Origin of the sequence: Arcicella rosea (assembly GCF_014204325.1) — a bacterium.
Lineage (GTDB): Bacteria > Bacteroidota > Bacteroidia > Cytophagales > Spirosomataceae > Arcicella > Arcicella rosea_A.
This window is the reverse complement of sequence record NZ_JACHKT010000021.1, coordinates 57,672-103,456: the sequence shown is the minus strand read 5'-3', so window position 1 is coordinate 103,456 and position 45,785 is coordinate 57,672. Positions and strand designations below refer to the sequence as shown.

30 protein-coding genes (1 of these 30 only partly in view) are annotated in these 45,785 nt (G+C 36.3%); 13 read left to right on the top strand and 17 right to left on the bottom strand.

What is annotated here, in order from left to right:
• Window positions 1-238 precede the first annotated feature (238 nt).
• Both rpoC and rpoB read right to left on the bottom strand, forming a co-directional pair.
• Window positions 239-4,573 carry a DNA-directed RNA polymerase subunit beta' gene (gene rpoC, locus HNP25_RS14415; protein ID WP_184135194.1) on the bottom strand — a complete coding sequence of 1,445 codons (4,335 nt, stop codon included), beginning with the start codon at window positions 4,571-4,573 and terminating at the stop codon, window positions 239-241.
• A gap of 97 nt (window positions 4,574-4,670) precedes the next feature.
• Entirely contained in the window at window positions 4,671-8,531 is a 3,861-nt protein-coding gene (gene rpoB, locus HNP25_RS14410) for a DNA-directed RNA polymerase subunit beta (protein ID WP_184135204.1), read from the bottom strand.
• Window positions 8,532-9,114: 583 nt separating this feature from the next.
• On the opposite strand from rpoB, the gene HNP25_RS14405 reads away from it, so the two are divergent.
• A complete protein-coding gene (locus HNP25_RS14405) occupies window positions 9,115-10,755 on the top strand; it encodes a M28 family metallopeptidase (protein ID WP_184135192.1) in 1,641 nt (546 codons plus the stop codon).
• Between the two features lie 277 nt (window positions 10,756-11,032).
• Window positions 11,033-12,361 carry a hypothetical protein gene (locus tag HNP25_RS14400; RefSeq protein ID WP_184135191.1) on the top strand — a complete coding sequence of 443 codons (1,329 nt, stop codon included), beginning with the start codon at window positions 11,033-11,035 and terminating at the stop codon, window positions 12,359-12,361.
• A 471-nt stretch (window positions 12,362-12,832) separates the two neighbouring features.
• Here the strand turns inward: HNP25_RS14400 and HNP25_RS14395 are convergent, their stop codons facing one another.
• On the bottom strand, window positions 12,833-13,822 hold the full coding sequence (locus tag HNP25_RS14395) for a sterol desaturase family protein (RefSeq protein ID WP_184135190.1): 990 nt from the start codon (window positions 13,820-13,822) through the stop codon (window positions 12,833-12,835).
• 398 nt (window positions 13,823-14,220) lie between these two features.
• On the opposite strand from HNP25_RS14395, the gene HNP25_RS14390 reads away from it, so the two are divergent.
• Together HNP25_RS14390 and HNP25_RS14385 are read left to right on the top strand one after the other, a co-directional pair.
• Window positions 14,221-15,309: a Fic family protein gene (locus HNP25_RS14390; protein WP_184135188.1), complete on the top strand. Its 1,089-nt coding sequence runs from the start codon at window positions 14,221-14,223 to the stop codon at window positions 15,307-15,309.
• 266 nt (window positions 15,310-15,575) lie between these two features.
• Window positions 15,576-16,808 carry an alkaline phosphatase family protein gene (locus tag HNP25_RS14385; protein WP_184135187.1) on the top strand — a complete coding sequence of 411 codons (1,233 nt, stop codon included), beginning with the start codon at window positions 15,576-15,578 and terminating at the stop codon, window positions 16,806-16,808.
• Window positions 16,809-16,815: 7 nt separating this feature from the next.
• On the opposite strand, the gene HNP25_RS14380 is transcribed toward HNP25_RS14385, so the two are convergent.
• The 8 genes from HNP25_RS14380 to HNP25_RS14345 form a co-directional block, all read right to left on the bottom strand.
• Window positions 16,816-17,223 (bottom strand): putative toxin-antitoxin system toxin component, PIN family, encoded by a 408-nt coding sequence (locus HNP25_RS14380; protein WP_184135185.1) that lies wholly within the window; start codon window positions 17,221-17,223, stop codon window positions 16,816-16,818.
• Window positions 17,223-17,441 (bottom strand): hypothetical protein, encoded by a 219-nt coding sequence (locus HNP25_RS14375; protein WP_184135183.1) that lies wholly within the window; start codon window positions 17,439-17,441, stop codon window positions 17,223-17,225. The genes HNP25_RS14380 and HNP25_RS14375 overlap by 1 nt, the downstream gene beginning before the upstream one ends.
• 110 nt (window positions 17,442-17,551) lie before the next feature.
• Window positions 17,552-20,929 (bottom strand): VCBS repeat-containing protein, encoded by a 3,378-nt coding sequence (locus tag HNP25_RS14370; RefSeq protein ID WP_184135181.1) that lies wholly within the window; start codon window positions 20,927-20,929, stop codon window positions 17,552-17,554.
• Between the two features lie 237 nt (window positions 20,930-21,166).
• Window positions 21,167-22,804 carry a RagB/SusD family nutrient uptake outer membrane protein gene (locus HNP25_RS14365; RefSeq protein WP_184135180.1) on the bottom strand — a complete coding sequence of 546 codons (1,638 nt, stop codon included), beginning with the start codon at window positions 22,802-22,804 and terminating at the stop codon, window positions 21,167-21,169.
• 11 nt (window positions 22,805-22,815) lie between these two features.
• Complete coding sequence (locus HNP25_RS14360; protein ID WP_184135178.1) at window positions 22,816-26,169, bottom strand: TonB-dependent receptor; 3,354 nt, start codon at window positions 26,167-26,169, stop codon at window positions 22,816-22,818.
• A gap of 158 nt (window positions 26,170-26,327) precedes the next feature.
• Complete coding sequence (locus HNP25_RS14355) at window positions 26,328-27,449, bottom strand: FecR family protein (protein WP_184135176.1); 1,122 nt, start codon at window positions 27,447-27,449, stop codon at window positions 26,328-26,330.
• A gap of 164 nt (window positions 27,450-27,613) precedes the next feature.
• Window positions 27,614-28,207 carry an RNA polymerase sigma factor gene (locus tag HNP25_RS14350; protein ID WP_184135175.1) on the bottom strand — a complete coding sequence of 198 codons (594 nt, stop codon included), beginning with the start codon at window positions 28,205-28,207 and terminating at the stop codon, window positions 27,614-27,616.
• 150 nt (window positions 28,208-28,357) lie between these two features.
• Entirely contained in the window at window positions 28,358-28,798 is a 441-nt protein-coding gene (locus HNP25_RS14345) for a DUF3299 domain-containing protein (protein WP_184135173.1), read from the bottom strand.
• Window positions 28,799-28,900: 102 nt separating this feature from the next.
• Between HNP25_RS14345 and HNP25_RS14340 the strand changes: the two genes are divergently transcribed.
• The 4 genes from HNP25_RS14340 to HNP25_RS14325 are packed head-to-tail and all read left to right on the top strand — an operon-like array spanning window position 28,901 to window position 34,874.
• Window positions 28,901-29,596 (top strand): ABC transporter ATP-binding protein, encoded by a 696-nt coding sequence (locus HNP25_RS14340; protein ID WP_184135171.1) that lies wholly within the window; start codon window positions 28,901-28,903, stop codon window positions 29,594-29,596.
• Between the two features lie 20 nt (window positions 29,597-29,616).
• Window positions 29,617-32,067 (top strand): TonB-dependent receptor, encoded by a 2,451-nt coding sequence (locus HNP25_RS14335; protein ID WP_184135170.1) that lies wholly within the window; start codon window positions 29,617-29,619, stop codon window positions 32,065-32,067.
• A gap of 4 nt (window positions 32,068-32,071) precedes the next feature.
• Window positions 32,072-33,520, top strand: a complete 1,449-nt coding sequence (locus tag HNP25_RS14330) for an ABC transporter permease (protein ID WP_184135168.1) — start codon at window positions 32,072-32,074, stop codon at window positions 33,518-33,520.
• A gap of 1 nt (window position 33,521) precedes the next feature.
• Window positions 33,522-34,874: a DUF3526 domain-containing protein gene (locus tag HNP25_RS14325; protein WP_184135167.1), complete on the top strand. Its 1,353-nt coding sequence runs from the start codon at window positions 33,522-33,524 to the stop codon at window positions 34,872-34,874.
• 93 nt (window positions 34,875-34,967) lie between these two features.
• On the opposite strand, the gene HNP25_RS14320 is transcribed toward HNP25_RS14325, so the two are convergent.
• Together HNP25_RS14320 and HNP25_RS14315 are read right to left on the bottom strand one after the other, a co-directional pair.
• Window positions 34,968-35,489, bottom strand: a complete 522-nt coding sequence (locus HNP25_RS14320; protein WP_184135166.1) for a DinB family protein — start codon at window positions 35,487-35,489, stop codon at window positions 34,968-34,970.
• 121 nt (window positions 35,490-35,610) lie between these two features.
• Entirely contained in the window at window positions 35,611-36,270 is a 660-nt protein-coding gene (locus HNP25_RS14315) for a pyridoxamine 5'-phosphate oxidase family protein (protein ID WP_184135165.1), read from the bottom strand.
• A gap of 93 nt (window positions 36,271-36,363) precedes the next feature.
• Here HNP25_RS14315 and HNP25_RS14310 point away from each other — a divergent pair, with 93 nt between their 5' ends.
• Both HNP25_RS14310 and HNP25_RS14305 read left to right on the top strand, forming a co-directional pair.
• Window positions 36,364-37,818 (top strand): aminotransferase-like domain-containing protein, encoded by a 1,455-nt coding sequence (locus tag HNP25_RS14310; protein ID WP_184135164.1) that lies wholly within the window; start codon window positions 36,364-36,366, stop codon window positions 37,816-37,818.
• 99 nt (window positions 37,819-37,917) lie between these two features.
• The gene (locus HNP25_RS14305; RefSeq protein ID WP_184135163.1) at window positions 37,918-39,432 is read left to right on the top strand and encodes a serine hydrolase domain-containing protein; all 1,515 of its coding nucleotides are present in this window, start codon (window positions 37,918-37,920) and stop codon (window positions 39,430-39,432) included.
• Window positions 39,433-39,493: 61 nt separating this feature from the next.
• Here HNP25_RS14305 and HNP25_RS14300 read toward each other — a convergent pair whose 3' ends face one another.
• From HNP25_RS14300 to HNP25_RS14290, 3 genes are all read right to left on the bottom strand, one after another.
• Complete coding sequence (locus HNP25_RS14300; RefSeq protein ID WP_184135162.1) at window positions 39,494-41,185, bottom strand: serine hydrolase domain-containing protein; 1,692 nt, start codon at window positions 41,183-41,185, stop codon at window positions 39,494-39,496.
• 84 nt (window positions 41,186-41,269) lie between these two features.
• Window positions 41,270-42,496, bottom strand: a complete 1,227-nt coding sequence (locus tag HNP25_RS14295; protein WP_184135161.1) for a helix-turn-helix domain-containing protein — start codon at window positions 42,494-42,496, stop codon at window positions 41,270-41,272.
• An 83-nt stretch (window positions 42,497-42,579) separates the two neighbouring features.
• The gene (locus HNP25_RS14290) at window positions 42,580-43,041 is read right to left on the bottom strand and encodes a GNAT family N-acetyltransferase (RefSeq protein ID WP_184135160.1); all 462 of its coding nucleotides are present in this window, start codon (window positions 43,039-43,041) and stop codon (window positions 42,580-42,582) included.
• Between the two features lie 100 nt (window positions 43,042-43,141).
• Between HNP25_RS14290 and HNP25_RS14285 the strand changes: the two genes are divergently transcribed.
• The 3 genes from HNP25_RS14285 (at window position 43,142) to HNP25_RS14275 (ending at window position 45,513) form a co-directional block, all read left to right on the top strand.
• Window positions 43,142-43,987: a glycerophosphodiester phosphodiesterase family protein gene (locus HNP25_RS14285; protein WP_184135159.1), complete on the top strand. Its 846-nt coding sequence runs from the start codon at window positions 43,142-43,144 to the stop codon at window positions 43,985-43,987.
• 47 nt (window positions 43,988-44,034) lie between these two features.
• Complete coding sequence (gene ispE / locus HNP25_RS14280; protein ID WP_184135158.1) at window positions 44,035-44,844, top strand: 4-(cytidine 5'-diphospho)-2-C-methyl-D-erythritol kinase; 810 nt, start codon at window positions 44,035-44,037, stop codon at window positions 44,842-44,844.
• 96 nt (window positions 44,845-44,940) lie between these two features.
• Window positions 44,941-45,513 (top strand): cytochrome c oxidase subunit 3, encoded by a 573-nt coding sequence (locus HNP25_RS14275; protein ID WP_229202872.1) that lies wholly within the window; start codon window positions 44,941-44,943, stop codon window positions 45,511-45,513.
• Window positions 45,514-45,535: 22 nt separating this feature from the next.
• Here HNP25_RS14275 and HNP25_RS14270 read toward each other — a convergent pair whose 3' ends face one another.
• Window positions 45,536-45,785 carry the end of a molybdopterin-dependent oxidoreductase gene (locus HNP25_RS14270; protein WP_184135157.1) on the bottom strand. 251 nt of this gene lie beyond the right edge of the window, so 250 of the gene's 501 nt are visible here — the last part of the coding sequence; its start codon lies off the right edge, out of view; its stop codon occupies window positions 45,536-45,538.

The following is a 45,785-nucleotide window of genomic DNA, read 5'->3' as shown; positions in this document are numbered from 1 at the left end:
AAAAACCCCGAAAATTGCCAATATTGACACTTTTTCGGGGTTATTTTATTGGTAATATATTGATTATTAAAAGATTACACTCATAAAGGGAAGCCTCAATGAAGAGCAAATTTTAATCTTGTGTCTTGCCTCTTGTATCTTTCAGTCTTCAAGTCCAAAAATCCTAAAGTCCAAAAATCAAAAAAAATGCCCTCTGAAATGAATCAAAGGGCATTTTTTATATTGCTATAAAATCAGATTACACAATCCAACGAGCTTTACGATAACCTCCAACCTTTTCTTGGGCTTTGGCTTCTTTAGCTGTTTCTACTTGTTGTAATTCCTCTTTAGAAGTAATCACATAGTCTGCATATTTACGAACACCCGTACCTGCTGGAATCAAGTGACCAACAATTACGTTTTCTTTCAAGCCATCTAAAGTATCTGCTTTAGCACGGATAGATGCTTCAGATAATACTTTCGTTGTTTCTTGGAAAGAAGCCGCAGAAATGAATGAGTCAGTTCCTAAAGATGCTTGAGTGATACCTTGTAAGTTTGGTTGAGAAACCGCTGGTGAAGCATCACGAACGGTAACAATCTTCATATCACGACGTTTCAATGAAGAGTTTTCGTCACGTAAAGCACGAGCAGAAACAATCATACCTACTTTCATTTTCTCAGAATCACCTGCATCTAATACAACTTTCTTATCCATGATTTTATCGTTTTCCTCACGGAATAAGAATCTATCAACATTTTGTCCGTTCAAGAACATGGTATCTCCAGATTCAACGATGATTACTTTCTGCATCATTTGACGAACGATAGCCTCGATGTGCTTATCGTTAATCTTCACACCTTGCAGACGGTAAACGTCTTGGATTTCATTTACTAAGTACTCTTGTACAGCAGTTGGTCCTTTAATAGCCAAAATATCTGAAGGCGTAATAGCACCATCTGAAAGTGGTACACCAGCACGCACAAAGTCATTATTTTGAACAAGGATGTGTTTAGACAATGGCACTAAGTATTTACGTTCGCCACCATCTTTAGCACGTACATAAATTTCACGGTTACCACGTTTGATACCTCCTAAAGTAATAACACCGTCAATCTCAGAAACTACTGCTGGGTTAGATGGGTTACGAGCTTCAAATAATTCCGTTACACGTGGAAGACCACCCGTAATATCACGAGTTTTACCAGCAGCACGAGGAATTTTCGCCAAGATTTGTCCTGGTTTAATTTTCGTTTTGTTTTCAACTGATAAACGAGCCGCTACTGGTACGTTGTAAGCTACTGGTTCTTCAGCACCTTTTACTAAAACCAAGATAGCAGGGTTTTTAGTCTTATCTTTCGATTCGATAATTACCTTCTCACGTAAACCTGTTTGCTCATCGGCTTCTTCCTTGTAAGTAACATTTTCTTCGATAGCATCGAATTGAATAGTACCTTCAACTTCCGATAAGATTACAGCATTATATGGATCCCAAGCACAAATTTCTTCGCCTTTAGTAATCGTCTGTCCGTCTTTAACTCTCAAATAAGAACCGTAAGGAACGTTATTAGCGATAAATACTTGTTGAGGATTATTAGCATTCAAAATTTGAACCTCGCCCGAACGACCCATTACAATTTCAACTGGTTTTCCTTCTGGGTCAACCGAAGAAACTGTACGCATCTCTTCAAATTTAATAATACCGTCGAATTTAGCTTTGATAGCAGCATCCAAGGTTACGTTTTGAGCAGTACCCCCAACGTGGAATGTACGCAATGTAAGCTGAGTACCTGGTTCACCGATTGACTGTGATGCAATTACACCTACGGCTTCACCGATACCTACCATTCTACCTGTTGAAAGGTTACGTCCGTAACATTTAGCACAAACACCATAACGAGTTTCGCAAGTTAATACCGAACGAATTTCGATTGAATCAATGGCAGTATCATCTACAGAAAGAGCTGCCTCTTCACTGATTTCTTCACCTGCTGTGATTAACAATTTACCCGTAACAGGATCATATACATCATGGATAGAAACACGACCCAAAATACGTTCTGATAATGGTTCGATGATTTCCTCGTTATCTTTCAAGGCAGATGTTTGAATACCTCTTAAAGTACCGCAGTCATCTTCGTTCACGATTACATCTTGAGCAACGTCATGCAAACGACGAGTTAAGTAACCCGCATCGGCAGTTTTCAAGGCTGTATCGGCAAGACCTTTACGAGCACCGTGAGTTGAGATAAAGTATTCAAGTACGTCAAGACCTTCTTTAAAGTTAGAAAGAATTGGGTTTTCGATGATTTCACCTACCGAACCTTGTAAGTTCTTCTGAGGTTTCGCCATCAAACCACGCATACCACCTAACTGACGAATCTGTTCACGAGAACCACGAGCTCCAGAGTGCATCATCATATAGATGGCATTGAAGCCTTGTTTGTCGTTCTCCATTTGATTCATCAAAGTATCAGTAATTTTCTTGTTTACTGATGTCCAGATGTCAATTACAGCGTTATAACGTTCGTTATCTGTAATTAAACCCATCAAATAGTTATCTGTTACTTCAGATACTCTATCTTTTGCTTGCGCAACCAAAGCAGCTTTTTCTTCAGGAACGATGATGTCACCAATACCCATTGAAAGACCACCTTTGAATGCCATTTGGTATCCTAAGTCTTTAATATCATCTAGGAATTTCGCAGTACGAGCAACTCCAGAGATTTTAAATACTGTAGCAATGATTTGTTGCAATTTCTTTTTAGTCAACAATTCATTGATATATCCTACTTCTTCAGGAACGCAAAGGTTGAATAATACACGACCAGCAACAGTTTTCACCATTTCTGAAACCAAAGTACCATCATCTTTACGAACAAGTGCTTTTACTTCAATATTAGCGTGTTTAGAAACAACACCTTCGTTCATTCCGATTACAACTTCTTCGAAACCGTAGAACTTCATTCCTTCACCTTTCACTTCGTATTCTGGTGTGTTCAAACGTCCTTTCGTAACGTAGTACAAACCAAGAACCATATCCTGTGAAGGTACAGTAATAGGAGCTCCGTTGGCAGGGTTCAAGATGTTGTGCGAACCTAACATTAAAAGAGATGCTTCCAAGATTGCTTCTTGTCCAAGTGGTACGTGTACCGCCATCTGGTCACCATCAAAATCGGCGTTGAATGCCGTACAAGTTAATGGGTGCAATTGGATTGCTTTTCCTTCAATCAATTTAGGTTGGAATGCTTGGATACCCAAACGGTGAAGCGTTGGAGCACGGTTTAGAAGAACAGGGTGTCCTTTCATTACGTTTTCCAAAATATCCCACACTACAGGGTCTTTTCTATCAACAATTTTCTTGGCAGATTTTACCGTTTTCACGATACCTCTTTCAATCAATTTTCTGATAACAAATGGTTTGAAAAGTTCGGCAGCCATATCTTTTGGCAAACCACATTCGTGCATTTTCAATTCAGGACCAACTACAATTACCGAACGACCAGAGTAATCGACACGTTTACCTAATAAGTTCTGACGGAAACGTCCTTGCTTACCTTTCAACATATCTGAAAGTGATTTCAAAGCACGGTTACCTTCTGAACGAACAGCGTTGATTTTACGTGAGTTATCGAATAATGAATCGACAGCTTCTTGTAACATACGCTTTTCGTTACGTAAGATTACTTCTGGCGCTTTGATTTCAATCAAACGCTTTAAACGGTTGTTACGGATAATTACACGACGATAAAGGTCGTTCAAATCCGAAGTCGCAAAACGACCACCATCTAAAGGTACAAGCGGACGCAATTCAGGTGGAATTACTGGTACCATTTTGATAACCATCCATTCTGGCTTGTTCTCGATACGAGTACCTGCTTCACGGAAAGCTTCAACTACTTTCAAACGTTTCAAGGCTTCAGCCTTACGTTGTTGAGAAGTATCGTTTGCAGCCGAGTGACGTAAATCATAAGATAAATTATCTAATTCAGTACGTTTCAACAACATATCCAAAGCCTCAGCACCCATTTTAGCAATGAATTTCTGAGGATCTTCGTCTGGTAATAATTGGTTTTCACGAGGTAACTTGTCGATAATGTCCAAATATTCGTCTTCTGTTAAGAAGTCCATTTTGTTAACACCATCTTCAGCTTTCACCCCAGCTTGAACTACTACGTATCTTTCGTAATAAATTACTTGGTCAAGTTTTTTCGTAGAAAGACCTAACAAGTAACCAATTTTGTTTGGTAAACTACGGAAGTACCATATGTGGGCAACAGGCACAACTAATTCGATGTGTCCCATACGCTCACGACGTACTTTTTTCTCAGTAACTTCTACACCACAACGGTCGCAGATGATACCTTTATAACGAATACGTTTATATTTCCCACAGTGACATTCCCAGTCTTTTGTAGGACCGAAAATACGCTCACAGAACAAACCACCCATTTCTGGTTTGTAGGTTCTATAGTTGATTGTTTCCGGTTGTGTAACTTCTCCGTGTGATCCTTCAAGAATCGACTCAGGTGACGCCAATGAAATGGTTACCTTAGAGAACTCACTGTTTAATTTTCTATTCTTTTTGAATGACATTTTCGAGTCTTTTTAATGAAAATGGTTCTTAATTGCTTATACTGTAATTATCAGTTGCCTTTAGCCAAGCTAGAAAGTAACAATACTTAACATAAAATTACTCTAAAGTAATCTCTAATGCTAAACCTCTTAATTCGTGAATCAATACGTTGAATGATTCTGGAATACCTGGCTTTGGCATACTTTCTCCTTTAACGATAGCTTCGTAGGCTTTAGCTCTACCAATCACGTCATCAGATTTTACAGTCAAGATTTCTTGTAAGATGTTAGCTGCACCAAATGCTTCTAATGCCCAAACCTCCATTTCACCAAAACGCTGACCACCAAATTGAGCTTTACCACCCAATGGTTGTTGTGTAATTAATGAATATGGTCCGATTGAACGAGCGTGCATTTTATCATCAACCAAGTGGCCTAATTTTAACATATAGATAATACCTACTGTTACTGGTTGGTCGAACATTTCTCCTGTTAAACCATTGTACAAGTAAGTACGTCCCCATAATGGTAAACCTGCTTCTTCTAATTCTTTTGCCACTTCAGCTTCTGTACCACCATCAAAGATTGGTGAAGCGTATTTACGACCAAGTTTTTCACCTGCCCATGCTAATACGGTTTCATAAATCTGACCGATGTTCATACGTGAAGGTACCCCAAGTGGGTTCAACACGATTTCTACTGGTGTTCCGTCTTCCAAGAATGGCATATCTTCATCACGAACAATACGGGCTACAACCCCTTTGTTACCGTGACGACCCGCCATCTTATCACCTACTTTCAACTTACGTTTCTTAGCGATATAAACTTTCGCCAATTTCACGATACCTGCTGGTAATTCATCTCCTACTTCTAAAACAAACTTCTCACGTTTGTAGCGACCTACTACTTCGTTACGACGAACGTTATAGTTTTTCACCATTTGCAACAATAAGATATTCGTTTCAGATTCTTCTGTAGCATTTTCAAGAATTAAATCCGCTAATAAGTTAGCTTCTTCAGGAACGCTGTATGAACTATCATCACGGTATAAATTTTTAGCTGGGAACAAGGCTTCCTCGATCATACGACCAGTCAATTTCGTTCCTGCTTCAATAATTACCGTTCCGAATTTATGTTTGATACCACCAGAAATTTTACCTTCTAACAATTCAATCATCTTACCAATCATCATTCCACGGATGGCAGTCAAATCTTTAGATAATTGTTTTGAAAGACCAGCAATTTCTTTCTTAGCTTTCTCACGTTCGTCTTTATCTTTCTTAGGACGGCTGAAAAGTTTTGTATCAATTACAACCCCTTTCAATGATGGAGGTGCTTTTTTAGAAGCATCTTTTACATCACCTGCTTTATCACCGAAGATAGCACGTAGTAATTTTTCTTCTGGAGTAGGGTCAGATTCTCCTTTTGGTGTGATTTTACCAATTAAGATATCACCTTCTTTTACTTCAGAACCTACACGAATTACACCGCTTTCATCCAAGTTTTTCACAGTTTCTTCTGCTACGTTCGGGATTTCCGCTGTTAATTCTTCTTCACCACGTTTTGTATCACGTACTTCCAATTCAAATTCTTCAATGTGAATAGAAGTAAAAATATCATCACGAACAACTTTCTCAGAAATTACAATCGCATCCTCGAAGTTGTAACCTTGCCATGGCATGAAGGCCACTTTCATGTTACGACCTAGTGCTAATTCCCCTTGCTGAGTAGCATATCCTTCACAAAGTGCTTGTCCTTTTGAAACTCGCTGTCCTTTACGAACGATTGGCTTTAAGTTGATAGTAGTATCTTGGTTAGTTCTACGGAATTTAATTAATTTATATTCCTTAGTGTCTCCATCAAAACTTACTAAATATTCTTCTGGTGACATATCGTATTTTACTACGATTTTGATACTGTCAACATATTCAATTACACCGTCAGCTTCAGCAACAACTAAAGTACGTGAATCTAAAGCAACACTTGCTTCTAAACCAGTACCTACAATTGGATTTTCAGGGCGTAACAATGGTACAGCCTGACGTTGCATGTTTGAACCCATCAAGGCACGGTTGGCATCATCATGTTCCAAGAAAGGAATCAAAGAAGCCGCTACCGATACAATTTGGTTTGGTGCAATATCCATTAATTGAGCCTCTTTAGGATCTACTAATGGGAAGTCACCTTCAAAACGAGCTTTTACACGGTCAGAAGTAAATACGCCATCTTCATTGTAACGAGCATTTGCTTGTACGATGTTTTTGCCATCTTCTTCTTCAGCAGTAAAGAATGTAATTTCATCGATTTTCACTTTACCGTCTGAAATAGTACGATAAGGAGTTTCGATAAAGCCCATCGAGTTGATTTTAGCATGCACACAAAGTGATGAAATCAAACCGATGTTTGGTCCTTCTGGAGTTTCAATCGTACACAAACGACCATAGTGCGTATAGTGAACGTCACGAACCTCAAAACCTGCACGCTCACGAGATAAACCACCTGGTCCAAGTGCTGAAAGACGACGCTTGTGCGTAATCTCAGCCAATGGGTTGGTCTGATCCATGAATTGTGAAAGCTGGTTTGTACCAAAGAATGAGTTGATTACTGACGAAAGAGTACGTGCATTAATCAAATCAACTGGTTTGAAGTCTTCGTTATCACGAACGTTCATACGTTCTTTGATAGTACGAGCCATACGAGCCAAACCAACACCAAATTGTGCATATAATTGTTCACCTACTGTACGAACACGACGGTTAGACAAGTGGTCAATATCATCAATTAGTGCTTTTGAGTTAATCAATCCGATTAAGTATTTTACGATAGAGATAATATCTGCTTTCGTTAATACTTTTGTTTCCATCGGAATATCATGACCCAATTTCTTATTGATTCTATAACGACCTACTTCACCTAAATCATAACGTTTATCAGAGAAGAACAAGTTTTGGATAATATCACGAGCAGTTTGCTCATCAGGTGCTTCTGTATTACGCAACTGACGGTAAATTTGCTCAACCGCTTCTTTTTCTGAGTTCGATGAATCTTTCTGTAAAGTATTATAAATGATGTTGTAATCATTCACGTTCATATCTTCTTTATGAAGAATGATAGTGTCTAAATCAGCATCAATAATAGTATCAACATCATCTGAAGTAATCGTAGAATCACGTTCTAATAATACTTCGTTACGGTCGATAGAAACTACTTCACCTGTATCTTCATCTACGAAATCTTCTTGCCAAGTTCTTAAAACCCTTGCAGCCAAACGGCGACCAACAGCTTTATTCAAATTAGCACGATCTACTTTGATTTCTTCTGAAAGTCCGAATAAATCTAAAATATCTTTATCAGAACCATAACCAATCGCACGTAAAAGCGTAGTTACTGGAAACTTCTTCTTACGGTCGATATAAGCATACATTACGTTGTTAACGTCTGTAGCGAATTCAATCCAAGAACCTTTGAATGGAATGATACGAGCTGAATATAATTTAGTACCATTTGTGTGACGGCTCTGCGAGAAGAACACACCTGGAGAACGGTGTAATTGAGAAACGATTACACGTTCAGCACCATTAATTACGAAAGAACCACGCTCAGTCATGTAAGGGATATTCCCTAAGAACACTTCCTGTTCGATCGTTTCGAAATCTTCGTTGTCTGTATCATTACAGATAAGGCGCAACTTTGCTTTCAAAGGTACTGAATACGTCAGACCACGGTCGATACACTCATCAACTGAGTATTTTGGTGGATCTACTGAGTAATCAATAAAGTGAAGGACAAAGTTTTCACGAGAATCGGCAATTGGGAAGTTCTCAGCAAATACTTTGAAAAGACCTTCGTCAGTACGATTCTCCGCTGCGGTTTCCAACTGGAAGAAATCCTGAAACGACTTAACCTGAATATCCAAGAAATCTGGGTACTCAAGTAAGTTTTTGACTTTGGCAAAAGAAATTCTGCCCGTTTTTGTCATCTGTGTCAAGGCTGTTACTGTTTTGAAGTTTACAATATGATATTTCTTAATCGGTAAAATAAGGTTAATAGAAAAGTTTTTGATGTTCAAGAATCAAACATCAAAAGGAAGACTTTTGCATTGAAATACCTTTCAATTCCGAATAAAAACATATCTAAAAAATCTTTAAATCAATGACTTACAGCAAATTAGCGTAAGCGAAAAATGGAGCCTCGTAGAAGTGAGAAAATTATTTCCCTTGCATTCTTCCTACGAAAAAAGGATGTGTCTCGGAAACAATTAACTTTCATTAAAACGCTAAGAGATTTCATTGCGTTTTAATTAGCTTGCAAAAGTACAGATTTTAATTTGATTATCAAGGGATTAGACAAGAAAATTTCAATTTTATTTGATAGCGTTAAAGAATAAATTCAAAGCTCAATAAACTCGGACTTTGTTAAGTATTTTTGTGAAAGGCTGTATGCTTTATGCTGTAATCGACAAGCATTTTCGTCTGCTTATTTTTACTTTTAGTTAATAATAAAATCGTAAAAATATCAATCACTAAATCACAACTCACTCATTCACTCAATAATTCATCAACATGAAAAAAAGCTTATTAACAGGAATTTCACTCCTATTTTTATGTTCACAAACTTTACTTTTCGGACAATCCATTCCTAAAAAAGCCCTTCAAGCCATCAATCCTGATGCGATTAAAGCCACAATGACTTATCTTTCAGATGATTTATTAGAAGGTCGCCAGCCCGGAACACGTGGTTTTGCTTTGGCTTCAAAGTATATCGAAACACAATTTATGGCTTTGGGTTTGAAGCCCGCCATCAACGGTAATTCTTATCTGCAAAAAGTTCCGCTTAGAAAAGGCATCGTTCTAGAAAAAGAAAGTACTTTATCTTTGTTCGTCAACGGAAAAGAGGAGGTTTTAGACTACAATAAACACTTTATTTTTAGTCCGAATTTTATCAATGAAAATGCTGAAATCGAAGCTCCTTTGGTTTTTGTGGGCTTTGGCGTTCATGCTCCCGAATTGAATTATGACGATTACCAAAACATTGATGTAAAAGGTAAAATTGTAGTGATGCTCAATGCAGCACCCGAATCTTTTGGTTCAAATGAGCGTGCCTACTTTACCAACAATACCGTAAAATTCAATGAGGCAATCAAGCGTGGAGCTGTTGGAGCAATTACTTTTAGCGTACCAACCGACAAAAGAAGTACTTGGGATGCGACAGTGCGTCGCTCGAAACAAGGCTCTTTTAAATGGTTGGACGAAAACAACATCGCCAAAGACGGTTTCCAAGCATTGAAAGGAATCGTTACTTTAAACAGTGAATATGCCGAAAAATTATTCAGTAATTCAGGCAAAAAAGCGGAGGAAATTTACACCAATGCCAAAGCCAATAAAGCTCAGTCTTTTCCGCTAAATATCACTGCAAAACTAAAAGTAAAAACGGCTTATCAGTTTGTGCAAGGTTCAAATTTAGTAGGAGTAATCGAAGGAAGCGACCCGAAACTAAAAGATGAGTATGTAGTGTATGCTGCTCATCTCGACCACTTCGGTATCGGTGCAGCTGTGAAAAATGATTCAATTTATAATGGAGCTCACGATAATGCTTCTGGGGTTTCTATTCTTTTGGAAATAGCTCATGCTTATCGTGCCTTGCCCAAAGCTCCCAAGCGTTCTATCATTATTGCCGTGGTAACTGGTGAAGAGTATGGCTTATTGGGTTCTGATTATTTCGCCAATAATCTTCCTATCAAAGATGCGAAAATGGTTGCCAATTTAGCGATTGATATGCCCTTTTTCTTTCACCCGATTTTAGATATTGTGCCTTACGGAGCACAGCATTCAAGTCTTTCAAAACAAGTAGCACAGGCTACGAAAATATTGAATTTAAAGGTTAGTCCCGACCCGTTCCCTGAGCAAGTGGTTTTTGTAAGAAGCGACCATTTTAGTTTTATCAAAAAAGGCATTCCAGCTTTGTTTATCAAAAGTGGCTTTATGACCGTGCCGGAAGATAGCGTTGATAGAAGTAAATCGGACGTAGCTTGGCGAAGCACCATTTATCATACGCCACAAGATGATATGAATCAGCCCTTCGATTTCCAAGCAGCGGCAACACACGTAAAAGTAAATTTCCTAATCGGCTATTTCACCGCCAACGAAAACACCGCCCCAACATGGAACAAAGGCGATTTCTTTGGAGGGAAGTTTGGGAAGTAGCTTTCATGCTCTAAGCTGTAGGCTTTTTGACGAGTATAAGCATAGCTTTTCAGAGTCATTTTGATTTTGGGGAGCTGTGTTTGTTTTGAAGGGAAGTAATTTGAAATGTCTTTGAGGAAAATTATTTTGGGATTGTGTAGTTTTTGGAATGGATTGTGGAAAAGGAGACGATAATTGTGTAAAATTGTTTTTTGGTGATTGAAAGCTCTCTCCCAATTAGAAAATAGTATAATAACAAACAGCTTTAGCAATTGCTAAAAAAGACCCATACATAAAGATGAACGATAGAATCAAAGATAACCCAACCTTTAAAAAATTCGAAGAAAACATAAAAGGGGCTAAGATGTTAAAAGATATTGTATCTATCCTCTCTCCATTAAACAAAAATTCCAAAGACAAATTAAACATATTCGAAGTATTTGAGAAAATTGAAATAAGACTTAAAGCTATATCGCAAAGCCCTGATGAATTCAATGGGTTGTTTAGCGACTTAGGTTGGATTGCTCATGAGTCCATTAACTATGAATTAATGCAACACTGTATAGATTTAGCAAAAAAAGGAAATATTAAGTCAGCAGAAGAACAACTTGCAGAATATTACACCTCAGAAAATTTGAAACTACTAATCCTTCAACTGAAAACGACTAAAGAATTCCAAAAACGATACGATTTGATAACACTTGCATATAAAGACACTATAGAAAAGAGATTTCACTCAGTTGTACCAATAATATTAATGATTATTGACGGAGGAGTTAATGACATTGATAAGAATAAAGGTTTTTTTACTGACAGTACAGATTTGACAGCTTGGGATTCTATTGCTGCACACAATACAGGCTTGACCAAACTGAGAGAAATTTTAAATAGAACAAGAAAGGAAACTAATGAAGAAGAAATTTTCCTACCATACAGGAATGGGATTTTACACGGCAGAGACATTTCATACAGTAACAAATATGTTGCAGGTAAATGTTGGGCTGCTTTAATAGCTATAAATGATTGGGCTAAAGCGATACAAGATGGAAATAAAAATAAACCTAAAGAAGAAAAAACATTGACTTTTAGAGAATCAATTGATGAAATAAAAAAAATAATCTCTGACTATGAAGACCATAAAAAAAAGAGTGCTGAAACTAATAATTGCATCTCTATTTGGAAACCTAGAAATTTAAAAATAGGTGTTGATTTAGCTAAATTTGGTGAGGTTGAAGATTATGAGAACTTTACACCTGAAAAAGATGCAGTAAAATTCATTACTAATTGGAAAAAGAAAAACTATGGAGGTATTGCGAAACAAGTTTACTGTTTTATTGAAGAAACTACCCTTAGTAAGGAAGCAGGAAGAATAAGAAAAATATTTGAAAATAAAACTTTAAAAGCTTACGAAATAAAAAGAATTATTGACATCGCTCCAGCAATCTCAGAAGTATATCTTAATGTCATAATCGAATATGCTCAAAAAGACTATGAATTAGAAATTAAACTAAGAATGATTTATCAAAATGAAAAAGGCGATACTTTAGTTATAGGACAGAAAAATGGAGAATGGAAATTTATTGACTCTTTCTTTTTTCATAAAATTGAATATCTAGAAGAATCGTAATGATAGTGTAGATAGCTTGAAATACATTCGATACCTATCATTTATCGTTCCTTTATAAAGATGTTGAACAGACTCATCCTAATGCACTCGGAGTGCTCTATAAGACCAATCTAAGTAAACTCTAATGCACTCAGAGTGCCCTGTAAGACCACTTCAAGTGAACTCTAATGCACTCTGAGTGCTCTATAAGACCGCTTCAAGTGAACTCTAATGCACTCTGAGTGCTCTATAAGACCGCTTCGAGTGAACTCTAATGCACTCTGAGTGCTCTATAAGACCGCTTCGAGTGAACTCCTCGCTTCACGAAGTATTATACTACCGTGATACCATGTCTTTTGACATGAAACAGCAGGCTATGTAGTTCGTGCGACACGAACTACGGCAAAGTTTCCTTCACTGATAGCATGACTTCAAGTCGTGCCATCAGTATTAAAAACAAAAGCTCATAGCTCACCTCTCAAAGCTAATACCTCACCCCTTAACACTATCAAAATACTCTTTCTTCACAATCGTTGCGGTTTTGTGATTGCCAGAATGATGCCAGCCCGGAGGCATAAAAATGTATAAAACCTTGTCTTTGAGCGTTGGAGCTTGGTAAACGTCTTTCAACAATAAAGTAATTTCCCCAAAATAGGCATCTAAAAAATCTCCTGATTTCATCGGTCTTGTAATGCCGTATTCAATGGCTTCTTCGTGTTTTTCGTCTTGCAAAGTACCAAAAGCTTTGTCCCAAATATTCAGTAAATTACAAAAATTGGTATCCATGTACAAAGGGTTTTTGGCATGATGTACTCTATGATGCGAAGGCGTAAGAATGATTTTATTCAAAAATCCCAAACGAGCATCCACCATAATATTTTCGCCAATATGAATAAATGCACCCCAAGTACCATCTATAAACATGATGAGAAATAACAAAGGAGGATTTACACCCAACAAAATACAGATTGTTGTACGAATAATATCAGCATAAGGGCCTTCCAGAAAAAAGTGTGTGTAAGTCACCGACAAATTCATGTATTCGGGTGCGTGGTGGGTAGAGTGCAAACACCAAAAAAGGCGTACTTTATGCCCCAAGAAATGGTAAATAAAATGGGCGAATTCCCACACTACATAACCGTAAATAAACCAATACCAAGTAAATTCTGTCTTGAAAATGGCGTAAGGTTCAAAGAAAGCAATACATAGCCCGACCATCCCGATAGAAATAAAACGAGAAATAAAGCGGTTGAAAACATAAGTAAAAAATGAGATTTTGTATTGTGTAAAAGTAAGTCGGCGATAAAATAAGGCACGGATAATTTCAACAAGCAACAAAACGGGAATCAGTGGTCCTAAAGCTTTTCCGATGCCGTCTTGGGTTAATAAGGCTTTGTAATTGTCTGTTTCGATAATTTCAATCAGTCCGTTAAAATTAAAAAAGCCGACGATTTCGTTGTAAAGTGTTTCTAAAAATTCCATAGATAAATTAGTGGGTTATGAGTGAGTGATTTTTGATTGTCTTTTTGATAAGCTATCGTCCACTCATGGCATGACTAATCCAATGTTATCCTCTGTCAAGTGATTTAATAGTCATGCCATGAGTATTTTTTGTTTTTTATCTCATCAATAAAAGCGAAATTATAAATACTGTTAATAAATTCTCTACTGATTTGTGGGGATTTGTTTATTGAGTGATTGATAGAATGAGTGGTTGAGTGATTTTTTTATATTCATAAGTATTATTTCCCCGAAATCCGACATCCCAAATCCAAAATCCCAAACAAATATAATTTTTACCATTTTAATACGAACGAGAGTAAAAAAATCATATTTTTACTCTCGAATTAAAAACGAGTGTAATCTTTACCATTGGAAACATGATAGATTTTGACCGTACAAAGCCGTACAATGCCTTGCCTTCTTTACCTCCTCTGATAGACATTGAAACGAAAAATATACTCCGCAAAACAATTTCGGCAGGTAGAGCATTAGCTCAGCTGAATGGGACTTTACTTAATTTACCCAATCCAACTTTATTTTTAGATACCATTTATTTACAGGAAGCAAAAGCCAGTTCTGAAGTAGAAAATATAATTACTACCAATGATGAACTATATCAATCGCTAATAGCAGAAAAGAAGGTAGAAAATACAGCTACGAAAGAAGTTTTAAGTTACAAAGAAGCCCTTTGGTTGGGTTTAGAGCAGCTTAAAACAAAGCCATTCATTACGACAAATCTATTTATTAAAATTGTTCAGTGCATAAAGCAAAATAATGCGTCCATTAGAGTTACACCCGGCACAACATTAGCTAACAGCCAAGGTGAAGTAATATATACGCCACCTAGTGGAGAAAGTATTATCCGAGACAAGTTGGCTAACTTAGAAACATTTATCAATGAAGACAATGGAATTGACCCGCTAATAAAAATGGCATTATTGCATTATCAGTTTGAAGCGATTCACCCTTTTGCAGATGGTAATGGAAGAACAGGTAGAATTTTACTATTACTATACCTCAAACTATCGGGTTTGCTTGATACGCCAGCCATTTACCTAAGTGAGTACATTATCAAAAACAAGGTGGAATATTATCGAAATCTAAGAAATGTAACGGAACATAATGATTGGGAAAACTATATTCTGTACATGTTAGATATGATAGAAGTAACTTCGATGAACGGATTGAAAAGACTGAATCATATTACAAAAGAAATTGAAATAACTTCAACCGAAATCAAAATGAAACTACCCAAAATCTATTCTAAAGATTTGGTAGAAATTTTGTTTCGCTTGCCATATACCAAAAAACAGCATTTAATAAATGAAAATTTAGGAAACTCAAAGACCGTAGGAAACTATCTGATAGCATTAGAAGAAAATGGTTTTTTACAATCTGTGAAAGTTGGAAAAGAAAAATTGTATGTAAACCAACGCTTACTTGCAATCTTAGAAGGAAAATACTAGGACAAGACAGCTCCATATCTTTAGATATAGGATAGTGGCGTAGATATTTTATTTAAAAAATGAATAATCTGGTGATTGTTTTTGGTGGCATAAGTTTAACTTTTCCCAAATCAGAAATCCAAAATCTCTTCGCTTGATAACAATTAATTAAAATAGACAATGACAGACTTTTGATGAAGAAAAAGGAATTTTGTATTGAGTAATATTTTCAATCAACTTATTCCTTATTTTCCAATTTAATAACGACAAAAAATTAAAAGTTAATTATGAAACCCTTTAAAATCCTTCTTACTTGCTTGATTTTCTCAACAACCATTTCTGCTCAAAAAACAGCTAAAAAAGTAGTTTTTATGATAGTTGACGGTATTCCAGCGGATGCGATTGAAAAGGCAGAAATGCCTAATTTGAAGAAAATTAGTGCCATCGGAGCGTTCAAAAGAGCATTCGTTGGCGGTGAAAAAGGACAATACTCACAAACGCCAACAATTTCGGCTGTAGGCTATAACAGTTTGCTGACGGGTACTTGGGTAAATAAACATAACGTTTGGGGAAACGACATCCGTAAGCCTAATTATCATTATTGGAATATCTTTAGATTACTGAGAAGCCAGCAACCTGAAAAGAAAATAGGCGTTTATTCTACATGGTTAGACAATAGAACCAAATTGATTGGCGAGTCTCTGACCAATGCAGGCAATATTAAAATGGATTTTGTAGCCGATGGCTATGAGTTGGACACTGTTACTTATCCGCATGATAAACAAAGCGAATACATTCATAAAATCGACGAAAAAGTAAGTGACGAAGCGGCTAAAAGTATTAAAGAAAATGCACCAGATTTATCGTGGGTATATTTAGAATATTCTGACGATATGGGGCATAAGTATGGCGATAGCGAACAGTTTACCAAAGCTTTGGGCTATGTGGACAATCAGATTGGTAAAGTGTGGGAAGCGATAGAGTATAGAAAGAAAAATTTTAAAGAAGATTGGCTAATCGTAATTACGACCGACCACGGAAGAGATGCAAAAACAGGTAAAAATCACGGTGGACAGTCGGACAGAGAACGTACTACTTGGGTAGCGACTAATGCCAAACCGTTGAATAATTACTTTCAGGAAAACCAACCTGCGATTGTAGATATTCTGCCAACGATGGCTAGTTTTATGGGTTTGAAAATTCCAGCGGAGAATCTTGTTGAGATGGATGGCGTAGCCTTAATTAATCCTGTTTCAGTAGCTAATCCGAATGCAGTTTTGGTAAAAGATAGTTTACAAATTTCGTGGAAAGCTTTAGAGAAAAAAGGTAAAGTAAAAATATGGCTGAGTACAACCAACCATTTTGAAGAAGGAGGCAAAGACCTCTATGAATTAATCGACACTGTGCCGAATACTCAGGAAAGTATCACGGTAGATGTCAGTCAAAAAAAATCGTCCTTCTATAAAATCTTGATAGAAGGACGAAATAATACGGTGAATCGTTGGGTTTTGGTGAAGTAATGGAGATTTAGAGTTTAATGATTTCTTTAAACTCCATCAATGACACAACTCTTATCGGAGGAAAATCAAGCGATTTTAAGATATTAAAATGTTTATCGTTAGTGACAAGATAATCAGCGTTTGTAGCAATTGCTAAATCAACGAATTTATTGTCATCAGGGTCATTTTCAATTAATTGCCATTTGTAAAATGGCTCTGAGAATATAACATTTGGAGCTGACGCAAGAATTGATAAAATCAGTTCTGCTGTCAGCTCTGAGTATTTTTCAATAAGCATTTCTTCGTATTCTGTCAAAACTTCGTTACTCACAACCCATTCAAAAAGTTCGTTTTCAAAAGCTTGATAAAGCCAATAATAATTACTTTTCGGAGGAATAGAAGCTAAAAGACAATTCGTATCTATGACTACTCTCATCAAGAATCTTGGTTTAACATTTTGTCAAAATCTTCTTGCGTATAGCCTTTTTCTTCAGTAATTCGTTCTAATTCTTCATGCAACTGTGCAGTATAATGTTTTACTAAAACTTTTTGTAAATCATGAGCCTGTTCATCTGTCATTGGCCTGTTAAACAGCCTTAACAAGCTTATTTGCAAAGCATTAAGCCCTTGGCTTGCAATTGGATTCTTAGTCATAGTCTGTGAATTTTATCTAACAAAAATAACTATTTTATTCAAAACATAATTGTTTAAAGCGTGTTCGAGTCAAATAAAAGGCTTTATTTATAAATGGAACCATAATAAAATTACTTGATTTTCTCTTGCTTCAAAACCCCTACTCTATCAGAATTTCGAGTATAAATCATGGCTTTGTTTTGATTGGCTAATTGAATCGTCAACATATCTCGAACATCGCCTTTTAGCATTAAACCAGCTTGTTGATTGGGAATGGATTGGAATTTACCCTTTCCATTCCCTAACAAAAGCGAACCCATTGAGGCATCATTTTTACCCAACTGCACACGCCACGGATAGAAATTTCCTGCTATCATTATGTCTTTTTTGCCATCTTGATTAAAATCTTCCACAGTAATACAGGAGGCTAATGAAACTTGAGCAGACAATGGCAAAACTTTGGCGGAGAATTTACCATTGCCTACATTTTCAAAAAAGGTACTACTAAGTGTGTTGATTTTCAGGCTATTACTTTGTTTTATTTGCTCTGGCGAAAGCAAACTTTCTAACGTAGCTTCGGCGTAGTCTTTGTATTTCAGGAATTTCTTTCTAATGCTTGGCAATTGATTGGCTAATTCATCTAATGAAGCAAGTGGATAGCTTTTGCCTTGAATGTAATAGCAAATCAATGGGTCGATTGTTCCATTTTGGTCAAAATCTGCGTAGCAGAGCGTAACAGGTTCTTTTTCAGAAGCTTTGAATTGAGTATTTTGTCCTAAATTTCCAGCAATAATGTCCAAATCTCCATCATTATCCATGTCTTCAATTACTACTTTTGCCCAAAATCCATTGGTATTTTCTAAGCCATATTTTTGGGTTTGATTGACCAATTGTCCTCGCTGATTTTCGTAAATCGTAATCGGCATAAATTCTCCCGCAATGATTAAATCTATCCAACCATCTTTATTAATATCCGTCCAAGAAGCCGAAGTAACCATGCCCGGACGACGAAGAGAAGGTTCTTTTTGTTCTGTCGCATATTTAAAAATAGGCTTCCCTCTTTTGCTTTCATTCCTTAATAAATAACAATAATCAGGTTCTGGAAATCGGCTTGGCATCGAACGACCGCCCACGAAAATATCTAAATCGCCATCTTTGTCATAATCGGCAGCCGCTACGCAACTTCCATTACTGGTTAAATCAGGCAAAATACCAGAAGTATTGGTAAAAATACCTTTTCCGTTGTTTAGATAAAGTTGATCTTGATACAATGGTGCATGAGCTTCTAATTCAGTGCCTCCTCTGACGATGAATAAATCTAAATCTTTGTCGTTATCTGCATCAAAAAACATTACTCCTGCATCTTTTGCAAGACTTTCTTTTGCCCAAGGCTGTGATGGAGATTTTTGAAAAGTACCATTACTTTTTTGCAATAATAATTCTCCAGCCTTTTGTTGGTTTCCACCTATAAAAATATCTTCTAATCCATCTCCATTTACATCGCCTTTTGCAATAAAAGGTCCTTGTTTTGAAAGCTGATAAGGCAAAAGTGACTGATGTTTAAAATCGACAAAAGCCGTTTCTTGGTGTTGGTAAGATAGATTTGATGTTAGTGTATAATCCGAAAAAAGTGGTGAAGATTTCGATTCATGCTGAATATTAGGCAAAATGCCCGTATTACTTTGAATCGTAAGCGTTGTATCTGCTTTGACGTTGTTCAAAGTTGTTACTTTACCATTCGTCCAGTAAATTTTCAAGGTTTTAATCTGTTCGTCTTTTCCTAAACCAAAGTGTAAAGAAGGCTCAACACTACTCTGAAAACCATGTGCTGAGTACAATTCTTGCATTTGAGAAGTACTGGCGGTTTGTATAAATACTTTAGCTCCCAGAGCAAAAGTATTAGGCGTATTTTCTTTTAATGTTAGTTTGATATAATGATTTTTTGAAAGCTGGCGACTACGATTTTCAAAAACCATAGCGGGCGAATTACTGTTATTTACAACCAAATCGAGGTCGCCGTCATTATCTAAATCGGCATAAGCCGCACCAGTACTGATAGAAGGTTCTGCCAAACCCCATTTTGCTGTAGTATTTTCAAAGATTAAACCATCGTTAGTTGCTTGATTTGCAAAGCAATAATTGCTTACTTTGGTACTAGACATCTTTTTGATTAACTCCCAAGTATTAATTTTTTGCCCTTGTGCTTGGGCTTTATCGGCTTCTTCTTGATAAGTATATTTCAAGAAATCCATATTGGTGTAATCTCGCAAATAACCATTGGTAATGTACAAATCCTTTTTACCATCATTATCCAAATCACAAACCAAAGGACTCCAACTCCAATCTGTATTCGACATACCCGCTAATTGACCAATTTCACTAAATTGTGGAATACCTTCCTTATTATTTCCAACATTTACTTGAAGCATATTTCGCATGTTTTGATGATGGAAACCGCTATCTACTAATAACTTATAAGTATCATATTCGTCTGGACCTTTCAGTAATTTTTGACGTTGATTATCTTCTGGAAGCATATCCATTGTGATAATGTCAGCTTTATCATCATTATTAAAATCAACAATATCAGCACCCATCGAAAACTTAGAAATATGTCCGATACTTTCTTTAAGGGTTTCAGAGAAATGTCCATTTTTCTGATTGAGGTACAAAAAATCTTGTTCGTTATAATCGTTTGTTACGTAAAGGTCAGGCCAAGTATCATTATTAACATCGCCAACGGCAACATTCAAGCCAAAATTCAAGCCACTTCCGTGTATTCCAGCTTCGTCGCTTATATCATTAAAGAAACCATTATCATTTCTATAAAGTCTATTTCCGTATTGAGGATGTCTAGTTTTACGAAGTCGTTGCGTATTAAAAAAGGCATTGTAAAACATTTCAGCATGGTTTACCATAAACATATCGAGGTCACCATCTTTATCCATATCAAAAAAAGCTACTTGTGTTGTGTAAGTTCCAATAGCATCTAAACCATATTTTGCAGCACTTTCTACAAAAGTCGGAATACCATTTTTAGTACCCGTGTTGATGTACAATTCATTTTTACGTTCAAAATCCGTCCCCGAACCAGAGTAACAAACATAAATATCCAATTTCCCATCGCCATTTACATCGGCCATACTCACTCCTGTTTTCCATCTTTCTCTTCCTGCCACGCCAGCAATTTCTGTGATGTCTTCAAAATGAAAAGAAGCATCTCCTGATTTCCCTTTGTTGAGGTATAATTTATTGGGAACCATATTTCCAGAAAAGTAAATATCCGCCAAACCATCATTGTTTACATCGCCAACAGCAACACCGCCACCATTGTATAAATATTGATATTCTAATAAATTAAGTTTTTCGTTTTCTTGAATGTTATTCACAAAGTTAATGCCCGAGTTTTCGGGTTTAACAAGTTGGAAAAGAGTTTCGTCGTTTGATGAAGTTGATTGACAACCAACGACTAGCGGTAAAATCAGGAAAAGGATGAATCTTTGTATCATTTGGAAAATTTAATACTTCTGTACAAGTTATCTTTATTGGTTTTGGGGTAATCGTTTGTTTTGTAATAGGTTAATATTTATGCAGCAGTAGAATCTATCAGTTAAAAACTCAAGTATTTCAACAAAATCGTTTTGAATTTATGTGCAGTATTCAAAACATAGTACTTCTACTCAATAAAAGAGGTTATCAAGTAAAAAATACTGATAACCTCTTTTATTAATCCAATTCACTGAAAATTACCAGCCAGCAATTTGTTTAGCAGCAGGGTTTTTATCCACCTCACTTTGTGGAATTGGCAACACATAAAGCTTAGAAGGGAAACTTCTGTTTTCAAAGGCAACACGAGTATAAGTAATCGTATTCCCTGATTTTGCCATTTTTACGCCGTACAATGGGCCATTTAATAAGCTTTCAGCAATTTTCCATCTACGAATATCAAAGAAACGGTGTTCTTCAAATGCCAATTCAACTCTGCGTTCATTTCTGATTTTAGCACGCATTTGGTCTTTGCTAAGTCCTGCTTCTAAATCGGGCATTCCTGCTCTTTTTCTAATGGCATTGATGGCATTATACACGCTTGCATCTGGGCCTGTAGCTTCGTTTTTAGCTTCTGCATAATTAAGCAATATTTCTGCGTAACGAAGGAAAATCCAATCTTGGTCGCTACTTTTTGTATAAAGTACATATTGTTCTTCATGGAATTTACGCAAAATATAACCCGTTTTGGTATCTTCTGCTCTGCCTGTTACGTCTGCTCCGCCTGCAAATAATTCAATTACACGTCCACGGAAAGTAGAACCATTGTGTACAACGGTTGCTTCAAAACGTGGGTCAAGGTTTGAATACGGTTCAGTAGCTTTGTACAAAGGCGAAGTAGCTTGCGACTTCCCGTCAATCATTTCATAAGAATCCACAAAGTTCTGTGTTGGCACATTTCCACCCCATCCTGCATCACTACCACCTCTGATTGATGGAGGAGAATTCACCACATCAAAACCATTGTTTAAACCATAATGTACTTTATCAGGAGCTTGGAATTTCTTTGCAAAGATGATTTCATTATTGTTTTTGGTTAAAAACAAAGTTCTATAATCGCTGAACAAAGTATAATCGGTATTAATCACTTTGTTGGCGGCATCGGCTGCTGCTTGCCAGCGACCAGCATACAATAATACACGGCTTTTTAATGCACTGGCTGCACCAGAAGTAGCTCTACCAGCTTCAATTGCTCCTTTTTTAGGAAGTAAAGTAGCTGCTTTGTCTAAATCAGCAATGATAAAATCGACTACTTCATCATATTTAGCACGTGGTAGCTGAAAATCATCATTTAATGTTAAACTTTTGCTAATCAGTGGTACGCCAGTTGCTTCTGCTCCTGTAGAAGGCATTCCGTATAATCTTAGCAATTCGTGATAAATGAAACCACGTAAAAAGTAAGTTTCGCCCATTAAACGATTTCTCAAAGTTTCATCTTTTAGAATACTGAGATTTTCAAGAGCAATATTAGTTTTTCTGACTAAGCTATAATAATCGCCCCAAGTTTCGCCCCAAGGTACGTTTGAAGGCAAGAAATTACCTGTTTGTAATTCATTGGAATGCGTCCAAGGCATCCCAACATCGCCATCGTCTGTTACGCCATCTAACAAATAAAGTCCTCTTGCCCAACCCTGATAGTTACGGTCGAAACCCGAAGGCATTTGTCCGTAAATGGCGTTCACAAATTGCGTTGCTCCTTGTGGGTCTGTCCACACGGTTTCGCCCGTTAATGAGTCTTTTGGTACTTGGTCAAGAATATTGGTTTCACAGCTAAAGAATATAGTGATACCCATTAGCATACATCCAAATCGTAGTAGTTTATATCTTAATTTGTTCATTTCAATGATTGTTAAAATTTAAAGTTTACACCAGCATTCCAAATTCTAAATTGGGGATAATCCCATCCTCTACCACTGGCGTTTTCTGGGTCATAGTTTTTAATTTTCGACCACGTTGCTACGTTGTTTGCGTTGATATAAATACGTAGCCCTTTGATGAAGCGTAATTTTAGAGTTTCTAAAGGTACATTGTAGGCTAATTCTACATTTTTAAGACGGATATAAGAAGCGTCTCTCATCCAGAACGAAGAACCTGCATGATTCATGTTGGTAGGGTCAATCAATACACGTGGCTCGCTTGCATTTGGGTTCGATGGTGTCCAGCGGTCTAAGTTAGTTTTCAAAGCCCCCGACCCTACGAAGAATGGCCATGCACCTTCGCCTTCATAATACTGGTTTACGTTGGTTGCTCCTTGAAACAAGAAAGAAAAATCGAAGTTTTTGTATTGCACACTTCCGTTGAAACCGAAGATAATTTCTGGCGTATTTGAATTACCGATGGCTACTCTATCAAGGTCGTTAATCAAACCGTCTTTGTTAATATCTTCGTAGCGAACATCACCCGGAGCTGTCTTGCCTATTTGTTTCGCTGCTCCGTCAACTTCTGCTTGTGTTTGGAAAAGCCCAAGGGCTCTGTAACCATATTGTGTATTGAGTGACAAACCTGTTCTTCTGATATTTGGATTAACAGAAGCTGCTTCGTCGATAAATACAATCTTATTTTTGGCATAAGTAAGGTTTGCACCGATCGAGTAGCGTAAATCTTTTGTGATTCTATTTTTATGACCTAAAGTAAATTCTACCCCTCTGTTGTTTACTTTGGCTAAGTTTTCAACTGGTAATCCTACGCCAAGTAAGCTTGGTACAGAAAGGTTTCTTGATGCCAAAATATCACTTCTTTTATCGAAGAAGTAATCAACGACTGCGGTTAATTTCCCTTGCCATAAAGTAGCGTCTAAACCAATATTGAGTTTTTTAACCGTTTCCCAAGTAACATTTGGGTTCGATAATCTTCCTTCTACAATGGCAGGTTGTATGTTGGCATTGCCAAAAACAGCCGAACCACTTACATAATACGATTGTAGATATAAGAATCGCTCGCCGCCCAAACGGTCATTACCCAAAATACCATAAGAAGCACGTAATTTCAAGAAATCAACCACCGAAGAGTTTTTCAAGAAAGATTCTTGCGAAATCACATAACCTGCTGAAACAGATGGAAAAAAGCCCCAACGCTTGCCTACAGCAAATTGCTCAGAACCGTCAGCTCTGAAACTGGTTTCAAAAACATACTTGTCGTCATAAGACCAGTTCAAACGTCCTACAACTCCCTGACGACCGCTACTTCCAGAATATCCACTGTTGTTACGGTTGGCGGCCGCACCAAAGTTGATTTCATCGATTGCCAAAGTATAGCCTTCACGTGATACACTTAGGTAATTCCAAAGTTGTTTGGTTTGAGTGTATAAAAGTAAACCTGATAAACTACTTTTACCGATAGTCGTTTTGTAGTTTAGGTGTGTTTCTAAAGTAACAGCTTGGTCGTCGTAATGATTTTGCACCAAAGAAGTAGGGCCTTTGTCGGCTGCTACAAAAGTGCCATTGCTCAGTCTGTTATAAAATGGCACTTTCGTGAAAGTCCAGTTTTTATTATCCGTGAACGTTTTATCATAAGAAGCAATTGCTTTGATAGACAATCCCGATACAAAAGGCAATTGTTGCTCTAATTCCACACGACCACGAAAAGCCTGAATATTTCTTTTTCTGTAACCGTTGTCTGGGATTGTTAAATACGAAGGTCCGTTAGATGGCTCGCCATTCGACCATTTGATGGGCGTTCTATTAGGTGGAATACCCGACATCCATCTAAAAACTTCTTCAGAAGCTACGTTGTTTGTTTTTTCATCTCTACCCGAAAGGTCGAAAGATAATTTAGTTGTGCTAGTAACGTTTGCGTCGATATTTGAGCGGAAATTATATCTGTTAAAATCATTTGAAGGAATGATACCATCCTGTTTTAAATAACCCAATGAAGTAGCGTAACGGATTTTATCTGTACCACCAGTAGCAGAAATCGAATAGTTACGCATCATGGCTGATTTTTTCAAGACCGAAAACCAGTCAGAATCTGGGTGCGTATCTGGGCTCGAATGGGTACGATACTTTTCTAAATCGTCTGCTGAATAAAGGGCAGGTTTGCCATCGTTGGCTAAGGCTTCGTTATACAAAGTAGCATATTCATAAGAGTTCAAAAACTCAGGGTTACGAGTACGCTCTTGTACACCATAGTTAGCAGAAAAATCTATTTGCATTTTTCCTTCTGCTCCTCTTTTGGTGGTTACTAAAATAACGCCATTTCCTGCACGAATCCCAAACACGGCGGCACTGGCAGCATCTTTTAATACCGAAAACGATTGAATTTCGCTTGAGTTCAACTGAGCAAAATCGCTTGATGAACGAACGATACCATCAATCACAAAAATAGGAGAAGCATCACCCGTAGTTCCAATTCCTCTAATCAAGATGTTCGACGCATCTTTACCAGGTTCACCCGAACGCTGCGTAGCAATAATACCTGTAGCTTGTCCAACTAAGCTGTTACTCAAGTTTGGTGAAGGATTACTTGCAATCGCTTTTGTACTAACATCTGAAACAGCACCCGAAATAGCACTTTTCTTTTGTGTACCATAACCTACCACCACTACTTCGTCCAGATTCCCAACGTCTGCTCTTAGTACTACATTCAATGAAGTTTGCTTACCAACTGCTACTTCTGATTTAATATAACCTACCGAAGTAAAAACCAAAATGGTTTGCTCGTCTGGAATTGATATTCTATACTTTCCATTTGGGTCGGTTGTTGTGCCACGAGTTGTCCCTTTTATTTGAATACTCACGCCTACCAGTCCTTCACCTTTTTCGTCGGTTACTGTTCCCGTAATAACCTCCTCAATTTTTTCGGATTCCTGAGCGGGGTTGATTTTGTTTTCTACTGGGGTTTCGTTTTTTCTTTTTAACAAAATTTGTTGTCCAGATACTTCATAATTAATACTTAAGGGTGATAAAAAGTCTGTTAAAACTTCAGATAAGGGTTTGCTTTCAGCATCAATTGAAACTTTTCTTTTCGATTCAATCAATTCTGGACTGTACATAAAATTGATACCTGCTAGTTTTTCAATTTTCTGTAAAACATTCTCTACTTCATTCTTTTTCAAATGAATCGTTACTTTTTTGTTTAACAAATCTTGTGCTTTGGTGTCATGAGCAAAAGAAAAGCTCATGCACAAAACTGACAAGGCGATTTGCAGTAAACTGATTTTCATGATTTTTCGTAAAATTTGATACGATGGCAATTTTTTTTTCATACTTTTGACTGATTTGTTAGTTGGAAAGAATTGGCAAAGCAATCCCCTCATCCATTTCTGGATGTTTGTGTCGAAGCAAAGCGAAGGGGACTTTTCGGGTGAATGATGCGGGAACATCATTCGCCCTTTTTTATAATTGATTTTAGGTATTAATACATTTACTTACAGGGTTTTCCAGTAATAATAATTTGTCCATCCGAAACCTCATAACTTGATTCTGTGATTGAACAAATCCATTTTAATTTTTCAAAGAGTGGCTCATCGCCTAGTTTAGCAGTAATGCTACATTTTGACATCACTTCTTCATCATACACAATATCAACGCCATAAGATTCCTCAAGAATACCAAATACTTCTGAAATAGGCGTTGCTACAAATTCAAATTTTTGATTTTCAATCGGCAAGGTTAAAATCACAGGATTGTCGATGATTGCTTTCACTAATCTGATTTCCTGACGTTGGTAAATCGCTTGCTGATTGGCGGTTAAAACCATTCCCGTTAACTCACGGTTATTTTTAAGTTGAGTGGCGTTATTATCCGTTTGGGTAAATACTGATACTCTGCCTGTTTTTACGATTACTCTGATGTCTTGGTCTTTTCCAAAAGCTTTAATAGTAAAACTTGTTCCCAGTACTTTGGTCACCAGTTCGTTGGCATACACAAAAAATGGACGTTCTGGATTTTTGGCTACTTCAAAAAAGGCTTCACCAACCAAGTAAACTTCTCTTTTTTCAGCATCAAATGCCTTCTTGTAACTTAATCGACTATTTTTTTGTAAAACGATTGAACTTCCGTCGGGCAATTGTACCAATTTACTTTTTTGTCCTTCATTAATTACTTCCAAAAGTTCATCAGAAGCTTTCGCCTCTGAAATTTGTTGTTGATACAAGGCAAACTCTTGTTGGCTTTCGTTTTTGTTATTTAAGATAAACCAAGTAGCACCAAGTAGTACAATAACCGAAGCCGCCACTGCCCAGTAACGTTTCCATATCGGAACTACTTCGTTGATTTCTATTTCTTCAACAATCGTTTTTTCTTCTTTTTTAGCTTGCTGAATAGCTTTCCGAATTTGTAAATCAATGTACTGTTCTTCTAAATCAACAGATTTACCTTGTATAGAAAGCAAAAAAGTTCTAGCTTTTTCAACCAGTTCTTTTCGAGATATATCTTCAGCTACCCAAGATGTCCAATAAGCATCATCTTGTGTATTTTTCTCGAAAACCCAAGCTCTAAAACTTGTGTTTTCTAATAGCTCTTGAAACTCTTTATTGTTTATCATAAATGATTAAATAGACGTTCTACTGCTAACATCCTTGAAGTATCGCTGAGATACTCACAAAAAAGACAATTTTTTAAAAAAATTATGCAAAAAATATTTTCATGCTATTTTTCAGCATGTTAGAAAGATGAAAGGCTCTTAAAACGGAATGGGAAGAAGAAGTACTAAGAGATAAACCAGCAAAAAAACATTAAACTAATTTCCCAATTTTCACGAAGTGTTGATAAGGCACGTTGAATAGTATTACTGACTGACTGTGGTTTGATTTGAAGTAATTGTGCGATTTCCTCCACACGAAGGTCTTGATAAAAGCGTAAATAAAGGATTTCACGTTGTCTTTCGGGCAACTGTTTCAAAGAGTATGAAACTTTATGAAGCATATTTTTGGAAGATTCTGCTTCGATAAAAGACGTTTCTGAAGAATCTTCAAAGTGAATGTCACCAAAATCTTCTTCCAAAGGCACAGCTTTGAAAGTCTGTAAAGTCTTGAAAAGTTGATTTCTGAAAGCTCTTAGTAAATAAAACTTCACAGATTCTACTTCTGAAAGTGAAGCTCGGCGAAGCCAAAGTTTAATAAGTAAATCTTGAATAGCATCTTCAATGATTTGACTATTTGAAGTAAACTTCCCGCCATAATGCACCAAAGTTTTATAAAACTGTTTGGATAATTGAGTAAAAGCCACTTCATCGCCTTCCCTGAAACGATTCCAGAGAATTTGCTCTTGCGACGGTTGAGTACTTTTAAAGCGGTTAGTCATGTTTACAACAAATATTTACACGAAATAACCAACAATATCTAAAAATAACAATACTTTATATTTTTATAAGCTATCTATCTGAGAAAATTGAATACGATTGAAGAGTAAATTGCCAAAGGAATTTAGTGAAAAATAGTGTTACTATTGAAATCAGTTGATTAAAATAGCCTCTTCTAAAATATAATTTAGCTCGTTTACATTATCAGGATTAAGCCTGAATTTTCCTTTGAAACTATGAATTTCATCTGTTTTAAAACGTTGTTTTTTATTGAAATTAAGTTGCATCATTGATTCTGGCCCAGCCTTCCCACAGAAAAAACACATCGCCATCGGATATTGTGATACGACAAAAGTTCCTTCTGTATCAATCGGAATAGTATAACCCTTTATCATAATTTCTTGACCATCCAAAGCAGTTACTTTTGGGCCGAAAGTGGGATATAGAAAAAACATTCCAACATCAATATTGAGTCGCTTCTTGAAACGCACATCTTTTAGGTCACTCCAAGTAATATTTTTTGCCTCAAATCCTTGAGAAACAACATTTTGTGCCAAACAAAAAATAAGTAGAATAATGATTTTCTTTCGCATGATTAAGAGAGCTTAGTATTTCTTTTAGTTGCAACATCGATGCAATTAAAAGAAATAACACTATATTTGCAACAATATTGCAAATATGTAAAATACATCCACATGCTAACAGCTAAAAACCTTACTAAAAAATACGGAAATCATACTGCCCTCAACCACTTGGACTTGCATATAGAATCAGGTGAAATTTTTGCCTTGTTGGGGCAAAACGGAGCAGGCAAAACCACAACCATTAATCTTTTCTTGGGCTTTATAGAACCAAGCGAAGGAACAGTTTCCATCAATAATATTTCAGTGAGCGATAATGCACTTGAAACCAAACAATACTTAGCGTATATACCCGAAACGGTGATGCTTTATCCAAATCTTACAGGTATCGAAAACCTTGAGTTTTTTAGTTCCTTGGCAGGTTTTTCGTATTCAAAAAAGGAACTCAGTACCTTTTTAAGCAAAGCAGGACTTCAAGAAACGGCTCATCAACAAAATTTAGGAGGCTATTCAAAAGGAATGCGACAAAAAGTGGGCATTGCCATCGCCATTGCCAAAAATGCAAAAGCCTTGTTATTAGATGAACCTACTTCTGGTTTAGACCCAAAAGCTTCCAACGAATTTTCGGAAATATTGAAAGAACTTTCTGCCAACGGAACGGCAATTTTAATGGCAACACATGATATTTTTCGTGCCAAAGAAGTGGCTCATCGCATCGGTATTATGAAACAAGGCAACTTGGTTTCTATGATTGAATCCAAAGATATTTCAGCCAACGAATTAGAACAATTGTATTTACAAACAGTATAAAACCTAACACAAAAAATATTATGAAGTACTTTTTTACCATCTTATCTGTATTAACTTCTATTTACCTTCAAGCACAAACTATCAAAGGAAAAGTAAGTGATGCCACAACTGGCGAAAAAATCATTGGAGCAAGTATTCAATTATTGAATACAAAACAAGGTGCTGTCAGCAATGCGGAGGGAAATTTTGAGATTTCAGGAAAAGGAATCCTCAAAATTTCTTCGGTAGGCTACAAAACCTATCAAATAAAAACCAGTGGAGCTTTTTTGAACATTGCTCTAACACCAGAAGAAAAAGAGCTACAAACTGTAGAAGTATTGGGAAGAGTAGCGAAAGATTATAACAGCGAGTACTCATTTTCAGCTACCAGAATAGCCGCTTTGAATAAAGATATTCCACAATCTATTTCAACAGTAACGAAAGAACTTATTGCCGATCGACAAGCCTTTTACTTGGCAGATGCCGTAAAAATTGCGAGTGGCGTTATTCCTTCAAGCTATTATAATCAATATTCGATTAGAGGAATTAGTCAGAATGAAGAAGGACAAATTATCAACGGAATGCGTACTCGTCAATATTATTTCTTACAACCACTGACGACAAATATTGAAAGGGTAGAAGTAATTAAAGGCCCAGCAAGTGCTACTTTTTCATCGGTTGACCCTGGGGGAAGTATCAATTTAGTTACGAAAAAACCTTTAGCGATTGATAGAAAAGAAGTAAGTATGAGTGTCGGAAGCTTTAGTACTTTCCGAGGAACATTGGATTTTACGGGGCCTTTAAACGATACTAAAACTTTATTGTACCGTGTGAATGCGGCGTATCAGGAAGCCCGTTCTTTCAGAGATTTGGTTGGGAATAAATCGGTATTGGTTTCGCCTTCGTTTAGCTATATTCCTAATAACAAAACTGCCATTAATGCTGAATTGATTTTTAGTAATATGACGGGAAATCTGGATAGAGGTCAGCCAATTTTTGGAGCAACGGCTGGTAAAACAGATTTGAACAGTACGCCTACAAGTTTGAATTTGGGTGCTTCCAATGATTTTTTCAAATCTAAAGAAGTAATCATTATGGGAAATATTGCTCATAAGTTTAGCCAAAATATTGGTTTTACTACTTCTTATATGAAGCAATCTTGGACAGAAAATTTACAGGAACATCGCACTACCAACGCTTTTGCCGTAGATATTACCAACCAACCAGTTACAAGTTTGGCAGCTATGCAATTTGTTCAGCGTCAGCAATATTGGAATATTGATAACCTCAATAGTTACTTCAATTTTGATTTTAAAACAGGAAAAGCTAGTCATAAATTATTAATAGGTTACGATTTGAACAGTTGGCAAAAACTGAAAGGTGGCGGACAAAATGCCGCTCGTGGTTATTTGTTGAAAGATGGTTCTGTGGCAAGTTCGTTTGTGTTAGCGAATGCCGCCAATTACCAGACAATTACTGTCGGTGGAAAAGTATTGCCCAAACCCAACGTCAATCACTTCGATTTGTCAAATCCAACTTATACCATTCGTAACGTAGAAGATTATACTTTGAACGTTCGTACTGCTTTGCCTTCAGCACTTACCACTACTAATGCTATTTATATTCAAGAGCAATTACAGTGGAATAAATTTACTTTGTTGTTGAGTTTAAGAAATGAATGGTTCAAAGACATTACAAACTACAAAGCTAATAATCCATTGACGGTAGAAAAAACGGCTTTATTACCAAGAGTCGGTTTGACATACAGCATCAATAAAGCCATCAATGTTTATGGTACTTATTTGGAAGGATTTCAGCCACAATCCAATACAGTAACGCTGATGCCACAAACGGGGTCATTGCCTGCGGGTAGTCAATTTGACCCACTGAGAAGTGATTTAAAAGAATTGGGAATTAAAACTGACTTGTTCAATAACCGAGTAAGATTGAATGTGGCATTCTACGAAATCAATCAGAAAAACATTTTGATGAATGCCAACGACCCAAGCAATCCAGATTTATTGGTTACTCGTGGTGCCGAACGAAGCCGTGGAATTGAATGGGACATTGCAGGCTATATTTTGCCCAACTGGCAAATCAATGCCTCGTACAGTTACATTGATGCCGTGATTGTAAAAGACAACGACGAATCGTTGATTGGAGCAAGAAAGCAAAATACGCCAAAAAATAGCTTCAATATCTGGACTCGCTATAATTTCCAAAACACTTCTGCTCTCAAAGACCTTGGTGTAGGTTTGGGCGTTCAGCACCAAGGCAGTAGAATACCTTGGTTTACTCGTGCTTTTGAAGTACCTGCTTTTACGGCTTTTGATGCAGCACTTTACTATACGCCAAACAACAGCAATGTACAAGTAGCCTTGAATGCAGGGAATATTTTTGACACTACTTATTGGTTGGGAGCTCAAAATTACTTGCGTTTGTTCCCTGCTGCACCAAGAAATATGACAATGACATTGACGTACAAATTTTAACAATATGTTTTCACATACAGAAATTCTTATCGCCAACCTTTTTAGAAATACTGCCTTTAGAAATAAGGCAGTATTTCTTTTAACGGTTTTTATAGGTTTACTACTGATTTATGCGGCTTTTTCGGGCTGGATAAATTTTCAGAAACAAAACGAAATACGAGCAAAATACCAAGAACAAGCCCGAAAAGATTGGCTGAGTAATCCCGATAAACACCCGCACCGAATGGCACATTTTGGTCATTTTGCTTTTCGTCCCAAAGCTCCATTAAGTGTATTTGATTTTGGCATGGAAAGCTTTTTGGGCAATACGATTTTTCTGGAAGCTCATAAACAAAATACCGTCAACTTCTCGGAAGCTGGTTTTTCAACAGGAATGTTGCGTTTTGGTGAAATCAGTATTGCGATGGTGCTACAAGTACTTTTGCCCTTGCTGATTTTCTTCTTGGGTTTTAGCAGTATTGCCAACGAACGAGAAAACGGGACGCTCAAAATATTGTTGAGCCAAGGAGTAAGCTGGAAAGAACTAATTGTAGGTAAAAGTCTTGGGATTATTAGCGTAGTAATGACTCTCTTTATTCCAATTATCGTGGCAACGATTCTCCTTTGGGCTTTACTTCAAAATATGAATATTTCAATAGACGAAAGTATTCGTTTACTCTTGATTATACTCGTTTACTTTGTCTATTTGGTTATTTTTTGTGTTATCGCTGTGTTGGTTTCTGCCATCAGTAAAAGTTCAAAAACGGCTCTAACTTCATTGATTGGGCTTTGGTTGATGCTTACGATTGTACTTCCGAGAGGTTCGCAGGCTTTGGGAGCTTACATTTATACTGCACCATCAAAAGCACAATTTAATGCTGATATTGAAAATGACGTACTGAAAGAAGGCGATAGCCACAACCCCAACGACCCACATTATAAAAGTTTGAAGGATTCACTTCTGACAGTTTACAAAGTAGATTCAGTACAAAAATTGCCCTTTAATTATAGCGGTTTTGTGATGGCAGAAGGCGAAAAAATCAGTGCGAATATATACAATCATCATTTAGAAGAATTGCTAAAAATTTACGACAAACAGAATAGTTTTTCTAAAGGCATGGCATTTTTGAATCCGTTTATGGCGATTAAAAACTTGTCGATGGCGTTAGCAAGTACTGATTTTGCTTCTTACATCAATTTTCAGGAGCAAGCAGAGCAATATCGCTACGAAATGGCTCAGAAAATGAATGAATTACAAATAAAATTCATCAGTAATAAAAAGCCAGCAGCAGGCGAAAAACCTCATACTATCGACAAAAAACATTGGGAAGAAATGCACGAATTTGTCTATAAAGAAGCAGAAGTAAGTACGGTTTTTAGCCATGAAATCATTTCCATTTTTGCCTTTATTTTTTGGATAGGGCTATTATTATTTTGTATCAGAATACTGTCTAAAACCTTAAAAGCAATTTAATATGATAGTCTTAGCATTCAAGAATTTTATACGGTCGAATAGTGTAAAAATAGGACTCAGTTTTTTACTTATCGCAGGAATCGTCAGCCTTTTTGTAGGCAAACAATTTATAGAAAAACAAGAACAGAATATTACAGAAACAGCCGCTTATCAGAAAGAGTACATTGCCAGAAATGTCCATCATCATCAAGACGAAATAGGGCTATTATTGTATTATTTAAAGTTTTCATTCGTTAATGAAACATTGCCTATCAATGGTTTGTCGATTGGTCAGCGAGATGTCAACTCTTCCATTCAGAGCCTAACCATCAGAGGCTTAGAAGCCCAGAAATACGATGCTGATTTGAATAATCCGACCAATCTTTTGCTCGGAAATATCGACTTTAGCTTTGTACTTATCTTTTTGTTTCCATTGATAATCATTGCATTTACCTACAATATTATTTCTGAAGAAAAAGAATCTGGCACTTGGCGAATTGTAGCGATTCAAAGTAAAAACCTGTTTTTACATGTATTACAGCTCTTTTTTATCAGGTTTATTGGTGTCATTTCAGTATTGTTTTTCATTCTACTGTTATCTGTTTTTTTCTTGAAAATACCTTTAGAAAGTATCTTTTTCTCTTTCGTCGGGATTTCCCTTTTGTATATTTTATGCTGGTTTGGGATATGCTTTTGGGTAGCTTCTTTGCAGAAAAGTTCTAATGCCAATGCGGTTATTTTGTTGTCAATATGGATTGTACTCATCATTATTTTGCCAGCCAGTCTCAATAATTATTTGGTAAACAAATATCCTGTTCCCGAAGCCTTGTCCACCACACTCAAGCAACGCAAAGGTTATCATGAAAAATGGGATACCGATAAAACCCAAACCATGAATAGGTTTTACGCACATTATCCACAGTTCAAGCAATTTCCTTTGCCCGACAAAGAATTTAGTTGGCTATGGTACTATGCCATGCAACAAATTGGTGATGACGAAGCGGCTATTCAGGCAACTGCTTTCAAAGAAAAACTAAATCAACGCAATAGAGCCAGTAATAACATTGCCCAGTTTATTCCTACGATTCATACGCAAATGCAACTCAATGAAATTGCACAAGCGGGGCTAAGTAATCATTTACAGTTTTTGGAAGAAACAGGGAAGTTTCATGAAAAAATGAGGTTATATTTTTATCCAAAAATATTTGGTGAAGCACCCGTAAACAGCGAAAACTGGAATAAATTCAGCATAGAAACCTTCAAGAATCCGCAGGAAAGCGGAGGCTTGCAATCATACTTATCCTTAGTGGTTTTTATCCTGCTTTTTGGTGTATTAGGTTGGGTGAATTTTAAGAAGAGTATTTATCAGGTGTAGGGTTAATGAAATCATATTGTATCAAAGCTCAATTTATTGATTTATAAGTCAATAAGTTGAGCTTTATGATGTTTAGAGGTCGATAAAAACTTGTTAGCCCACCAAATATCGCTCATTAATTATCTGTAAATGATGTGTGCAATGTCCTAAAATAGCATAGCCCAAGCCTCTTACAGAAATGGTAAAATTGCTGGCAATGCCTTTTTCGTTGAGCATTTCTTCATTGAAACTTTTGAATAAAGTAATGCTCGCTTTGCGTACTGCTACAAATTCTTCTAACAAATCTTGAATATCTCTCTGTCCAGCATTTGAAGTATCGCCGTACAAAACTTCGTCGTAACCAGCCAAAGCGGCTTTGTCTTTTCGGGCAAAACGTAAAGCTCGATAAGCAAAAATCCTCTCAGTATCAATCACATGACCGATTACTTCTTTAATCGTCCACTTATCGGATTGATACTTGAAATTCAATGTTGCTTCATCCAAAGCAAGTATTTTTTTGAGCAATATTTCTTGGTTATCGTCCAAGCCTTTTAGCAATTCAACGGTATTTACTTTGTTGATATAATTGCTAAAATGTCCAAAATTTTCTTCGGGTAATGGAGGTTGGATTTGCATATTTTTAATTGTGATTTAGTCAATTGTGAATTAGTGAGTTATTATTTAGTGAATTAGTGATTTTGCAATTTAGCGAGTTGTGAATTTTTAATCACTAATCCACAACTCACTAATTCACAATTTAAAACTCATTCACAACTAATTTACTAATATATTCTGGAACAGGTAAATCAAATTGCATTTTTGGGTCGGTGATGGGCGTTTGTGCTTGTAACTTCAGGGGTAAAACGCCTGCCCAGACTGGGAAATCATAATCTTCTTCATCATCGTTTGGCTGTCCACTTCTGGTTTTGGCGGAAGCTTCTTCTAAAGGAAATGAAATAATCATGGTTTTCTGCATTTCACTTTTTGTAGGCAAACGCACATTGTCCCAACGACCGGGAATAAATTGCTCAGTAATGGCAATTAATGAATCCCAACGTTCAGTTTCGTCCGTTACAACTGTTCCTTTGGCAAACATTACCACCGAACGATAATTGACTGAATGACTAAACGCAGACCTTGCCAATACCAATCCATCAATCAAAGAAACACTCAAACAAACCGTTCTTCCGTCGGCAATGGCTCGCATAAAATGACTGCCCACCGAGCCATGAATATATAATTTATTGCCGATGCGTCCGTAACCCGTAGGAATACACATCGGAGTTTCTCTTTCAACGTATGAAACATGACAAAAAAGTCCTTCATCTAAAATACTGTAAATGGTTTCTTCAGTATAATCGCCTTTTTTTGCCGCACGACTAATTTTTGTTCTTTCGGTAATGGGTAATGTTGCCATATTTTTAATTGGGTTTTCGTCAAGATTATGTACAAATTTCTATCTTTACTGGATTAGTTTAATGCTCCACAATTTTACATATAAGTAGTCCAGATGGAAATACCTTTTAAAACTTTAATCGACCTCAAGAAAGACTCTTCTTTGCCGATTTACGTACAAATTGCTAATGAAATCATTAAAAATATTCAAGCTGGTATTCTGAAAAAAGGCACAAAATTGTTGAGTTCTCGACAAATGGCAGAGCTTTTGACACTTCACCGAAAAACCGTTGTGGCGGCTTATGATGAATTGTATTCGCAAGGATGGATTGAAATTTTTCCGAAAAAAGGTACTTTTATCGCTCAACATCTTCCGAATGTGAAGCCTGTTCAACTTTCAAAACAAGATTTTGACGCAAAAAGGAAAGATGATTTTTCGATGAATTTTGCCAAAAATACTTTGGTGAAAATACCTCCAATTATTACGCAAAGGCTGGCTTTTAACGATGGTTTACCCGATGTACGTTTAGCTCCTCGTGATGAACTGGCTCGTTTGTATGCACATTATATCAAATTTGGCGAGCCGTCGGTTTTGTACTATACTTCTGTGTATGGAGCTTTGCGTCTTCGTGAAACCTTTGCAAAAGTATTGAACGAAACTCGTGGCATGAACATTTCGCCAGAACAAATTATTACAACTCGTGGTAGTCAAATGGCGATTTATTTGGTGGGTTTGGCTCTTTTTGAAAAAGGCGATGAAGTAATCGTTGGGGACTTGAACTATCCTGCGACCAACATTACTTTCGCTACTTTGGGGGCAAAATTGAATACCATTCCGATTGATGAAGAGGGAATTGTGGTAGATGCCATTGAGGAAATTTGTCGGAAAAAGCCCGTAAAAGCAATTTATGTTACTTCCCATCATTATCATCCAACTACGGTAACACTTACGCCCGAACGAAGAATTAAACTCTTGGCTTTGGCAGAAAAATATCGTTTTTATATTCTTGAAGACGATTACGACTACGATTTTCATTATGCCAATCGACCAGTTTTGCCTTTGGCGAGTGCCGACCGACATGGTTTGGTGGTGTATATTGGTTCTTTTACCAAAAAAATTGCTCCAACTTTTCGAGTAGGTTATGTGGTAGCGAAGCAGGAAATTATTGAGGAATTAGCCAAGTTGCGTCGCATCATCGACCGACAAGGCGATACTATTTTAGAATTGTCTTTGGCAGATATGTTAGAAAATGGCACGTTGAAACGGCACGCCGCCAAAGTATTGAAGATTTACAGAGAACGCCGAAATTTTACTTGTGATTTATTGAAAAACGAATTAGGCGATGTGATTGATTTTAAAGTACCAGACGGTGGCATGGCGATTTGGGCAAAATTTGACAAAAGTATTTCTTTGATAGAACTCGCTCCCAAATTAGCTAAAAATGGTTTGTACCTCTCAGACGGAGCGGCATATCCCACAGAAAATGCTTGTAGAATGGGCTTTGCTTCGATGAATTTTAAAGAGACAGAAGATGCGATGACGATTTTGAAGAATGGGATTTTTAAATAAAATGAAGTAGTTAGAAAATTATTTATGAGTAATTGTCTTGAGCTAACCATGAAAAATAAGTATTTTGTTTAATCATTTCAAACCTTACCAACAAACATCATGAATTATAAAAAACTACTCTTCTTTTTTTGTTGTAGCATCGTTACTGCCTTTAACCAAGTAAAAGCACAAGACGAGCGACTGAAAAATATCAAAGAGGCGTTACCGAAAATTGACCAAATTTTTAAAGATTATGCCGAGAAAAACCATTATCCAGCTTTTGTTTATGGCTTGGTATTAGATGGAAAATTGATTCACTCAGGAAATATTGGTTATGCTAATCTGGAAAAAAAAGTATTAGCAACCAATCAGTCTGATTTTAGAATTGCCAGTATGTCCAAAAGTTTTACAGCAATGGCGATTTTGAAGTTAAGAGATGAGGGAAAATTGGAACTGGACAATCCTGCTTATTTGTACATTCCTGAATTAAAAAATCAATATTTTCCAACCAAAGATGCTCCAGCGATTACTGTCCGTAATTTATTAACGCACTCGGCTGGTTTTCCAGAAGATAATCCTTGGGGCGACCGCCAATTGGCCATCAGCGACGAAGCCATGTTGAAGATGTTTCGAAAAGGAATTTCGTTTTCCAACAACCCAAGTGCCGCTTACGAATATAGCAACATGGGTTTTGCGATGTTGGGTTATATCATCAAAAAAGTATCAGGAAAAACTTATCAACAATACATCAACGAAAACATTTTGAAGCCATTAGGCATGAACCACACTTATTGGGAATACAGCCAAGTACCAGCAGAACAATTGGCACATGGCTATCGTTGGTTGAATGAAAATTGGGTTGAACAACCATTATTGCACGACGGTGCGTATGGTGCAATGGGCGGAATGATTACAACAATTGACGATTTTGCGAAGTACGTTGCTTTTCATCAATCGGCTTGGCCTGCGAGTGATGCACCAGAAAAAGGACCTGTGAAAAGAAGTTCTGTACGTGAAATGCAACAGCCTTGGCAATTTATTGGCGTGAATCCAAATTACAAATATCCGACTGGTCGTAAAACCCCAATGGCAAATGCCTATGGTTACGGTTTAGGACACGCCACTGATGGAGAAGGCAGACGTTCGGTTGGTCACAGCGGAGGTTTGCCCGGTTTTGGAAGTAACTGGCGTATTTTGCAAGATTATGGTTTGGGCGTAATTTCATTCAGTAATCTTACTTATGCCAATGCGGGCTATTTTAATGTACAAGTATTGGATACTTTGGTGGCACTCGCCCATTTAAAACCAAACGCTATTCCAGTTTCTCCGATTTTAAAACAAAGAACAACGGAGTTAATTGCCATATTACCCACTTGGGAAAATGCAGAAAGTACAGGCATTTTTGCAGAGAATTTTTTCCTTGATTACTTTGAAGAAAGTCTAAGAAAAGAAGCGAAACCCATTTTTGAAAAAGCAGGAAAAATCAAGGGTTTGAAGGAAATAAAACCTGAAAATAATTTAAGAGGTACTTTTACTTTGGAAGGTGAAAACGCCAATATTGAAGTAAGCTTTACGCTCACGCCAGAAAATCCAGCATTGATTCAGGAGTATCATATTAAATTGGTTGAGAAATAATAATAAAGTTTGCCGTTGTTGGTAAAATACCATCAACGGCAATAATTACAACTCTTTCATGTTACTTTACCTTCTTAAATCTTACATTGAGAATCCTGTTATCATTTACCTTTAATCCAATAATTTTATTGTTGGAATTTCTTTCAATGAGCATTTGATAGGAATTCATAGCAAGGTAATCTTTTCTAATCAGCATTGCATGTTGGGTTTCTTTATTTTTGATAAGGCTGTAATCATTTCCTTTTAAGTGTTTAATTTCAATACTGGTATTGGTTTCAGCATTAAAATACTTTCCGTTAAGGGTTTCATAATAATTGTCCTCCACTTTGATATTAGGAAGTTTTATAGCTGTTTGAAATGATTGTAAGGGATGGAAAATAGTAAGTGATTTTACTATTTTGTTTTGAACGATAAACTTTATTTTCAAATCTTTTACTGTTTCATAAGCATAAATTGATGAAGTTTCTTGCTTCAATTTAGATGGGTTCCTTCCGTAAATATCTCTGTATAAACCTGCACTATCTTTCCTAATTTTAATAATTCGACCATCCTCAAACTGATAATCTCCTAAAATGTGTAACTGTGTGTTGGTAGTTTCAGTCTCTGTTAAAAGATTATTTGTTTCAATAAATTTAGTTTTGTCAATTACCAATGCTGTCAATTCTTGCGAAAGTCCTCTTGTCCAAACCTGCGTGTTATTGGTCATTACTATAATAGAAATTTTTTCAGTAGGGAATCTATCAAAAGAAGCATTATAAGCACCAGTACTTCCATCATGATAGGTATGTGTTAAGCCTTTGTAGTTTTCAAACATTAATCCAAAACCATAAAATGTCTGATTTTCAGTTTTGATTGGCTGAAGAAAGACTGAGTTAAATTGATTATCCCAAAGCGTGGGGTTATGTAGATGTTTTTCCCACTTTATTTGGTCATCAATCGTTGTAAACAATCCACCATCGCCATATAAACTGGTTATCCAAGGGTATTTTTTCCAGCCATTAAAATTGCCATATCCATCTGCTCTTTTAGGTATTACTTGCATATAATCATCAACGAAAGCCGTTTGGTTCATCTGTAAAGGCTCAAAGATTTTAGCCTTTATGTAATCTTTCAGTGACGTTTTGGTGACGATTTTTACAATTTCTGCCAAAATCAAGTAGTTAGAATTGCTGTATAAGTATTGTGAACTTGGCTTAAAATTCAAATCTGTTTGCTTTTTTAATAGGTTAATGGCATCAGTATTACTAACAAATGTTTGCCACCAAGTTATATCTTGCAAAGCCCATAAATCATAGACATCTCTAAAGCCACTGGTATGATTTAGAAGGTTTTTAATACTGATTTTATCGGGATAGTTCTTTAGTATATCGGGTACATATTTTCTAAAATCATCATCAAGTGAAATTAAACCGTCTTTTTGCAATAACAACATACAAGCAGCGGTGAATTGCTTTGCGTTAGAAGCAATGTTAAAAGATGTATTAAAATCAACAGGAATTTGAAAGTCGAGATTGGCTTGCCCTCTTACTGCTTTTGAGATTAATACTCCGTCTTTGATAATGGCAACAGCTACGCCGGGACTACTTTCTTTTACTTTAGAAGCCAATAAGGTATTTACTTTAACATTGACAGAGTCGAGAGGCACTTGCCCAAAAAGAGTTGCTAACGAGAAAAACGGCAAGATAATAGAAGTACAATACCTAAATAAAATATTAGTAGTTGAAGACTTTTTGATGATGGCTAATCTTTTCATTTTTTGTTTTTTTTAAACAAAATTGATGCTTTTTCGGTGTAAAGTCGTCCCACATCAAGATTTGGCACATAGTTTTAAGGCTATTTATTTATTCAAATCTTTGGCAGTATTTTCTAACTTATTGATGTATTCTTTTGGGGAAAGGGAAGTCTGTTTTTTAAAAGTCCTGTTGAATGTAGATTTAGAATTGAAACCACAACCAAAGGCAATTCCCAATAAAGTTTGTTTTTTATGCTCCCCATTTTTCAGCATTTCTTTTACGGCTTCAATTCTGTAGCTATTTACAAAATCATTGAAATTCATATTGAAACCTTGGTTGACTACTTGTGATATTTGTTTTGGATTAGTGGCTAATTTTTCTGCAATATCTGTTAAAGTCAATATCGGATTTTCAAAAGCTTTATCAACAATCATTAAATCTTCAATTTTTTGTTTCCAAATTTCTATATCTGTTATGGTTATAGCATCCGTTTCATTGACCAATTCTTTTATAATTTCATTCATTTCATAACCCTTTTCTTCATGCAATAAGTAAGAAGAATCGTGATTAAATAGAGAAGATGCTTGGTAAGGAATAACTGTTTTGATAGCATTTGAATAACCACTAATGGATATGTAATAAAAGAGTATCGAAAAACACAAGTAATACCAAAATTTATTCCCGAATTCATCCCATTCAGGGTTTAATATGAAAAATAAAACCCTGAGCGATAGTATCACCAATAAGGCAATAAGATATTGCCGTACCCAATTAAACAAAATTGTTTCTGCAAAACTAACTACCTGAAATGCTATTTTTTTGTAGATAGCATAATAGCGTAAACTCAAAAAAACGTAATACATCATAGAAAACAAACCTGCTACCTGATACCATGTAGATAAATCTTTATCCCTCTCATCAGCATAGAAATAGTATTGATGTAGCACCAACTTATCTGTAATAAATACAATAAGTGTATAGATAAAATAAGCTATTGCTGGGACAAAAGGGATAAAATCTTTCTGGAATAACTGGGATGACTTATTGAGTAAACTTTGTACATAAAAGAAGATAATAGGGCCAAGTAAAAATAATTGCTGGAAAGGAATATAAAACATAATGTCTCGATAAGGCTGTTTGCTGTACCAACCTGCATAACCAAGCATAAATGGGGCTATGTATAAACTTGATAAAAAAATAAAAAGACTCAACCAGAAACTCTCTTTACTTTGATGCTGAACTCCTTTCTTCAATAACAGTAAAGAGAATACGATTCCATGAACGAAAAAAATCAGTAAAATAGAACTCTTTAAATTAAAGTTAAATAGCATTGTTTTTTAGAGATTTAACAAACCATTCCGTAAATTATTAGACAAATACACTTTATAAAGAAAAATGATAATTTCATTTATCCTTACAGCCCCAACCTCATCTCAATCATGTGTTTCGTAAAGCCAATTTTCTCATAGGCTTTAATGGCTGAAATATTGTCGTGATATACATCTAAACGCAATTCAGTAATGTTTTGAGAGCGAACCCAATCTTTCAACCCATCCATAATTTTCTTATTTACTCCTTTACCACGATGGGCAGGTGCCACATACATAAAACCTAAATAAGCATGACGACCATGTTTTAAATAAGGCTTGGCACTTTCAATACGAGCATATCCCGAACCTATTACATCGCCTTCAAATTCCGCCACCAACAATTCTACATGCGAAGACTTTATCATTCCTGCAATATCATAATAATGTATTTGCTCATCCTTCAAAGTACTATCAAAAGGTCTTTCGGCTTCGATAACACCTTGTTCAAAACGAAAAAGTGTTTCTAAATCATCAAATGTGGCTTTTCTTATTGTAATTTGGTTCATGGATTGCACTTTTAATATATAAAGAATAATACTCAATTTGTACCGAATATATTAAAAGACAAAATATTAATTGAAATATCGTTAAATCTTAAATGATATTATGCCACAAAAAACATTTGAAATAGAAGGTCACAGAGGTTGCCGTGGACTGATGCCCGAAAATACCATCCCAGCTTTTCAAAAAGCTTTGGATTTGGGCGTTGATACGTTAGAATTGGATGTCTGTATTAGCCAAGACTACCAAGTACTTGTATCGCACGAGCCTTATATGAACTCACTTTTTGCTTCGCATCCAAACGGTTCGCCAGTACTGAAAAAAGAAGAAAAAACACTAAATTTGTATCGAATGAATTATCAGGAAATTCAGCAATTTGATACGGGTTTGCGTGGAAATAAACTTTTTCCAGCACAACAAAAATTGGCAACTCATAAACCTTTGTTGAGCGAAATGTTGGCTTTCTGTGAAAACTATATTCAACAAAAAGGACTCAAAGCGGTTCATTATAATATAGAAATTAAGTCGGAAGAAAAAGAGTATGGAATTTCGCAACCTGAAAGTATTGAAGTATTTTCTGATTTGGTTTATCAGGTCTTGAAACAATTCATCCCTGCCGAAAGAGTAATTATCCAAAGTTTTGATTTTAATGCTCTTCGGTTTTGGCATCAGCAAATTCAATCCAAAGAGTATCCCAAATTTACTTTGTCGGCTTTAGTCGAACGTGAAGGCGTTGAACCTTCTTTGCAGAAATTAGGCTTTTTGCCCGACGTTTTTAGTCCGTACTTTAAGCAATTAACCAAAGGGAAGGTGGCGATGTGCCACCAAAAAGGCATCAAAGTAATTCCATGGACAGTCAATGAAATCGACGATATGTTAGCCATGAAAGCATTAGGCACAGACGGACTCATCACTGATTATCCAGACAGGGCTTTAAAATTATGGAAATAGCTTTTTTGTAAAGTATTTTTGTTTTTCAATTCCAATAAACAATCCCAATGGTTACTTTTCCAAACGCAAAAATCAATATTGGTTTATACATCACCGAAAAACGTGCAGACGGCTTTCATAATCTTGAATCTTGTTTTTATCCCGTTGGCTGGTGCGATATTTTAGAAATTTTACCAGCCGAAACATTAAGTTTCAGAAGTACAGGCTTGGATATTCCGGGAAATCCCGAAAGTAATCTTTGCTTAAAGGCTTATCATCTTTTAAAGCAAGATTTTGACATTCCTTCCGTAAGTATTCACCTCCACAAAGTTGTGCCAATTGGGGCAGGCATGGGCGGCGGTTCAGCAGATTGTGCTTTTACGATTAAAACTTTGAACGAGCTTTTCTTGTTACACTTATCAACGCAACAAATGGAAAACTACGCTCGTAAATTGGGAAGCGACTGTGCTTTTTTCATTCAAAATCGCCCACAATATTGTTTTGGCAAAGGCGATGAATTTGCCAACATTACTGTCGATTTATCAGGAAAGTACATTGTGTTGGTGAATCCGAATATTCATATTTCAACCGCTGAGGCTTATTCGGGCGTGAAACCGCTAAAAAATGAAATTGATTTACAAGAAGTATTACAGAAACCAGTAAACGATTGGAAAGATTTGGTGAAAAATGATTTTGAAAAACATCTTTTGCCCAAATATCCCGCTATCGAAAATATCAAAAATCAATTGTATGAACTCGGTGCAGCTTACGCAAGTATGACAGGCTCAGGCTCTACTGTTTTTGGGATTTTTGATGAAGAAATAGACACAAAAACGCAATTTGAAAAATATAGTATTTGGCAAGGAAAACTTAGTTGATTTGAAGATTTGAAGATTTGAAAATAAGCTAATTTGAAAATTTCAATAACTGCTATTTAACCGCTAAAATTTCTGAATCTAAGAATAACAAAAAATATGCAACGCAGAGAACCTTTTAAATTTATGCTTCAAATGTCAATCTTCGGAAGTGGATTGATGTTTTTAGGCTTATTAACAACCTATTTGGGCTTACAAAGACCTGATGCGGGCTTTGGAAAAATACAATTACCTACTGTTTTTTGGGTAAGTACTTTGCTGATTTTGATAAGTAGCCTAACGCTTCATTTGGCAAACTTAAACTTTAAGGAAGATAAATTCTTGAGTTATAGAATTTACATGGGCTTCACTTTATTGCTTGGATTAGTATTTGTTGGAATGCAATTATGGGGCTGGCAACAACTTTTCGCATTAAATGCCGATGCAACGTTACGTACTTCAAGAGGTTTTATTTATATACTTTCGGGCTTGCATATTTTACATATCGTGATAGGTTTGTTCTTTTTAGTGAAGATTTTTCTGGAAGCCATCAAAAGAGCCTCATATATTGAATCATTCGTTTATTCAGTAAATCCACCCAACCAATTAAAAATCAACTTAATAATTTTTTACTGGCACTTTGTAGATTTACTTTGGGTAGTGTTGTTTCTGTTTTTACTTTGGCAGAATTGAGGAATTCAAAGTTTGTAATTGCCTAAAGTTTTTTCACTTCAATACTTTTCAACCATTTTACGTGTCTTGCACCAGTGATTTTGTCAGTGCCAGCAATCAATACAAAAACTCCGTCTTTGTCGATTGTTTTTCCGTTTTCTTCAAAAAGTACTAATACTTTATCGCCAGCAGGATTGTTAAAAATTTCGTGATAAGAAAAAATAGCCGTGTAACCATCAGTAGCAGTGGCTACAAAGTAAATTTTCCCTTTTTCTTTTGGACTTTGAAGAACG

What these genes read in the sequence shown, in the direction of transcription:
- HNP25_RS14390 (WP_184135188.1), top strand. Translation starts at nt 14,221, where the DNA reads ATGATAGATTTTGACCGTACAAAGCCGTACAATGCCTTGCCTTCTTTA.
- rpoC (WP_184135194.1), bottom strand. Translation starts at nt 4,573, where the DNA reads ATGTCATTCAAAAAGAATAGAAAATTAAACAGTGAGTTCTCTAAGGTA.
- HNP25_RS14305 (WP_184135163.1), top strand. Translation starts at nt 37,918, where the DNA reads ATGAATTATAAAAAACTACTCTTCTTTTTTTGTTGTAGCATCGTTACT.
- HNP25_RS14380 (WP_184135185.1), bottom strand. Translation starts at nt 17,223, where the DNA reads ATGAGAGTAGTCATAGATACGAATTGTCTTTTAGCTTCTATTCCTCCG.
- HNP25_RS14300 (WP_184135162.1), bottom strand. Translation starts at nt 41,185, where the DNA reads ATGAAAAGATTAGCCATCATCAAAAAGTCTTCAACTACTAATATTTTA.
- HNP25_RS14340 (WP_184135171.1), top strand. Translation starts at nt 28,901, where the DNA reads ATGCTAACAGCTAAAAACCTTACTAAAAAATACGGAAATCATACTGCC.
- HNP25_RS14335 (WP_184135170.1), top strand. Translation starts at nt 29,617, where the DNA reads ATGAAGTACTTTTTTACCATCTTATCTGTATTAACTTCTATTTACCTT.
- HNP25_RS14370 (WP_184135181.1), bottom strand. Translation starts at nt 20,929, where the DNA reads ATGATACAAAGATTCATCCTTTTCCTGATTTTACCGCTAGTCGTTGGT.
- ispE (WP_184135158.1), top strand. Translation starts at nt 44,035, where the DNA reads ATGGTTACTTTTCCAAACGCAAAAATCAATATTGGTTTATACATCACC.
- HNP25_RS14275 (WP_229202872.1), top strand. Translation starts at nt 44,941, where the DNA reads ATGCAACGCAGAGAACCTTTTAAATTTATGCTTCAAATGTCAATCTTC.
- HNP25_RS14345 (WP_184135173.1), bottom strand. Translation starts at nt 28,798, where the DNA reads ATGCGAAAGAAAATCATTATTCTACTTATTTTTTGTTTGGCACAAAAT.
- HNP25_RS14350 (WP_184135175.1), bottom strand. Translation starts at nt 28,207, where the DNA reads ATGACTAACCGCTTTAAAAGTACTCAACCGTCGCAAGAGCAAATTCTC.
- HNP25_RS14375 (WP_184135183.1), bottom strand. Translation starts at nt 17,441, where the DNA reads ATGACTAAGAATCCAATTGCAAGCCAAGGGCTTAATGCTTTGCAAATA.
- HNP25_RS14355 (WP_184135176.1), bottom strand. Translation starts at nt 27,449, where the DNA reads ATGATAAACAATAAAGAGTTTCAAGAGCTATTAGAAAACACAAGTTTT.
- HNP25_RS14400 (WP_184135191.1), top strand. Translation starts at nt 11,033, where the DNA reads ATGAACGATAGAATCAAAGATAACCCAACCTTTAAAAAATTCGAAGAA.
- HNP25_RS14395 (WP_184135190.1), bottom strand. Translation starts at nt 13,822, where the DNA reads ATGGAATTTTTAGAAACACTTTACAACGAAATCGTCGGCTTTTTTAAT.
- HNP25_RS14315 (WP_184135165.1), bottom strand. Translation starts at nt 36,270, where the DNA reads ATGGCAACATTACCCATTACCGAAAGAACAAAAATTAGTCGTGCGGCA.
- HNP25_RS14295 (WP_184135161.1), bottom strand. Translation starts at nt 42,496, where the DNA reads ATGCTATTTAACTTTAATTTAAAGAGTTCTATTTTACTGATTTTTTTC.
- HNP25_RS14365 (WP_184135180.1), bottom strand. Translation starts at nt 22,804, where the DNA reads ATGAACAAATTAAGATATAAACTACTACGATTTGGATGTATGCTAATG.
- HNP25_RS14310 (WP_184135164.1), top strand. Translation starts at nt 36,364, where the DNA reads ATGGAAATACCTTTTAAAACTTTAATCGACCTCAAGAAAGACTCTTCT.
- HNP25_RS14325 (WP_184135167.1), top strand. Translation starts at nt 33,522, where the DNA reads ATGATAGTCTTAGCATTCAAGAATTTTATACGGTCGAATAGTGTAAAA.
- HNP25_RS14320 (WP_184135166.1), bottom strand. Translation starts at nt 35,489, where the DNA reads ATGCAAATCCAACCTCCATTACCCGAAGAAAATTTTGGACATTTTAGC.
- HNP25_RS14360 (WP_184135178.1), bottom strand. Translation starts at nt 26,169, where the DNA reads ATGAAAAAAAAATTGCCATCGTATCAAATTTTACGAAAAATCATGAAA.
- rpoB (WP_184135204.1), bottom strand. Translation starts at nt 8,531, where the DNA reads ATGACAAAAACGGGCAGAATTTCTTTTGCCAAAGTCAAAAACTTACTT.
- HNP25_RS14385 (WP_184135187.1), top strand. Translation starts at nt 15,576, where the DNA reads ATGAAACCCTTTAAAATCCTTCTTACTTGCTTGATTTTCTCAACAACC.
- HNP25_RS14285 (WP_184135159.1), top strand. Translation starts at nt 43,142, where the DNA reads ATGCCACAAAAAACATTTGAAATAGAAGGTCACAGAGGTTGCCGTGGA.
- HNP25_RS14330 (WP_184135168.1), top strand. Translation starts at nt 32,072, where the DNA reads ATGTTTTCACATACAGAAATTCTTATCGCCAACCTTTTTAGAAATACT.
- HNP25_RS14290 (WP_184135160.1), bottom strand. Translation starts at nt 43,041, where the DNA reads ATGAACCAAATTACAATAAGAAAAGCCACATTTGATGATTTAGAAACA.
- HNP25_RS14405 (WP_184135192.1), top strand. Translation starts at nt 9,115, where the DNA reads ATGAAAAAAAGCTTATTAACAGGAATTTCACTCCTATTTTTATGTTCA.